General features: G+C 61.5%; 58 protein-coding genes and 1 pseudogene (1 of these 59 running past the window's edge). 37 read left to right on the plus strand and 22 right to left on the minus strand.

Annotated elements, in window-relative coordinates; all coding sequences use genetic code 11:
* Window positions 1-752: 752 nt before the first annotated feature.
* Window positions 753-1724, minus strand: a complete 972-nt coding sequence (locus BLT65_RS27185) for a LysR family transcriptional regulator (protein ID WP_091783230.1) — start codon at window positions 1722-1724, stop codon at window positions 753-755.
* A 100-nt stretch (window positions 1725-1824) separates the two neighbouring features.
* Between BLT65_RS27185 and BLT65_RS27190 the strand changes: the two genes are divergently transcribed.
* The 6 genes from BLT65_RS27190 (at window position 1825) to BLT65_RS27215 (ending at window position 8170) form a co-directional block, all read left to right on the plus strand.
* Complete coding sequence (locus BLT65_RS27190; protein WP_091783233.1) at window positions 1825-2907, plus strand: ABC transporter ATP-binding protein; 1083 nt, start codon at window positions 1825-1827, stop codon at window positions 2905-2907.
* Between the two features lie 68 nt (window positions 2908-2975).
* Entirely contained in the window at window positions 2976-3686 is a 711-nt protein-coding gene (locus BLT65_RS27195; RefSeq protein WP_035995617.1) for an HAD-IA family hydrolase, read from the plus strand.
* 2 nt (window positions 3687-3688) lie between these two features.
* Window positions 3689-5020, plus strand: coding sequence for an NAD(P)/FAD-dependent oxidoreductase (locus BLT65_RS27200; protein WP_091783236.1), 1332 nt, complete (start codon window positions 3689-3691; stop codon window positions 5018-5020).
* Entirely contained in the window at window positions 5017-5928 is a 912-nt protein-coding gene (locus tag BLT65_RS27205) for an ABC transporter permease (protein ID WP_007583258.1), read from the plus strand. The genes BLT65_RS27200 and BLT65_RS27205 overlap by 4 nt, the downstream gene beginning before the upstream one ends.
* A complete protein-coding gene (locus BLT65_RS27210) occupies window positions 5925-6722 on the plus strand; it encodes an ABC transporter permease (RefSeq protein ID WP_091783239.1) in 798 nt (265 codons plus the stop codon). The genes BLT65_RS27205 and BLT65_RS27210 overlap by 4 nt, the downstream gene beginning before the upstream one ends.
* A gap of 20 nt (window positions 6723-6742) precedes the next feature.
* Window positions 6743-8170 (plus strand): aldehyde dehydrogenase family protein, encoded by a 1428-nt coding sequence (locus BLT65_RS27215; RefSeq protein ID WP_091783242.1) that lies wholly within the window; start codon window positions 6743-6745, stop codon window positions 8168-8170.
* Between the two features lie 59 nt (window positions 8171-8229).
* On the opposite strand, the gene BLT65_RS27220 is transcribed toward BLT65_RS27215, so the two are convergent.
* From BLT65_RS27220 to BLT65_RS27255, 8 genes are all read right to left on the minus strand, one after another.
* Window positions 8230-8649, minus strand: a complete 420-nt coding sequence (locus tag BLT65_RS27220) for a type II toxin-antitoxin system HicB family antitoxin (RefSeq protein ID WP_035995606.1) — start codon at window positions 8647-8649, stop codon at window positions 8230-8232.
* Between the two features lie 79 nt (window positions 8650-8728).
* Window positions 8729-8914 (minus strand): type II toxin-antitoxin system HicA family toxin, encoded by a 186-nt coding sequence (locus BLT65_RS27225; protein WP_091783245.1) that lies wholly within the window; start codon window positions 8912-8914, stop codon window positions 8729-8731.
* A gap of 120 nt (window positions 8915-9034) precedes the next feature.
* Window positions 9035-10720 carry a GMC family oxidoreductase gene (locus BLT65_RS27230; protein ID WP_091783248.1) on the minus strand — a complete coding sequence of 562 codons (1686 nt, stop codon included), beginning with the start codon at window positions 10718-10720 and terminating at the stop codon, window positions 9035-9037.
* Window positions 10721-10832: 112 nt separating this feature from the next.
* Window positions 10833-11843, minus strand: a complete 1011-nt coding sequence (locus BLT65_RS27235; protein WP_042306073.1) for an ABC transporter substrate-binding protein — start codon at window positions 11841-11843, stop codon at window positions 10833-10835.
* Between the two features lie 250 nt (window positions 11844-12093).
* Window positions 12094-12438, minus strand: coding sequence for a cupin domain-containing protein (locus BLT65_RS27240; RefSeq protein ID WP_091783251.1), 345 nt, complete (start codon window positions 12436-12438; stop codon window positions 12094-12096).
* A 40-nt stretch (window positions 12439-12478) separates the two neighbouring features.
* Window positions 12479-13456 (minus strand): M14 family metallopeptidase, encoded by a 978-nt coding sequence (locus BLT65_RS27245; protein WP_091783254.1) that lies wholly within the window; start codon window positions 13454-13456, stop codon window positions 12479-12481.
* Window positions 13453-14925, minus strand: coding sequence for an NAD-dependent succinate-semialdehyde dehydrogenase (locus BLT65_RS27250; protein ID WP_091783257.1), 1473 nt, complete (start codon window positions 14923-14925; stop codon window positions 13453-13455). The genes BLT65_RS27245 and BLT65_RS27250 overlap by 4 nt, the downstream gene beginning before the upstream one ends.
* A 17-nt stretch (window positions 14926-14942) precedes the next feature.
* On the minus strand, window positions 14943-16022 hold the full coding sequence (locus tag BLT65_RS27255) for a tartrate dehydrogenase (RefSeq protein WP_091783260.1): 1080 nt from the start codon (window positions 16020-16022) through the stop codon (window positions 14943-14945).
* A 130-nt stretch (window positions 16023-16152) separates the two neighbouring features.
* Here BLT65_RS27255 and BLT65_RS27260 point away from each other — a divergent pair, with 130 nt between their 5' ends.
* Window positions 16153-17070, plus strand: coding sequence for a LysR substrate-binding domain-containing protein (locus BLT65_RS27260; protein ID WP_091783262.1), 918 nt, complete (start codon window positions 16153-16155; stop codon window positions 17068-17070).
* Here the strand turns inward: BLT65_RS27260 and BLT65_RS27265 are convergent.
* The 4 genes from BLT65_RS27265 to BLT65_RS27280 form a co-directional block, all read right to left on the minus strand.
* Window positions 17064-17561, minus strand: a complete 498-nt coding sequence (locus BLT65_RS27265) for an Lrp/AsnC family transcriptional regulator (protein ID WP_035995587.1) — start codon at window positions 17559-17561, stop codon at window positions 17064-17066. The genes BLT65_RS27260 and BLT65_RS27265 overlap by 7 nt on opposite strands.
* Window positions 17562-17605: 44 nt before the next feature.
* A complete protein-coding gene (locus tag BLT65_RS27270) occupies window positions 17606-19015 on the minus strand; it encodes an aspartate aminotransferase family protein (RefSeq protein ID WP_091783264.1) in 1410 nt (469 codons plus the stop codon).
* Window positions 19016-20075: 1060 nt separating this feature from the next.
* On the minus strand, window positions 20076-21002 hold the full coding sequence (locus BLT65_RS27275; RefSeq protein WP_091783266.1) for a 2-hydroxyacid dehydrogenase: 927 nt from the start codon (window positions 21000-21002) through the stop codon (window positions 20076-20078).
* A gap of 3 nt (window positions 21003-21005) precedes the next feature.
* Window positions 21006-21905 carry a GNAT family N-acetyltransferase gene (locus tag BLT65_RS27280; protein ID WP_091783268.1) on the minus strand — a complete coding sequence of 300 codons (900 nt, stop codon included), beginning with the start codon at window positions 21903-21905 and terminating at the stop codon, window positions 21006-21008.
* A gap of 224 nt (window positions 21906-22129) precedes the next feature.
* On the opposite strand from BLT65_RS27280, the gene BLT65_RS47300 reads away from it, so the two are divergent.
* Window positions 22130-22294, plus strand: a complete 165-nt coding sequence (locus BLT65_RS47300; RefSeq protein ID WP_167306545.1) for a hypothetical protein — start codon at window positions 22130-22132, stop codon at window positions 22292-22294.
* Between the two features lie 62 nt (window positions 22295-22356).
* Window positions 22357-22842, plus strand: a complete 486-nt coding sequence (locus BLT65_RS27285) for a universal stress protein (RefSeq protein WP_091783269.1) — start codon at window positions 22357-22359, stop codon at window positions 22840-22842.
* A 46-nt stretch (window positions 22843-22888) separates the two neighbouring features.
* On the opposite strand, the gene BLT65_RS27290 is transcribed toward BLT65_RS27285, so the two are convergent.
* Both BLT65_RS27290 and BLT65_RS27295 read right to left on the minus strand, forming a co-directional pair.
* Window positions 22889-23173, minus strand: coding sequence for a hypothetical protein (locus BLT65_RS27290; protein WP_007583222.1), 285 nt, complete (start codon window positions 23171-23173; stop codon window positions 22889-22891).
* 9 nt (window positions 23174-23182) lie between these two features.
* On the minus strand, window positions 23183-23392 hold the full coding sequence (locus tag BLT65_RS27295) for a hypothetical protein (RefSeq protein WP_007583220.1): 210 nt from the start codon (window positions 23390-23392) through the stop codon (window positions 23183-23185).
* Window positions 23393-23703: 311 nt separating this feature from the next.
* On the opposite strand from BLT65_RS27295, the gene BLT65_RS27300 reads away from it, so the two are divergent.
* The 9 genes from BLT65_RS27300 to BLT65_RS47310 all read left to right on the plus strand — a co-directional run bounded on the left by BLT65_RS27300 (window position 23704) and on the right by BLT65_RS47310 (window position 31769).
* The gene (locus BLT65_RS27300; protein ID WP_007583219.1) at window positions 23704-24033 is read left to right on the plus strand and encodes a hypothetical protein; all 330 of its coding nucleotides are present in this window, start codon (window positions 23704-23706) and stop codon (window positions 24031-24033) included.
* A gap of 105 nt (window positions 24034-24138) precedes the next feature.
* Entirely contained in the window at window positions 24139-26304 is a 2166-nt protein-coding gene (locus BLT65_RS27305; RefSeq protein ID WP_091783272.1) for a hybrid sensor histidine kinase/response regulator, read from the plus strand.
* On the plus strand, window positions 26301-27935 hold the full coding sequence (locus BLT65_RS27310; protein ID WP_091783274.1) for a response regulator: 1635 nt from the start codon (window positions 26301-26303) through the stop codon (window positions 27933-27935). Before BLT65_RS27305 ends, BLT65_RS27310 begins: the two co-directional genes overlap by 4 nt.
* Window positions 27932-28564: a response regulator gene (locus BLT65_RS27315; protein WP_007583214.1), complete on the plus strand. Its 633-nt coding sequence runs from the start codon at window positions 27932-27934 to the stop codon at window positions 28562-28564. Before BLT65_RS27310 ends, BLT65_RS27315 begins: the two co-directional genes overlap by 4 nt.
* 172 nt (window positions 28565-28736) lie before the next feature.
* The gene (locus tag BLT65_RS27320; RefSeq protein ID WP_091783651.1) at window positions 28737-29612 is read left to right on the plus strand and encodes a type 2 periplasmic-binding domain-containing protein; all 876 of its coding nucleotides are present in this window, start codon (window positions 28737-28739) and stop codon (window positions 29610-29612) included.
* A 247-nt stretch (window positions 29613-29859) separates the two neighbouring features.
* Window positions 29860-30387, plus strand: a complete 528-nt coding sequence (locus BLT65_RS27325; protein ID WP_091783276.1) for a phasin family protein — start codon at window positions 29860-29862, stop codon at window positions 30385-30387.
* Between the two features lie 188 nt (window positions 30388-30575).
* Window positions 30576-31319, plus strand: a complete 744-nt coding sequence (gene phbB, locus BLT65_RS27330; RefSeq protein WP_091783279.1) for an acetoacetyl-CoA reductase — start codon at window positions 30576-30578, stop codon at window positions 31317-31319.
* Window positions 31320-31388: 69 nt separating this feature from the next.
* Complete coding sequence (locus BLT65_RS47305) at window positions 31389-31565, plus strand: hypothetical protein (protein WP_156132270.1); 177 nt, start codon at window positions 31389-31391, stop codon at window positions 31563-31565.
* A 45-nt stretch (window positions 31566-31610) separates the two neighbouring features.
* Window positions 31611-31769, plus strand: coding sequence for a hypothetical protein (locus BLT65_RS47310; RefSeq protein WP_007583207.1), 159 nt, complete (start codon window positions 31611-31613; stop codon window positions 31767-31769).
* 34 nt (window positions 31770-31803) lie between these two features.
* On the opposite strand, the gene BLT65_RS27335 is transcribed toward BLT65_RS47310, so the two are convergent.
* Both BLT65_RS27335 and BLT65_RS27340 read right to left on the minus strand, forming a co-directional pair.
* The gene (locus BLT65_RS27335; protein WP_091783282.1) at window positions 31804-33051 is read right to left on the minus strand and encodes a LysR family transcriptional regulator; all 1248 of its coding nucleotides are present in this window, start codon (window positions 33049-33051) and stop codon (window positions 31804-31806) included.
* A gap of 40 nt (window positions 33052-33091) precedes the next feature.
* On the minus strand, window positions 33092-33793 hold the full coding sequence (locus tag BLT65_RS27340) for a GntR family transcriptional regulator (protein WP_091783285.1): 702 nt from the start codon (window positions 33791-33793) through the stop codon (window positions 33092-33094).
* A gap of 38 nt (window positions 33794-33831) precedes the next feature.
* On the opposite strand from BLT65_RS27340, the gene BLT65_RS46605 reads away from it, so the two are divergent.
* From BLT65_RS46605 to surE, 5 genes are all read left to right on the plus strand, one after another.
* On the plus strand, window positions 33832-34317 hold the full coding sequence (locus BLT65_RS46605) for a hypothetical protein (RefSeq protein WP_143036566.1): 486 nt from the start codon (window positions 33832-33834) through the stop codon (window positions 34315-34317).
* A 115-nt stretch (window positions 34318-34432) separates the two neighbouring features.
* The gene (locus tag BLT65_RS27345) at window positions 34433-35776 is read left to right on the plus strand and encodes an MFS transporter (protein ID WP_042306055.1); all 1344 of its coding nucleotides are present in this window, start codon (window positions 34433-34435) and stop codon (window positions 35774-35776) included.
* 84 nt (window positions 35777-35860) lie between these two features.
* Window positions 35861-36403, plus strand: a complete 543-nt coding sequence (locus tag BLT65_RS27350; protein WP_091783288.1) for a hypothetical protein — start codon at window positions 35861-35863, stop codon at window positions 36401-36403.
* A gap of 61 nt (window positions 36404-36464) precedes the next feature.
* Complete coding sequence (locus BLT65_RS27355; protein ID WP_091783291.1) at window positions 36465-37685, plus strand: porin; 1221 nt, start codon at window positions 36465-36467, stop codon at window positions 37683-37685.
* 83 nt (window positions 37686-37768) lie between these two features.
* The gene (gene surE / locus BLT65_RS27360; RefSeq protein WP_091783294.1) at window positions 37769-38551 is read left to right on the plus strand and encodes a 5'/3'-nucleotidase SurE; all 783 of its coding nucleotides are present in this window, start codon (window positions 37769-37771) and stop codon (window positions 38549-38551) included.
* A gap of 6 nt (window positions 38552-38557) precedes the next feature.
* Here the strand turns inward: surE and BLT65_RS27365 are convergent, their stop codons facing one another.
* Together BLT65_RS27365 and BLT65_RS27370 are read right to left on the minus strand one after the other, a co-directional pair.
* Complete coding sequence (locus BLT65_RS27365; protein WP_091783296.1) at window positions 38558-39022, minus strand: YeeE/YedE family protein; 465 nt, start codon at window positions 39020-39022, stop codon at window positions 38558-38560.
* 1 nt (window position 39023) lies between these two features.
* Window positions 39024-39458, minus strand: coding sequence for a YeeE/YedE family protein (locus BLT65_RS27370; RefSeq protein ID WP_091783298.1), 435 nt, complete (start codon window positions 39456-39458; stop codon window positions 39024-39026).
* Between the two features lie 288 nt (window positions 39459-39746).
* Between BLT65_RS27370 and BLT65_RS27375 the strand changes: the two genes are divergently transcribed.
* The 5 genes from BLT65_RS27375 to BLT65_RS27395 all read left to right on the plus strand — a co-directional run bounded on the left by BLT65_RS27375 (window position 39747) and on the right by BLT65_RS27395 (window position 43663).
* Window positions 39747-40664, plus strand: a complete 918-nt coding sequence (locus BLT65_RS27375; RefSeq protein WP_091783300.1) for a DMT family transporter — start codon at window positions 39747-39749, stop codon at window positions 40662-40664.
* Between the two features lie 206 nt (window positions 40665-40870).
* Window positions 40871-41200, plus strand: coding sequence for a cupin domain-containing protein (locus tag BLT65_RS27380; RefSeq protein ID WP_091783302.1), 330 nt, complete (start codon window positions 40871-40873; stop codon window positions 41198-41200).
* Between the two features lie 429 nt (window positions 41201-41629).
* Complete coding sequence (locus tag BLT65_RS27385) at window positions 41630-42223, plus strand: cytochrome b/b6 domain-containing protein (protein ID WP_091783654.1); 594 nt, start codon at window positions 41630-41632, stop codon at window positions 42221-42223.
* Between the two features lie 3 nt (window positions 42224-42226).
* Entirely contained in the window at window positions 42227-43000 is a 774-nt protein-coding gene (locus BLT65_RS27390; RefSeq protein ID WP_091783303.1) for a molybdopterin-dependent oxidoreductase, read from the plus strand.
* Window positions 43001-43048: 48 nt separating this feature from the next.
* Complete coding sequence (locus BLT65_RS27395) at window positions 43049-43663, plus strand: hypothetical protein (protein ID WP_091783305.1); 615 nt, start codon at window positions 43049-43051, stop codon at window positions 43661-43663.
* 304 nt (window positions 43664-43967) lie between these two features.
* Here the strand turns inward: BLT65_RS27395 and BLT65_RS48035 are convergent.
* Window positions 43968-44150, minus strand: a pseudogene (locus BLT65_RS48035) (low affinity iron permease family protein); the annotation flags it as partial.
* A 315-nt stretch (window positions 44151-44465) separates the two neighbouring features.
* A complete protein-coding gene (locus BLT65_RS27405) occupies window positions 44466-44714 on the minus strand; it encodes a hypothetical protein (RefSeq protein WP_143036567.1) in 249 nt (82 codons plus the stop codon).
* A gap of 161 nt (window positions 44715-44875) precedes the next feature.
* On the opposite strand from BLT65_RS27405, the gene BLT65_RS27410 reads away from it, so the two are divergent.
* Entirely contained in the window at window positions 44876-45871 is a 996-nt protein-coding gene (locus BLT65_RS27410; RefSeq protein WP_091783310.1) for a 2-hydroxyacid dehydrogenase, read from the plus strand.
* 99 nt (window positions 45872-45970) lie between these two features.
* A complete protein-coding gene (locus tag BLT65_RS27415) occupies window positions 45971-46789 on the plus strand; it encodes a hypothetical protein (RefSeq protein WP_091783313.1) in 819 nt (272 codons plus the stop codon).
* A gap of 346 nt (window positions 46790-47135) precedes the next feature.
* On the opposite strand, the gene BLT65_RS27420 is transcribed toward BLT65_RS27415, so the two are convergent.
* Window positions 47136-48056: a LysR substrate-binding domain-containing protein gene (locus tag BLT65_RS27420; RefSeq protein WP_091783318.1), complete on the minus strand. Its 921-nt coding sequence runs from the start codon at window positions 48054-48056 to the stop codon at window positions 47136-47138.
* A 130-nt stretch (window positions 48057-48186) separates the two neighbouring features.
* On the opposite strand from BLT65_RS27420, the gene BLT65_RS27425 reads away from it, so the two are divergent.
* The 7 genes from BLT65_RS27425 to BLT65_RS27455 form a co-directional block, all read left to right on the plus strand.
* On the plus strand, window positions 48187-49536 hold the full coding sequence (locus tag BLT65_RS27425; RefSeq protein WP_091783321.1) for an MFS transporter: 1350 nt from the start codon (window positions 48187-48189) through the stop codon (window positions 49534-49536).
* Window positions 49533-50363 carry a sugar phosphate isomerase/epimerase family protein gene (locus tag BLT65_RS27430; RefSeq protein WP_091783324.1) on the plus strand — a complete coding sequence of 277 codons (831 nt, stop codon included), beginning with the start codon at window positions 49533-49535 and terminating at the stop codon, window positions 50361-50363. Before BLT65_RS27425 ends, BLT65_RS27430 begins: the two co-directional genes overlap by 4 nt.
* A gap of 33 nt (window positions 50364-50396) precedes the next feature.
* On the plus strand, window positions 50397-51437 hold the full coding sequence (locus BLT65_RS27435) for a Gfo/Idh/MocA family protein (RefSeq protein WP_091783327.1): 1041 nt from the start codon (window positions 50397-50399) through the stop codon (window positions 51435-51437).
* A gap of 116 nt (window positions 51438-51553) precedes the next feature.
* The gene (locus BLT65_RS27440) at window positions 51554-52741 is read left to right on the plus strand and encodes a porin (protein ID WP_091783330.1); all 1188 of its coding nucleotides are present in this window, start codon (window positions 51554-51556) and stop codon (window positions 52739-52741) included.
* A gap of 537 nt (window positions 52742-53278) precedes the next feature.
* Window positions 53279-54676: an MFS transporter gene (locus BLT65_RS27445; RefSeq protein ID WP_091783658.1), complete on the plus strand. Its 1398-nt coding sequence runs from the start codon at window positions 53279-53281 to the stop codon at window positions 54674-54676.
* Window positions 54677-54743: 67 nt separating this feature from the next.
* Window positions 54744-55727 carry a LysR family transcriptional regulator gene (locus tag BLT65_RS27450; protein ID WP_042306027.1) on the plus strand — a complete coding sequence of 328 codons (984 nt, stop codon included), beginning with the start codon at window positions 54744-54746 and terminating at the stop codon, window positions 55725-55727.
* Window positions 55720-56393 carry the 5' portion of an aspartate ammonia-lyase gene (locus BLT65_RS27455; RefSeq protein ID WP_091783333.1) on the plus strand. 739 nt of this gene lie beyond the right edge of the window, so only the first 674 of its 1413 coding nucleotides appear in the window; the start codon lies at window positions 55720-55722; its stop codon lies off the right edge, out of view. Before BLT65_RS27450 ends, BLT65_RS27455 begins: the two co-directional genes overlap by 8 nt.

The raw sequence follows: 56393 nt of genomic DNA on the forward strand, positions 1-56393 counted from the left end.
TTGCCGCCGCAAAGAAAAGTAGGCAAAAGAAAGCGGCTCACACCGCCAGCCCGTGTTCTTATCCACGGGCCCCCAACGTCCCCACGCTTCACATGGCAACGCCCTTGTTCGCGTGCGTTGCCAACGCTTCGAATCAACGCCTCACCCACTTCGAATATCCGTACTCAGGCCAGCGGCAGCGAACCGTATATGCCGCCTAGGTGGCAAACTGTGTGTCGGCTGGCGGTGCTCCACACGCATCGCTCCAGACCGATAGTACACGCGCACCACCTTGTAAGAGCGCTCACACATACGACGCGACAACCTACACACAGTTTGCCACCTGGGCGGCGGTGGACTATCTGGCGCGGCGTGATGTAGTGCTGGTGCGTGAAGCGGGTGAGGCGCACATCAAGAGCGCCGGCAACCAACGCGGAACAAGCAGGTTGCCGTGTGAAGCGTAAGAACCTTTGGGGGCCCTCAGGCAAACACAAGAGCTGGCGGTGTGAGCCGCTTTCTTTTGCCTACTTTTCTTTGCGGCGGCAAAGAAAAGTAGGTGCCGCCCCGCACAGGGGCGACGCGTGAAGCACGCTAACAGATCGCGGATGCCAGCGCAAAGGCAGAAATACCAAGCGGCATCACCTTCGCCGCGAAAGCAAAACCGAAAAGTAAGTGCAGCCCGCACAGGGGCGACGCGTGAAGCACGCTAACAAAACGCGGATGCAAGCAAAAAGGCAAGCACACCACCCAGCGTCGCAGACAACCAAAAACCCCTATCCAAACTTCACACCAGTCTGCCTCATAGCCTCCCCCAGCCCCAGCATGGGATACTTCTTCTCAATGATCCGCATATCATTGCGAGTCTCCTCGATAAGCCAATCGCGGACATCGTCCACAATAGGCCGTAAAGGCTTATTAGCAGGCCGCACCAAACAGCACCGCCGATTCGTAACAATAACCTCTTGCTCAGCGGGCAAAAGCGCCCCTTGCGCAAGCCAATGCGACACCACATTCAACCACCCCAGCGCGATCCCCTGCCCAAGCAGCGCCGCCTGCACCACAATCGCATAATCATTAAAGCTCAGCATCCCGGCAACATGCCGCCCATGCCCGACGAACGCGCCGAATCGCTCATGCCAGCCGCGCTCCTCATCGTCCATCACGATTACCGTATCGCCATGCGCGCGACCAGCATCGCTTAGAGCAGTCTCCCGATACCGCTCATTACAAACAGGCAAAAGCGTTTCAGGCATAACAAGCACCGCATGCTCATCAATCTCGCCATCGTGCAAAAACCGCATCCCGAGATCGACATCATGAAGCGGTCCGCCAATCCGCCCCGATATCAGCTGAAAGCGCAAATCGATATTAGGGAAAGCCTGATTCAGCCGGCTCATACGCGGCATCAGCCAATGCGTGGTGAAACCGGTGGAAACCGACAAAGTGACTGACTCGACCCCCGTCGCGCGGGCCTCGATTTCCCTGATTGCGTTTTCAACGCCATTGAAGCCTTCAGAAATCGCGCGATACAGAATCCTGCCGCTTTCAGTGAGCTCGATACCGCCGCGCACCCGCTCGAACAGGCGCACGCCAATATGGTCCTCCATGCGCGCAAGCATGCGGCTCACGGCAGGCTGGCTCACATAGAGCTCCTGCGCGGCGCGCGTGAAGTTGCCGCAGCGGGCGGCCGCTTCGAACACGAACAGCGCATTCGCGCTCGGCAGTTTCTTACGAAGGTTGGGCATGACCTGATGTTATGCCCGATCCAACAATTTGGGAATTGCTGTCAAAAAGAACGGGACTTATATTTTTCTCAACACACCCATTTCCAGCGAGACACACGTCATGGACGCACGAGCGAAAACGGGAGTATCGATCAGGTCGGCAGCAAAGCGTTATGGTCCAGTGGTCGCGCTGGACGACGTATCGCTCGATATCGCACCGGGTGAATTCGTGTCGCTGCTCGGGCCGTCCGGGTCGGGCAAGACGACGCTGCTCGGCATCCTCGGCGGCTTCGTGCAGCCGAGTTCCGGCACGGTCTGGGTCGGCGAGCGCGACATTACATTTGCGCCGCCGCACAAGCGCAACATCGGCATCGTGTTCCAGAACTACGCGCTGTTTCCGCATATGACAGTCGGCGAAAACGTCGCCTTTCCGCTGCGCGCGCGCCGTGAGCCGAAATCGGGCTGGGCGAAGAAAGTCGCCGATGCCCTCGCGATGGTCGAATTGAACGGCTACGAGTCGCGCAACATCAGCCAGTTGTCGGGCGGCCAGCGTCAGCGCGTGGCGCTGGCGCGGGCGATGGTGTTCGAGCCGCAACTGATTCTGATGGACGAGCCGCTCTCTGCACTCGACAAACAACTGCGCGAAACCATGCAGATCGAATTGCGCCGCCTGCATCGCAAGCTCGGCGCAACCATCGTCAACGTTACGCATGACCAGCGCGAAGCACTGACGATGAGCGACCGCGTCGCCGTGCTGAAGGACGGCAAGCTCGTGCAGATCGATACGCCGGAACGTCTCTATGACCGTCCGTGCGATGCGTTCGTCGCGAGCTTCATCGGCGAAGCGACGCTGCTCAACGTGAGCCGCGCTGGCGACGACGCCGTGCGTCTCGGCGATGCCGTGTTACGCACCGCGCATCCGCTGCCGCGCGGCGACAAGCTGCTGCTCGCGGTGCAGACAGAGAAGCTCGTGATCGACGGCGCAGAGGGACAGGGCGTCGCGCATGCAAACCGCCTGTCGTGCCGCGTCACCGAAGTGCTGTATCAGGGCGAGAGCCTGCGCGTGTTCGCCGCGCTCGCCGACGGCACGGCCATCAGCCTTCGACAACCCGGCAGCCACGAAGCGCGCCGGCGCATTCCATCGCCGGGCGCGCAGATGACCGTCGCGCTCGATCCTCAGGACACGATCGTCGTGCCCGCCTGATTTCACTCACGCCTGTGTACGGGCATGCCTTCTTACGCGATTCACGCAAACTGCAAAGGGATGATGCAATGAAGCTCACCGATTTCAAGGTTCTGACGTTCGATGTCGTCGGCACGCTGATCAACTTCGAAAAGGGCGTGCTCGCCTCCATACGGCGTCTGGGCGGCGCGAAAGCGAAAGACCTGACCGACGAAGCGATCTTCGAGCCGTACATGCGCGGCCGCGCGACCTATCCGGGCCGCTCGAGTCATGAGATGGCCAACGTCTATCTCTATGTTGCGAAAGAACTCGGCCTGCCCGACGACGCGCAATCGGCCGCTGCATTCCAGCGCGACGTGCTCGACTGGCCCGCGTTCGAAGATTCCGTCGCGGCGTTGAAGCGCCTGCGCAAGCACTATCGCCTGGTCGCGATGACGAACGCGGACCGCGTTGCGCTGTCGGCCTATGCGCACACGCTCGGCGATCCGTTCGACGACACCGTCTGCTGCGACGAAACGGGCGTCGCGAAACCCGATCCGCAGTTCTTCGCGTACAACCGCGGACGTCAGGCGGCATTCGGCTACAAGTTCGGCGAAATCCTGCATACCGCGCAAAGCCAGTATCACGACATCGGCATCGCGACGAAGCTCGGCTACGCGACCTGCTGGATCGAGCGTCGCCAGGGCTTGAAGGGTTTTGGCGCGACGCCCGTGCCCGAAGCTGTCACCGAGCCGACGTTCAAGTTCGCGACGCTCGCGGCACTGGCGGATGCCGTCGAAGCCGAAGCACGCGCCGCCTGACCATGCTCGCGCCGACGACACTGCACCGGCCGCAGCCGGACTCGCTCTGGCGGGCGATGGCTGCGCGCTCGCCCGTCACGGATGCGCCCGTCAGCACGGGCGCGCCGCTCGCGCGCGACCTGATCGTCGACGTGGCGATCATCGGCGCGGGTTATTCGGGTCTCGCGGCCGCGTATGCGTTGCAAAAGCGCGGCGTCGATTGCGCGGTGTTCGACGCGAATCCCGTTGGCTGGGGCGCGAGCGGGCGCAATGGCGGCGTGGTGTCGTCGAAATTCCGGCTGTCGTTTCCGTCGATCGCCAGCACGTACGATCTCGACACCGCGAGGCGCATGCATCGGCTCGCGCATGACGGCGTGCGCGTGGTCGAGCAGTTCGTCGATGAATTCAAGCTGGAGCGGGCGCGCTTCGAGCACACGGGCAGCCTGCGCTGCGCGCATACGGAGCGGGCCTTCGCGTCGATTCGCGCGGAAGCGGACTGGGTTCGCACGCAACTCGGCGATGGATCGATGAGCGTGCTATCGCGCGAAGAGATAACGCACGAGACGGGTTCGAATGGTTTTGTCGGCGGCGTGCTGAGCGCCGATGCAGGCACGATCCTCCCACTCGAGTACGTATGCGGTATTGCACGTGCCCTGACGGCGCGCGGCGTGCCCATCTACGAATCGACGCCGATTCTCGACATGACGCGTGTGCAGGAAGGCGTGATGCTGCGCGCGCCCGGCGGCAGCGTGCGCGCGAAACAGGTGATCGTCGCGACCAATGCCTACTCGAATCTCACGCAGGCCACGTCGTCGTATCAGCGCGAACTCGTGCCGTTTCGCAGCGCGATGATAGCGACGGAAAGATTGTCGGCGGAACTCGACGCGAAGCTGATGGTCAACCGGCGCAGCTACACCGAAACGCGTCGCATGATGAAGTGGTTTCGCAAGGTGGATGGCCGCATGCTGTTCGGCGGCCGCGATGCGTTCGGCAAGGAAGGGCAGGCAACGGGCTTCGATGCATTGCAGCGCGCGATGGTCGCGCTCTTTCCCGATCTCGCGGGCGTGCGTGTCGAGTACGGCTGGTCCGGTTATGTGGGCATGACGTTCAACGCGTTGCCGCATGTCGGGCGCAGCGACGACGTCACGACATTCTGTCTCGGGTATAACGGAGCAGGTGTCGCGATGGCGAGCCTGATCGGGCAGCATGCGGCTGCGCTGGCGCTCGGCGAGAAGCCGGAGCTGGCGTTGCTGGCGCAGGAGGGCTTGCGGCCCGTGCCGTTTCATTCGCTGCGCGCGCCGGGCGTCAGGCTCGTTGCCGCGTGGTATCAGTTTCTCGACGCAGTGGGTGCATGATGACGACAGCCAAACACGTTTTGCAGGAACAGACTGTGATGCAGGCCACTACGATCGATCCGTCGGTACGTCACCAGCAGCGCGAAGACCGCGCGATGCTGCTGCTGATGGCGCCCGCGCTGCTCGTCGTCGTGGTGTTGCTGGTGGTGCCGCTGGCGTGGCTTTCGTGGCAGTCGATCTATCACGACGGCGCGTTCACGCTCGTCAACTATCAGCGGGTTTTCACGGGCACGTATCTCGACACGTTTCTGATGACGTTCAAGCTGAGCATCATCGTGACGGGCATTACGCTGCTGCTCGGCTATCCGGTTGCGTATTTCGCGGCATCCGTGCCGCCAAAGTGGAGCGCGCTGATACTCGGCATGGTGATCCTGCCGTTCTGGACCAGCGTGCTCGTGCGCACGTATGCGTGGCTTGTGCTGCTGCAACGCACGGGGCTCGTGAACAAGGCGCTGTTGTCGATGGGTTTGATCGACAGGCCGTTGCAGCTTTCGTATAACCAGTTTGGCACGATCGTCGCGATGGTACACATCCTGTTGCCGTTCATGGTGCTGCCGCTTTACTCCGCGATGCAGAAGATCCCCGGCAATCTGTCGCAAGCGGGCGCGAGCCTGGGCGGCTCGCCGTTGCACGTGTTCTGGCGCGTGTTCCTGCCGCTATCGATGAGCGGCGTCGTCGCGGGCGTGACGCTCGTATTCGTGCTGTGCCTCGGGTTCTATATCACGCCCGAACTGATGGGCGGCGGCAAGTCGATCATGGTGTCGATGGTGGTGAGCCGCAATGTCGAGATTTACAACAGTTGGGGCGCGGCGAGCGCGGTGAGCGTCGTGTTGCTGGTCTGCGTGTTCGCGATCTTCTATGCGGCGAGCCGCGTGATTCCACTCGAAAAGACCCTGGGCGCGAAATGAACAAGCTCTCATTCGGAAGGCTGACGCTCGGTGCTGGCGTCGTGCTGATCCTCGTGTTTCTGATGCTGCCCGTGGTGATCGTCGTGCCGCTGTCGTTCTCCGATACGCGTTTCATGACGTTTCCGCCGCCGGCGTATTCGCTGCGCTGGTATCACTCGTTCTTCGACAACCCCGCATGGATCGATGCGGCGCGCGTGACGCTGATGGCTTCCGTGTGCGCCGCGCTGATCGCGACGCCGCTCGGTATCGCGGCTGCGTATGGCATCCAGCACGGCTCGCACTGGTCGATGCGCTATCTGCGCACGCTGCTGATGCTGCCTTTGATGGTCCCTATCATCATCGTCGCGGTGGGCGTGTTCTTCGTGTTCACGCAGGCCGGTTATGTGAATACGCTCACTGGGCTGATCGTCGCCGATACGATGCTTGGCTTGCCGTATGTGCTGATCTCGGTGGGCGCCGATTTGCGGACCTTCGATCGCACGCAGGAAATGGTCGCGCGCAGCCTCGGCATGAACCGCTTTCGCAGCTTCATGACGGTGACGCTGCCGCAGATCAAGGCGAGCGTCATCTCGGGTGCAGTGTTCGTGTTCATTCAGGCGCTGGATGAAACGGTCGTCGCGCTGTTCATTTCGGGCGGCTCGAACCAGACGCTGACGCGGCGCATGTTCGTCACGTTGCGCGACGAAATCGATCCGACCATCGCCGCGATCAGCACGATGCTGACGGCGCTGACGCTGTGCCTCGTGATGATCGTCGTCGTGAGTCGCCGTTCGTCGACCGTCGCGCGGGCCTGATTTCTTTCTACGGAAACCGGATGTCCAATTCACTGAAGTTCTATATCGACGGCGCGTGGGTCGAGCCGTCCAGCAACGCGCGTCTGCCTGTCATCGATCCCTGCACCGAAGAACCGTTCGCCGAAGTGGCGCTCGGCAATGCGCAGGATGTCGATCGCGCGGTGGCGGCGGCGAAGCGCGCGTTTGCGTCGTTTTCAAGGACGCAGCCTGAAGAACGCGTTGCGTTGATCCGGCGCATTCTCGATGTGTATCTCGAACGTTATGACGAGATGGCCGAGACGATCATGCGCGAGATCGGCGCGCCCGCGAAGCTCTCGCATGCGTGGCAGGCGGGTCTTGGCAAGCGGCATCTGGAAGAAGTGCTGCGCACCTGCGAGACCTTCGAATGGCGGCGCAAGAAGGGCACGACGCTGATCAATCATGAGCCTGTCGGTGTCGTCGCGTTGATCACGCCGTGGAACTGGCCGATCAATCAGATCGTCTGCAAGGTCGCGCCGGCGATCGCCGCGGGCTGCACGATGGTGTTGAAGCCCAGCGAGGTCTCGCCGCTCAATGCGGTGCTGTTTGCCGAAATTATCGATGCCGCTGGCGTGCCTGCTGGTGTCTTCAATCTGGTCAACGGCGATGGGCCGACAGTGGGCGCGGCGTTGTGCAGTCATCCCGATGTCGACATGGTGTCGTTCACGGGTTCGACGCGTGCCGGTATCGAGATCGCGAAACTCGCTGCGCCGACCGTCAAGCGCGTGCATCAGGAACTGGGCGGCAAGTCGGCGAACATTCTGCTCGACGATGCCGATTTCGAAACGGCCGTCACGGCGGGCGTCAATTCGTGCTTCGGCAATAGCGGCCAGTCGTGCAACGCGCCGACGCGGATGCTGGTGCCCGCATCACGGCACGACGAAGCGGTCGGGATCGCGCGCCGCGCGGCGGACGCGCACCGTGTCGGCCCTGCCGATGCCGCCGATACGACGATGGGCCCCGTAGTCAGCGACGTGCAGTTCGACCGCGTGCAACGGTTGATCGGCATCGGCATCGAAGAAGGCGCGCAGCTGGTGGCGGGCGGCACTGGGCGTCCCGATGGGCTGACGCGCGGCTACTACGTGAAGCCGACTGTGTTCGCGAACGTGGACCCGTCGATGACGATTGCCCGCGACGAGATTTTCGGCCCCGTGCTGGCGATCATGCCGTATCGCGATGAAGAAGAGGCGATCGCGATCGCCAACGATACGCCGTTCGGGCTGGCGGCTTATGTGCAATCGGCGGATATCGAGCGGGCGCGGCGGGTCGGGTTCAGGATGCGCGCGGGCAGCGTGTATCTGAACTATCCGGCGTGGGACGCGGGGTCGCCCTTCGGCGGGTACAAGCAGTCGGGGAACGGGCGCGAGTATGGCGAGTGGGGGCTGGAGGCGTTTCTGGAAGTGAAGGGGCTGGTGGGGTTTGGGGGATAAGTGGCGGAATGGAAAGCTCCGTTGATGCGGGGCTTCCATCCCGGGAATTGCGGCGCGTCTTAGACGGCGCGCACATCGAGGCGCTTACCCAATACCGCAAACGCCGACTCGACCATCTCGATCTTCGATGAATGGCCGAAGTTTAGAAGTCGATCGACCTGCACCTGATTGACGCTGAGCCGTCGCGCGAGTTCAGCCTTTCGCACGTTCTGGCGGAGCATTTCATCCGCGAGCAACACTTTCGCGGTCACAAGCGCCGGCAACGTAACGACGGGTTGCCCGCGTTTGGCCTTCGAAGGCATCGGGATGCTTCGCTTCTCCGCGAAGTAGATTTCGAACGCGGCCTCGAGCGCATCCAGCGCTTGCACTTTCGCGTCCTCTTCGTCGTCGCCGACGGTGATGGCTTCCGGAACATCAGGAAACGTGACGAGCAGCGTTCCGTTGTCGTCGGGTGTCAGGCTGATCGGGTAGCTGAGCATACGTGTGTCGTGGTTTGCCATTCTTCAAAGAACATGGACGTGATACGCGAGTGAGAGAGCCCGCGTAGGGCTCTCTGCTTCACCTGATACCGAGCTGCTTCCTGATGGCTTCCACCAGTCCTTTACCCATTTCCTTCGCACCGTGATCGGGGAAGATGGTGGTCCTGCCATTGAGCGTCACCCGGTAGTGACTTGAGCCGCTTCGGTGCTTTTCGAACGTCGCACCTTGCTGTTTCAGCCACTTCCTGAACTCGCTGTATTTCATGTTCTCCCTATGTTGTTGTGAAGGGAGAAATGTACAACATAAATGTTATATTTATAAGTGGAGATGTGCAACAAAATTGTTGTATTTTTCTCGGTGGCAAATCGGGGTATAGGACCCGGTTCAGACTCCTCCGGATGCTCTTATCATCTCCGCCACCCTCTCCGCCACCATAATCGTCGGCACATTGGTATTCGCGCACGGGATAGACGGCATCAGCGACGCATCGCACACATGCAGTCCTTCCACGCCATACACCGCGCCGTCCGCGTCGGTCACGGCCAACGGATCACCGGGCGCGCCCATCCTGCATGTCCCCGACGGATGCCACGTTCCCCCAACCGATCGCGTGACAAACTCAGTCATCGCCGCGTCATCGGCCAATAGCTCATCGATCGAAACGCCTTGCGTCACCACGCGCCGGATCAGCGACCCACGCAACGGCCCGGCAATATCGAGCAGCGCGCTCAACGCCCCACGCTGAAACGCATTCCACACGCCCGGCACAGCCACAGCCGCGACGCGCGGAGAATAGCTCGATGGAAAAATGGCATCGCGATGCGCCGCCATCGAAGGCGCTGCCAGCGTCTGCGCACCAAAGCGTAACGCGAGCTTCAACCGTTCAAGATCGCGCTGATCCGACAACATCGCGAAGTCGACCAGCAGCTCATCGAACGGATTCGTGGATGCGAGCTTTAAAGACCCGCGCGAATACGACTTGTTGACCCAGAAGAAAATCGTGCCGAGCCGATAACCGACCGAATGCCAGCCCGAGCGCGACAGGATCGCGCCGTGCATGTCGCCAGGCACGGTATCGGGCAAGCCGGAAGAAAAGCGCACGATCGCCTGTTCATGATGCTCGTCGGGAAACGGTGTGCGGGCGGCGCGCGGCAGAAACGCCGACACGGCAATCGACGGATGCTCCATCAGATTGCGCCCCACGCCCGCGCAGTCCGCGCGAACCTCGATGCCGAGCGCGGTGAGATCGCTGGCGGGACCGATGCCGCTTCTGAGCAGCAGTGCAGGACTATGAATCGCGCCAGCACTGACGATCACACGCCCCGCGCGCACATCTTCATGCGTGCCGTCCGCACGCAAGACCCGTGCGCCCGTTGCACGCTGCCCGTCGAACAAAATCCGCTCGACGACGAGACCCGTGCGTGTCGACAGATTCTTGCGCGCACGTACGCTGTCGTCGAGATAACAGACGGAAGTCGGAATGCGCTCGCCCGCTGCGCTTACGGCAATCGAGCCAACGAACGTGCCGTCTTCCCATGGACCGTTCTGATCGTCGCGCAACGCATGTCCGCGCTGTTGCAGCGTGCCGAGCACGGCCTGCACGAATGGCGAGATACGCGGCCAGCGAGTGCGCTGAATGCGCACAGGCCCGCTCGCGCCATGCAACTCGCCGGCGAAGTCGCAATCGGTTTCGAGCTTGCGAAAGTAGGGCAGGCACGCTTGCCAGTTCCAGCCGCGCGCGCCGAGCGCTTCCCATTCGTCGTAATCGGCGGGTGCGCCGCGATTGGCCATCAGCGCGTTGATCGCCGAGCCGCCGCCCAGCAGCTTCGCCTGCTCATAACGGCGCAGCGCCGCTGGCGCGCTCATGCGCGCTTTCAGTTGCTGCCAGATGTTGTTGGTGTCGAGATACGCGCGGCCCGGATAGCGGCTGCGGATCGCATCGGGCATGGTCGCCTGCGAGATATCGCGGCCCGCTTCGATCAGACACACGGTCTTGCCCGCATCTTCGGACAGTCGCGCAGCCAGCACGCAACCAGCCGATCCACCGCCCAGAATCAGATAGTCGATCACGTCGAATGTTATGCGGCGCGTGTCGCCGACAGTGCGTGAGAATCGATGAAATGAAAAACGCCCGCAGCGAACGACGTTCCTGCGGGCGCCTGAATGGAACTGCGCGACTACGTTATTGCATGAACTTCAGCCAGCGCGCCTTGGCCTGAATACCGGCGTCGGAGGCCCACCATTCTTCCGACATCAGCGCCTGCTTCGACGCATTATCCGGCGAACTCGGCAGTTCGCTCGCGCGCTTCGCGGTGATCTTGCCCGTCTTGAACGCAGCGGGGTTGCCAGGACCGTAGTCGATATAGAGCGGCAGATTCGCCTGCAAATCCGGCGACAACGCAGCGTTGACGAACTTGATCGCGTCGGGCAGATTCGGCGCGTTCTTCAGCACGCACAACTGCGTGTTCTGCAGAATGCCGTCGTTGAACGTGAAGTCGACATCGGGATCATCCTTCTTCACGGCGCTGGCGCGGCCGTTCCAGATCATCGTCATGTCGACTTCGCCGTCGTGCAGCAATTGCGCCGACTGGCCGCCCGAAGTCCACCACACGGTAATGTCGGGCTTGATCTGCTGCAGCTTTTTAAACGCACGATCCACATCCAGCGGATAGAGCTTGTCGCGCGGCACGCCATCGGCGAGCAGCGCCGCTTCGAGCACCGTCTGCGGATCGTTGCGCAGCGCGCGCGTGCCGGGGAAGTTCTTCACGTCCCAGAAGTCCTTCCAGCTTTGCGGCACCTTCTTGAGGTTCTTCTTGTTGTAGCCGATCACCGTGGAATAGAACTCGTACGCAACCGAATACGGCGTGCGATATTTTTCCGGCACGGCTGCTGCGTTCGGGATCTTCGAGAAGTCCAGCTTTTCCAGCAGACCTTCGCGGCCACCGCGCAGACAGTTCGATGTCGGCGTATCGACCACGTCCCAGATCGGCTTGCCCGTCGCGCCTTGCGCCTTGATCTGCGGCCATGCGTCGGGAATGCTGTCCTGGTTGATCGTGATGCCCAGCTGCTTTGCGGCGGGGTCGAGGATCGCCTTGGTCTGCGCTTCCTGATACGTGCCGCCTTGTGAGACGAAAGTGATTTTCCCCGCCGCGAACGCGGGCGCCATACCCGCGATGCTCAACGCGAGCGTCATAACTAATGGGCGCAACTTCGTTTTATTGATCACGACTTTTTCCTCGACACGGTTGAAGCGAAAGACATCTTCCAGGTCGTGCTGTCGCGCTTCCGGCGTGGCGCAGGAAGCAGAACAACGCGGGATTGATTGAAAATATAGTGAGTCAATTTCGGCGGAGCAACGCCGGAATTGTTGGAGTCCCCATGACGTAGTGTTATGTCAGACGCTTGCTGCGCACGTTACCAGGGGACTCCCCGATCGCATGCCGTCAGAAGATCACGTAGACCTTGCGCATCGTCTCTTCGACTTCCCATGTGCCTTCCGTGTGGGCCTCGAAGAACAGCGTGTCACCGCCCGAGAAGTGAACCGTGTCTTCGCCGTCGGGCGTGAAGCGGCCACGGCCGCTGAGAAAGTGCATCACTTCGGCCTGCTTGACCGAGCGCCGATAAGTGCCGGGCGTGCATTCGAAGATGCCCGTGTCGATCGCCTCGCTGCCGCGTATCACTTTCTGCACGCCCGATACCTGGATCTCCGGCGTGCCTGGAAGACCGGCCGTGCCCCAGTCTTCCAGCCCCTGCAATGCGATGCTTTGTTTGATCTGCTGGACTTTCATCTTGTGTTTTCGTTGACGATGGTTGGAGTGACGGCAAAAGCTATTGGGTTCTCGCGATACGCTTCTCGATCTTGCCGAGCCGCACGACCGTCACGCCTGCGCGCAACTGCCTGAGCGAAGGCATCACGAGCATGCAGTCGGGATAGGGCGTGCGCACGGCTTCACCATCCGACCAGCCGATTACGCTGGCCGCTTCGGGAAACACCTCTAAGCCCGTATAGTCGCCCTCGAAGCGGAAGTCGAGGCTCTTCGCCACGACAGGCTCCGTCACGCGCACGATCAGCATTTCGTCGGGCAGCGGCAGGGTCCAGCCTGCGGGCAAATCGGCTTCATCGACTACGCCGGACAACACCAGAAAACGCGCCGTCACATCACGCGCAACGGCGACAGCGCCCGCTTCCCAATGCTGTCCGCATTCGATCAGCAACGCGTTCTTCGCACTCTGAAGATCGCCGAAGCCTTCGTAATCGCGCATACGGCGGCCTTCGGGATGGCCTTCGTCGCAGATCACCGTGGCGGGCGTGCCGAGCTTTTCCGACAACGCGATGCCCTTGTCGAGCGGCCCGGCGACGATCAACGGTTTGCTCTTCTCATGCATCGAATGCAGATCGAGCAGCAGATCGACGGTATCGATCACGGGCCGCATCGCGCGTGCGCGGCGCAACTCGCTCGAATCGAGCGCGCTGTTGTCGAGCGTTTGCGCCGTCCACACGCGGTTGAAGTCCTGATCGACGAAGCGCGCCGCATCCGGCTTCGACGGATCGAAACGCGCATACGCGTCGACGTTCGCGAACGCGAGCGTTAGCTTGCCGCGCCGTGGACGCAGCTTCGCGCGCAGCAGCGCATCGACGACGATCGCGCCGCACACCTCGTTGCCATGCGTGAGCGCGTTGATCATCACGTGTGGACCGGCGACGCCCGAATCGAAGGTATGCACGTACGCGATGCCCGTGTCGCTGCGTTCGTGTACGGAGATGTCGGGAAATGTGACTTCGATTGGATAAGCCTGCGCGTTCATTCGAGTCCGCCCTGGCAGAGATATTTGATCGACAGGTAATCGTCGAGACCGTATTTCGAGCCTTCGCGGCCGTAGCCCGATTCCTTCACGCCGCCGAACGGCGCGGCTTCGCTCGCGAGCGCGCCTTCGTTGATGCCGACGATGCCCGCTTCGAGTTGCCGCGCGACCCGGTCGATGCGCCGCACGTCCTGGCTATAGAAGTACGATGCGAGGCCGAACGGTGTGTCGTTGGAAGCGCGGACCGCCTCGGCTTCGTCGTCGAAACGGAACAGCGGCGCGACGGGGCCGAAGGTCTCTTCGCAACTCAGGTTCATGTCGGGCGTCGCATCGGCGAGCACGGTCGGCGCGTAGTAGTTCGGGCCAAGTTCCGGCAGGCGCTTGCCGCCCGTCAGCACGCGCGCGCCGCGAGCCACGGCGTCGTCGACGTGACGCGCAATCTTGTCGATTGCGCGCGCGTTGATCATCGGGCCGATCTGCGCAGCGGGGTCGGTGGCGGGCGCGACCTTCAGCGCGGCAACGCGCGTCGCGAGCAGGTCCGCGAAACGCTCGTACACGCCGGACTGCACGTACACGCGGTTCGGGCACACGCAGGTCTGGCCGCCGTTGCGGAATTTCGCAGCCAGCAGGCCCGTGACGGCGGCATCGAGGTCGGCGTCGTCGAACACGATGAAGGGCGCATTGCCGCCCAGTTCCAGCGACAGCTTCTTCAACGTCTCCGCCGATTCGCGCGCCAGGTACTTGCCGACGGGCGTCGAACCCGTGAACGTGATCTTGCGCACGCGGCTGTCTTTGAGCCAGTCGGCGACCGCGCCCACAGCGTTCTCGCGCGATGCCGAAATCAGGTTCAGCACGCCCGCCGGCACGCCCGCTTCATGTGCGAGCATCACCAGCGCGAGGGCGGTGAGCGGTGTGTCTTCAGCAGGCTTGCCGACGACGGTGCAGCCCGCCGCGAGCGCGGGCGCGATCTTGCGCGCGATCATCGCGAGCGGGAAATTCCATGGCGTGATCGCGGCGACGATGCCCACAGGTTCCTTCACCGCGCTCATGCGCTTGCCGCGTTGCTGCTGCGGAATGATGTCGCCATAGATGCGCGTCGCTTCGTCCGCGAACCACGCCACGTATGACGCGCCGTACATCACCTCGCCGCGTCCTTCGGCGAACGGCTTGCCTTGTTCCAGCGAGATCAGGCGGCCGAGCGCATCGGCGTTCTCGACCATCAGCGCATGCCAGCGGTGCAGCACGGCCGCGCGATCCTTCGGCAACGCGTCGCGCCAGGCGGGGAAGGCGCGGGCGGCGGCATCGGTGGCGGCGCGCGCGTCGGCGGCATCGCTGTCGGCGACCTGCGTGATCACTTCGCCCGTCGCGGGGTTCGTCACGTCGAAGCGCTTGCCTTTAGCAGACGCCACCCACTTGCCGTCGATGAAATTGTCGCTGCGGATCAGTTCGCTCAACTCGTATTGCTTGGTCATCTAAAGACTCCTGTGATTCAGGCGAGGCGATGCGCAATCGCCGCGCCCACTTCAGCCGTATTCGCCTTGCCGCCCAGATCGCCCGTGTGCGGGCCTTCCTTGAGCGTGGCTTCGATCGCGGCGAGGATCGCGTCGTGCGCTTCGCGTTCCTTGCCCGCGCCGTTGCCGAGAAAGTCGAGCATCATTGCCGCCGACCAGATCATCGCGATCGGATTGGCGATGCCTTTGCCCGCGATATCCGGTGCGGAGCCGTGTACGGGTTCGAACAGCGACGGGAACGTACGGTCGGGGTTCATGTTCGCCGACGGCGCAATGCCGATCGTGCCCGTGCAAGCCGGGCCGAGGTCCGACAGGATGTCGCCGAACAGATTGGTCGCGACCACCACGTCGAAGCGATCCGGATTCAACACGAAACGTGCACAAAGAATATCGATGTGCTGCTTGTCCCACTTCACGTCCGGATAGCGCGCGGCCATTTCAGCGGCGCGTGCGTCCCACCACGGCATGCTGATCGAAATGCCGTTGCTCTTCGTCGCGACGGTGATCTTCTTCTCGCGGCGCTGCGCGAGATCGAATGCGAACTTCAGCACGCGCTCGGAGCCCTTGCGCGTGAAGATCGACTGCTGCATCACGAACTCGCGCTCGGTGCCTTCGAACATCGTGCCGCCTACCGACGAGTACTCGCCCTCGGTGTTCTCGCGCACGATCATGAAGTCGATATCGCCCGCCTTGCGGCCCGCGAGCGGCGACGGCACGCCTTCGAACAGGCGCGCGGGACGCAGGTTGATGTACTGGTCGAACTCGCGGCGGAACTTGAGGAGCGAGCCCCACAGCGAGATGTGATCGGGCACGGTGTCGGGCCAGCCGACCGCGCCGAACAGCACGGCGTCGACACCTTCGAGTTGCTGCTTCCAGTCGTCGGGCATCATCTGGCCGTGCTGCGCGTAGTAGTCGCAGCTCGCCCACTCGATATGCTGATAGTCGAGGCCGATGCCATAGCGCGTGCTGACGGCGTCCAGCGCACGCAGCGCTTCGGGCATCACTTCCTTGCCGATGCCGTCACCGGGAATCACTGCGATGCGATAGTTGCGGGTCATATGCGTCTCCTCGTCGGGGAAGTGTCAGAAAGGGTTCGGGTCATTCAGACCACACGTTCACTAACGACTAGTCTATTCCTGATTAACCGTCATAAAATCGCGCTTTCGGTTAAGCCACTATGCACGAACTGTGAATAAATCGCCGAACCTCGATGACCTGCGCGTGTTCTGCACCGTCGCCCGCAAAGCCAGCTTCAGCGCGGCGGCGGATGCGCTGTCGGTGTCGGCGGCGTATGTCAGCAAGCGCGTGAACATGCTCGAAGCGGATCTGGGCACGCGTCTCTTTCATCGTTCGACGCGCCGTGTCGCGATCACGGAGGCGGGCGAGCGCGTGTACGCGTGGGCCGAAAAGATTCTCGACGACGTCGACCGGCTGGTCGAAGATGTGTCGACCACGCGCCGCGTGCCGCGCGGCACGTTGCGCATTTCGAGCAGCTTCGGGTTTGGGCGCCATGTCGTGGCGCCGGCGCTGGCGCGGCTCACCGAGCGCTATCCGCAACTGAGCGTGCGGCTCGACCTGTTCGACCGCATCGTCGATGTGGCGGGCGAAGGCTTCGATCTCGACATTCGTATCGGCGACGACATCGCGCCGCATCTGATCGCGAAGCGTCTTGCGGAGAACCATCGCGTGCTGTGCGCGTCGCCGGAATACCTGAAGCGTCACGGCACGCCGCGTCAGCTTGCGGACCTCGGCACGCATCATTGCCTCGCGATCAAGGAGCGCGACCATCCGTTCGGCATCTGGCGTCTGACGGAGCGCGGCGAGACCGTCTCCGTCAAGGTGACGGGGCCGCTGTCGACCAATCACGGCGAAGTGGCCGTGCAATGGGCGCTCGCGGCGCGCGGCATCGTCTTGCGTTCGATGTGGGATGTGCGCGCGCTGCTGGATTCCGGCGTGCTCGTGCAGGTGCTGCCCGGCGTCACGCAGCCCGCTAACGTGTGGGCGGTGTATCCGGCACGGCTGGCGTCGTCGGCGAAGGTGCGAGTGTGCGTCGATTTTCTGGCCGACGAATTTGGCCGCCTTGCCGAACCCGCCGCACGTCAGTGATGGTTCTGCGAGAAGAGTGTTTCGAGCGGGTAGTGCGTCTTGACGAACGGCGTCTTGATGATCACGTAGCTGAAGTACTTTTCGATGCCGATATCGCGCTCCAGCAGCCCTTCGATGATGCTCTGGTAGTGACTGACGCTGCGCGTGATGAACTTGAGCAGATAGTCGTAGCCGCCGCTCGCCAGATGGCATTCGACGATCTCGTCGACATCCCTGATTGCGTTGACGAACTTGATGAAATCTTCCCGGCGATGGTCGGCGAGCGTGACTTCCGTGAACACGATCTGCACGTCGCCGAGCTTTTCGAGCTGGATCTGCGCGCCGTACCCGACGATATAACCCGCCTTCTCCAGCCGCTTCACGCGGATCAGACAAGGACTGGGCGACAGCCCGACTGCGTCGGCCAGCTCGACGTTCGTGATTCGCCCTCGCTTTTGCAACTGCGAGAGGATGCGCAGATCGATTCGGTCCAGTTTGCAGTCGGTGCTCATCGTGAGTCGGTCGGTCCCGCATGTCGAAGGGTCGGTCGATGTTATCACGCAGCCGCGCGGCGTTTAAATTCGATCGAACCCTTCAGTGCGGCGCGCACGTCGGCTTGCGCGAGCACGTCGTCGAGCGTCTTTTCGAGGCGCTCGAACAGCAGGTCGAACTCGCTTTCCGTGTAGCACAGCGCGGGCGCGAAACCGAGGATGTTGTCGCCGAACGCACGGAACACGAGGCCGTTCGCATACGCGGCCGTGGCGATGCGGTCCGGCAGTTTCAGCGCCGCGTCGAAACCCTGTTTCGTGTCCTTGTCGGCGACGAGTTCGAGCGCGCCCAACAAACCGCGATGTCGCGAATCACCGACGAGGGGATGCGCGAGCAGCGCATCGAGCCCTTGCGCGAAGCGCGGCGCACGCGCGATGCCGTTCGCGAGTAGCCCGCCTTCATGATAGAGGCGCATCACTTCGAGGCCGATCGCGGCGCTCACGGGGTGCGCCGAGTACGTGTGCCCGTGGCCGATCGCCGCCGTGACGTCGCCGCCATCGGCGATGCCCTGATAGATGGCATCGGACATCAGCACCGCGCCCATCGGCGCATAGCCGGCAGTGAGGCCCTTGGCGACCGTCATCAGGTCCGGCTCGACGCCTTCCGCTTCGCAGGCGAACAGCGGGCCCGTGCGGCCGAAGCCTGTAATGACTTCGTCGGCGACAAACAGGACGCCGAGCTTGCGGCAGGCTTCGCGCATTGCCTTCAGCCAGCCGACAGGCGGTACGATCACGCCGCCCGAGCCTTGGATCGGCTCGCAGAAGAAGGCGGCGACGTTGTCCGCGCCGAGGGCTTCGACTTTCGCTTCGAGCGCAGCGACGGAGGCGGCGATCAGCGCGGCGTCGTCGGCGAAATCGTTGCGGTATGCGTAGGGCGACGGGATGTGATGTTGCGTGGGCAGCGGCACGTCGAAGTTGCGATGGAACGCGGGCAGCGCGGTGAGGCCTGCGCCGATCGACGACGAGCCGTGATAACCGCGTTGCAGCGCGATGATGTGCTTTTTCGACGGACGGCCTGTCGCGTTGAAGTAGTGCGTGATGAAGCGCAGCGCGGAGTCGACGGCATCCGATCCACCGAGTGTGAAGTACACGTGCTGGAGGGACGCGGGCGCGAGTTCGACGAGTTTCGCGGCGAGTTCGATGGCGGGCTCGGAGCCGAAGTGGAAGTAGCCTGTCGCGTAGGGGAGACGGGCCATCTGTTTTGTCGCTGCGTCGACGATGCTTTGATGGCCGTAGCCGGTGTTGACGCACCAGAGGCCTGAGAAGGCGTCGAGCAGTTCGTTTCCGTCGATGTCGCGGAGGTAGACGCCTTGCGCGGATTCCAGCACGGTGACGCCACGCGCTTCGTGTGCGCGATAGCTGACTACCGGGTGGATCAGGTGTTTGCGGTCGGATTCGATGAGGGATCGGTTTTGCATGAGGTGGGTCTCGTTTTCTCGTTTCTTCGCTTTCGCGGGTGGGAGGCGGACCGTTTCATACTACAGAGAGGGGGTTGGCGCGCGATTCGCCAAATTAATCTTTGAATGACGTGGATGTGGTTTTTTTGGGGGTGGGGGCAGCATTTTGTGCTGTGGCGGGGTTTTTTTGTCTGCGACGCTGGGCGGGGGTTTGGACTTTGCGATGGCATCCGTGTTTTGCTCTTTGCGCTGGCATCCGCGCTTTGTTAGCGTGCTTCACGCGTCGCCCCTGTGCGGGGCGGCACCTACTTTTCTTTGCCGCCGCAAAGAAAAGTAGGCAAAAGAAAGCGGCTAACACCGCCAGTTCTAGTGTTTGCCTGAGGGCCCCCACAGGGTCTTACGCTTCACACGGCAACCACGTGACCCACGTTCGTTGCCAGCGCTCTTGCGCTGCGCCTCACCCGCTTCACGCACCCGCGTTACGGCACACCGTGCCAGACAGTCCATCGCCGCCCAGGTGGCAAACTGTGTGTAGGCCGTAGTGCCTCGCGCGCCTCACTTCGGACCGATAGCACATGCGTTCCACCCTGTAAGAGCGCCAGGCTATACGCCGCGACAACCTACACACAGTTTGCCACCTGGGCGGCACATACCATCCGCTGCCGCTTGCCTGAGTACGGGCATTTGAAGCGGGTGAGGCATTCATTCGAAGCGTTGGCAACGAACACCAACCAGGGCACTGCCGTGTTAAGCGTGGGGACGTTGAGGGCCCGTGGACAAGAACACGGGCTGGCGGTGTTAGCCGCTTTCTTTTGCCTACTTTTCTTTGCGGCGGCAAAGAAAAGTAGGTGCCGCCCCGCACAGGGGCGACGCTTGAAGCACGCTAACAAAACGCGGATGCCAGCGCAAAGGCAAACCCACAGCGGCGACGCATGCAGCACGAAGGCAAGACGCGGATGCCAGCGCAAGAACAAGCAAACCAAACCCAACACCCGCGCCGCGAAGGCAAACAAAAAGCCCAGACGGCAACGCCTGCGCCGCAAAGGCAAAAAACCACCTCCAGCGTCGCAGACAGAAACCCCTAATACCCTCGACTCCGATCAACCTCCCCGACCATGGGCACCCCATCGCGCCGCCGCCGAATATTCTCCAGCACCACGTCGACGGCGCTCTCAGGGCGAGTAGCACTAGCAATATGCGGCGTAACCCTCACCCGCGGATGCGTCCAAAACGGATGCGAATCCGGCAACGGCTCCGGATCAGTCACATCAAGAATGGCATTCTGCAACTGCCCGCTATCGAGCGCATCGAGCAGATCCTGCTGATTGACCTGCGCACCGCGCCCGACATTAACGAACGAAGCCCCTTTCGGCAGCTTGCCGAACAGACGCTTATCGAGCAGCCCGCGCGTCGCATCGGTAAGCGGCAGCAGGCACACAAGCACATCCGTCCGGGCAAGAAACGCATCGAGCGCGCCGACACCCGCAAAACACTCAACACCCTCGATCCGATGCTCCGAACGACTCCACCCCGCACACGGAAACCCAAACAACCGCAAACGCTCCAGCACGGCAGTGCCCAACATCCCAAGCCCCAGCACGCCGACGCGCCGCGTCGAAGCCGCCCGCACGGGCATCTCACGCCAGACCCGCTGTCGCTGCTGCAAAGCGTAGTCGAACAGATCGCGATGAATGGTCAGCACGGCCTGCGTCACATACTCCACCATGCCTTCGACGATCCCCGGCTCGATCATCCGCACCACAGCAATATGCGGCGGCACGCGCGACAGATCGAACTGATCGATGCCCGCGCCCACCGAGAAGATCACTTCGAGATTCGGCAACGTGCGCGCCGGATCGTCAGGTGGCTGCCACGCGGCGAGATAACGTACGGCCGCCGGATCGCCGACGTCCGGCCACAGGCGAAAAGGAATCTCGGGCGCCTTTTGCGCGAAGTGCTGCGCCCACAACTTGCCGCGTTCGGGATCGGCCTTGTAGAGAAGCGTCATGATTTAACCAAGTGCCTGATTGACGATAGCGAACTGCACGACAGAAGGATCGCTCGCGGGCGTCCCGTTGCGGGACATCTTGATGACGGTGTCGACGCGCTTTAGGCCCAGTTCTTCGAGCCACGACGTAAGGCCGCTGTCGCCGGGCGTGTCGATGCGGGTGAAGGCGCCCGCGTTCTCCGAGAGACAATGCGCGATCAGCGCTTGCGCACGGCGCGTCGATTCGTCTGCGGAGTTCTCTACGACAACCGGCCCGATCGCGTGTCCACGGCCAAACGGCCGCAGCAATGCGAAGCCGAGCACTACGCCATCGCGCTCCAGCGCAACGCCTCGCGCAACATCGAGCAGAGCAGGCAGCAGCGCACTGCGATCAAGGCCGCTCGCGCGCGTAGCAAGGTCGATCAGACGGGGCGTGTCGGCGGCTTGCAGCGGGCGCAGTTGCTCGCCCGGTTTCAGCACGATCTGCGGCACGCGAAAGTCGGCGGCCTGGTGCTGGTTGATCGTGCCGATCGCGCGGAAGCCGAGCTTCTCATACAGCGGCTGGCCGGCTGGCGTTGCATGCAACACCGTGGTCCGTCCGCCGAGCATTTCGAGCAGACGCTCCATCAACTCGCGCCCGATGCCTCGACCTTGCTGGTCCGGCGCAACGATCACCATCCCGAGCGATGCGCCGCTTTCGCCGTACTTCCAGCACAACGCCGTGCCGACGATGCGATCCCCGCTCAGCGCGACAAAGCCGCTGCCGGCATCGGCGACCAGGCGCCAGTCGTCGGCGCGATGCGGCCACTTGACCTCGAGCGACAGCGCGTGCGCGGCGGCGATGTCATCGGGCGTGAAAGGCCGGAAGGTAACAGTGGAAAGGGAAGGCGCGGAAAGGGCGGAAAGCGGTTCGGGTGTGGACACGAAAGCTCCTCTGGCTGGATACGCCCGTCACTTTGGCATTCCGTCGGTGCGAAGGCTAGGACGATCCTGCTGCAACAGGCGCACGCCGTTCACGTCCACGCCCGTGCGAGCCATTTTGCGCAGCGCCGCAAAGCGCATCTTGCCGGGGCCGTCGTTCGCGCAAACAGCCGCCGCAATGCGGTCTATCATGGAAAGTACAGCATTCATCAGCGCAGGAGCACACCATGCCCTCCGATCCGTCCGCTGAGCCGACCGCCAAACCTCTCGACCCCGCGCAAACGACATCCGGCAAGCAGCCGGCCAAGCCCGCGAAAGACGACGTTCCCGACGCCGACGCGGCCGAGCCCGTCCCGCACGAGCATCTTCCGAGCCGAAGCGACGACAACTGACCAACAGCGAAGGCGCCGCTCAATCAAGGCTCGCACCGGTTCAAACCGGAAGGGAGCGAATCATGCAGAACATCCTGGCAGGTTATGACGGCTCGCCGTCCGCGCGGCACGCCGTCGCGTTCGCAGTCGATCTGGCGAAGCGCTTCGATGCGCGCCTGCATGTGCTCGTCGTCGCGCGCGCGCCGGACTGGGGCGCGATCGAGCTCGAAAGAAAGGAAATGGTCGACTACGAGTTGCGTCACGCGAACGAAGTGCTCGACGACATCAAGGCGAAGCTCACGTCGTCGAACGATCACGCCGAGTTCGATCTCGTGATCGGCCAGCCGGCGAAAGAGATCGTGCTCTACGCGGAGCAGCACAACATCGATCATCTCGTCGTCGGGCATCGTGGGCATACGCCGTTCGACCGGTGGCTGATCGGCTCCGTCGCGCGTCAGGTGCTCGCTTACGCGCCGTGCGCGGTGACGATCGTGCGCGATCCGGCGTCCATGAAGAAGCGCGTCGGAAAGACCGAGCAGCATGCGGCGGATGAAGCGCCGTTCGTGTGAGGTCGAAAGCGCAGGAGCGGCGGGTGAAGCGCGTGCAGAACGCGCGTCACGCGTCCGTCTGCGCGGTATCGCGGCCGAGCTTCTCGGGCCGCGTGCTGAAGCGCGGCTCGTCGATCCATGCCGCGAGCCAGTCGTGAAACTGGCCCCAGTCGTCGGCCAGGTCGAGTTCGCGCGCGCCCGGCTGGTCGCGGCCGCCGTCGCCGATCCACGCGTAGACGGTCCGCGCGCCGCCCCACCACGCGATCATCCCGTCCGTCAGTTCGGCGATGGTCCCATCGGGCAGCGCCCGTAGCAGCCGCGACAGGCGCGCGTCGAATTCGTCGAATCTCATGCCCAACCCTCAATGCACGACGCCGAAGAACGCAATCGCGCCCTCGGCCGGCGTCAATCCCGCCTTGAAATAACCTTCGAGCCGGTCGGCTGTCGATTCGTCTAGCGTAAAGGGCGGGTGAACGAGTCCCACCTTGAACGCATGGTCGTACCAGTCGCTAATCCACGCGCGCAAATCGATCACATACAGCGGCAGAGCGTTCGAAGCGTCGTCATACATGTGCGTCTCCCCCATGCCCGATGACCCAATGCTAGGGCTAACACGATGCAGCACCAATCGGCAGCGGCGGATTGTGTATTCAGGAAATGCTGATTTGAAGCGTCAGGATTTCCCTGGGAAGCGGAGCGTGAGTTGCTGACGTACAAGGGTTTTTACGTACCGACAGCGGCTTGCGGGCACGCGCGGCGTTAAGGATTTCCTGACACGCGAATCAGGATGTCGCACGCGGGTTTTACAGCGGGTGCTGACTGTGACACAAATAGTGGTCGCGGATCATGAGCCATTGAAATGCAACATCGAGCCGACGCGTCATGATTGCCTATCTGTCCGAGCGTGAGAATGTCGTGGAGCAGGTCAACTCGCTCTGTCTGCAGCTATTCGACACATGGTGCGAATCGCGCAGCGTGACGGCGCTCGCGTATCTGATGCACTGCTGGCCGTTGATCGAAAGCACGCCCGCTGCGCTGAGACGCCTCGGCGAAACGATGTGCGATTTGCGGCGCTATCACGCGGACCAGCTCGACGCACACGGTTTTCAGGCGCTCTGCGAAATGGCCGATCTGATCGACGAACTGGTCGGACGGCCGGTGCGTACGGTCAGACTGAAGGCGTTTGGCGAACTGCCGGAACCGGCGGGGTAAAGGACAGACGTTTCAGGCGGCTGGCCGCTGGATTGGGCCAATGGACCGCGCTTTGGCATCGAGTGCAGAATAAGACAACCAGAATGGCAGCACTCGCGGGGGGATATGGCTCTCGACAGGTTCGACGCAGGGTGGAGCGGACTCCGTTACGTGCGGCGCAGCGTGGTGCTGCGGCTGCTCGGGACGGTGCTCGCGTTCAGCTGCGCGATCACGCTGATCCTCACGGCCGTGCAGCTGTATCGCGACTATCAGCGCGGCGTCGAGCAGATCCAGAACCGCCTCGTCGATATCGACCGCAGCAATCGCGACAGTCTTGGCGAAGCGCTCTGGCGCCTTGACGAGCCGCAACTCCAGCTCGAACTCGAAGGCATGCTGCGGCTCGCCGATATCCGCGCGGCGGAAGTGCGCGAGCTGCCTTCCGCCAGCTCTGCGATGGTCGTGAGCGTGGGCCAGCGCATGCCCCGCATGACGGTCGCCCGCGAGTTCCCGATCATGTACCGCGTGCAAGACAAGGTCGAGCAGATCGGCACGCTGTATGTCGAGGCGACGCTCGCCAACCTCTATCACGACCTGACGCGCACGGCGCTCGTGATACTCGTGAGCCAGGGCGCGAATACATTTCTCGTCGCGTTGTTCACGTTTTACATCCTGTGGCGGCTTCTCACGCGGCACCTCGCGGCTATAGCGCGCAGCGTAAGCGACTACGACTTTCACGAGCCGCAGCGCCCGTTCGTTCTGCAACGCAAGCCGCCGCGCGAGCCGGACGAACTCGACCGCGTGGTGTCGGCGTTCAACGCAATGGGGATGCGGCTGCATCGCGCGTATCTCGACGAACGCGAAGCGGCCGTCGAGCGTGAAGCGCGGCACATGGCGGAAGCGGCCAATCGCGCGAAGGGCGAGTTCCTCGCGAACCTGAGTCACGAATTGCGCACGCCGCTCAACGGCATTCTTGGCTATGCGCAGATTCTCCGGCGCGACAGTACGCTCAGCCTGCGTCAGCGCGACGGCGTCGCCGTGATCCAGCAGAGCGGCGAGCATCTGCTGTCGCTGATCGACGAAACGCTCGATTTCGCGAAGGTCGAAGCGGGCAAGCTGCGTATCGAGATTTGCGACGTGCCGCTGGCGGGCCTCGTCGACACGATTCGCGAGATCATCGGCGTGAAGGCCGAGCAGCGCAAGCTCGCGTTCGAATGCACGGTTGCCGACGATGCACCCGGCGGCGTGCGCGCCGACGAACACCGTTTGCGGCAGGTGCTGCTCAATCTGCTGTCGAACGCGGTGAAGTTCACCGATGAGGGGAGCGTGCGCCTCTTTATCGGGCGCGCGGAAAACGGCGCGGCCCGCTTCGAGGTCCACGACACGGGCATCGGCATTGCCGCCGAGTATCACGAGAAAATCTTCATGCCGTTCGAACAGGCAGGCGGCGCGGAACGCCGCGCGGGCGGCACGGGGCTTGGCCTCGCGATCAGCCGGCAATTCGTGCGCGCGATGGGCGGCGAAGTGAAGGTCGAAAGCGCACCCGGTGGCGGCAGCGTCTTCTGGTTCGAGTTGCCGGCCGCGCTCATCGATCCGGCCGCCGCGCGCGCCGGAGGTGTCATGGGTGCCGCCACGATCATCACAGGCTATCAAGGTCCACGCCGCAAGGTGCTCGTGATCGACGATGTGCAGATCAACCGCGCGGTCATCGTCGAGTTGCTGACGCGTATCGGCTTCGACACCGTGGAGTCCGCCAGTGGCGCCGACGGCATCGCGCTCGCGCAAACGGAACACCCCGATCTGATACTCACGGACATCGTGATGCCCGGCATCGACGGTCTGACTGCGACGCGCCGCTTCCGCGCGATGCCCGCCTTCGCGCACACACCGATCATCGCGATCTCGGCGTCGCCATTCGGCGTAGACGGCGCTAGGAGCCTCGAAGCGGGCGCGAACGCGTTCGTCAACAAGCCGGTCGATTTCGACGTGCTGCTCGCGCGGATTGCGGCGCTACTCGGCATCGACTGGATTCGCGAGGCTGTCCAGCCGCAAGCCGGACCATCGATGCCGGCGACCCCGCCAGCCAACATTCCCGCCGACGCGATGAGCGAGCTGCATCAGCTCGCGCGCGACGGCAACATGAGCGGCATCGTGCAATGGGCGGAGCGGATTGCGGCGAGCGATCCGTCGCACGCGGCGTTTGCTGCGCGGCTGCATCAACTGGCGCGCGCCTGGCAGTCGAAGGCGATCCTGCAACTGGTGGAGCGGTATCTCGAAGGGAATACGGCATCATGAGCCACCTCGCTGCGTCCGCCGTGCCGTCGGGCACGATCCTGATCGTCGACGATACGCCCGCCAATGTCGGCGTGGTCGTCGACAGTCTCGAGGCGCGCGGCATCCGCGTGCTGGTTGCGCTCGACGGCATCGAGGCGCTCGAACGCGCGGCGTTCGCGCAGCCCGATCTGATTCTGCTCGACGTGAAGATGCCCGGCATCGACGGCTTTGAAACCTGTCGCCGGCTCAAGCGCGATGAACGCACGCGCGATATCGCCGTGATCTTCATGACCTCGCTGACGGGCAACGAAGACCGCGTGGAAGGGTTTTCCTCGGGCGGTGTCGATTACGTGACCAAACCGCTGCGCGTCGACGAGATGCTCGCGCGCGTCGGCGTGCATCTCGAACTGCGCGCGATGCACAAGCAACTCGTTGCGCAGAACCGGCAACTGCTGGCCGAAGTCGCCGTGCGCAAGGAAACGGAAGCGGCGCTCGAGCAGGTACGCGACGATCTCGAACGGCGCGTCGCGTTGCGCACGGAAGAACTGGCACGCGCGAATGCGGACCTGCAGGCGCAGATCGACGAACGCCGCCGCGCGGACGCGCGCTTGCAGGCAAGCGAGGCGCGCTTTCGCGCGATCGTCGAAACGAGCCCCGTGCCGTTGTGCATCACGTCGATGCCGGATGGACGCATCCTGTACACGAACGCGCCGCTGCGCGCGCTGCTCGGCATTCGCGAGGGCACGGCCTTGAACATCGCTAACATCGCGGACTTCTACGCGGACCCGGTCGAACGCGAGAGGCTGATCGGCCATCTGCGAACGGAGGGCAGTTTGCGCGATACGGAAGTCCGGTTCCGCCGTCCGGACGGCACGCAGTTCTGGGCAATGGCGACCGCGCGCGTCGCGACCTACGACGACTCGCCCGCCATCTATGTCGGCCTGAACGACATTACCGGGCGCAAGCAGATGGAACAGGAACTGGTCGAGTCGCGCGAGCAGCAACGCGAGCTTTCCGCCTACATGGAAGCGATCCGCGAAGAGGAGAGAAAGCGCATCGCGATGGAGATTCACGACGAACTCGGCCAGTTGCTGACCGCGCTGAAGATGGACGTCTCGCTGCTGAAGATGCGCCTCGCGCACGACCCGGAATCGCTGAAAAAGGCCGACGACATGCGCGAGCTGGTCGAAGGCACGATCTGGATGGTGCGCAACGTTGCGAGCCACTTGCGGCCTGCCGCGCTCAACTTCGGCATCGTGTCGGCGCTCGAGTGGCTCGTCGACGAGTTCAACCGGCGCAATGCGATTCCCTGCGAACTGCGCATCGAAGGCGGCGAGCCCGCGCTGTCGGACGCACACGCAACGGCCGTGTTCCGCATCGTGCAGGCGTCGCTGACCAACGTGGCGCGTCATGCGAACGCGACGCGTGTCCACGTGTCGGTGATTTCGACCGCGGACCAACTCGAACTGCATGTGCGCGACAACGGCTGCGGCTTCGACCTGGAGGCGGCGCACCGCGACTATTCGTATGGACTGCTCGGCATGAACGAGCGCGCGCGGCTGATCGGCGCGACGCTGTCGATCGACAGCGCGCAGGGCGCCGGCACGACGGTTTCGATTCACATTCCGCTCGATGGCGGGCTCAAACTATGATCAGGATACTCATTGCAGACGATCACGCGATCGTTCGCGGCGGACTCAGGCAGATCATCGCGACGACGAGCGACATGATCGTCGCGGCGGAAGCGGCGCACGGCGCCGAAGTCGTCGACAAGCTGCGCAGTTGCGCGGTCGATCTGCTGTTGCTCGACATGACGATGCCGGGCATCAGCGGTGTCGATCTGATCCGCCGCGTGCGGGCCGAGCAGCCTGCGTTGCCCGTGCTGGTGCTGAGCATCCACGACGAGGCGCAGGTCGCGTCGCGCGCGCTGCGCGCCGGCGCGACGGGTTATCTGACGAAAGACAGCGATCCCGATGTGCTGCTCGCGGCGATCCGCAAGCTCGCAGACGGCGGACGCTTCATCGATCCGAAGCTCGTCGATGCGATGGTTTTCGAAACGCATCGCGGCGACATGCCGCCCCATGAAGTCCTGTCCGACCGCGAATTTCAGGTGCTGCAGATGCTGGCGGCGGGCAAGAGCATCAACGAGATCGCCGACACCTGCGCGCTCAGCGCAAAGACGATTAGTACACACAAGATGCGACTGATGCAGAAACTCGGCCTCGCGAACAACGCCGAGGTGATCCGTTACGCGATCCGCCACGGACTGATCGTCGAATAGCTGCAAAAAGCAGGTTCAACATGCCCGAAGCGATTGAAGGCTTCGAGTAAGTATTGCGTTTGCAATATGTCAGCGGGTTTGTCCGAATGTCGATGCCACTATGCTCCGTGACACGATCGGAGCAGGCTCGATATCGTGCGACCGCACGTTCCCGTATTCGTCACTCGTACTTATGCATCGCAGGCGTTTCCTTTTCGCCGCGGCAAGTGCTGCGGGCGCCTCGCTCGCTGCACGGTCCGCACCGGGCGAGCACTTCGAAATCATCTATCCACAGATCCGGCCGGGCAGGGATGTGCATGCCGCGTTCGCGCTCGCCACGCTCGATCTCGCGATGAAAGCGGCCAATGCGTCCTATTCGACCCGGCAGGTCGAACTCGTGATGGAACGCGGCCGTGCGCTCGCCGAACTCGCGAGCGGCACGACCATCAATCTGCACTGGACCAGCATGGATGCGCAGGCCGAGCGCGGCCTGAACGTCGTACATATTCCGATTCATCGCGGGTTGATCGGGTATCGGGTGTTTCTGATCCGGCAGGACCGGCAGCCTGACTTCGACCGGATCGAAACGCTCGACGATCTGCGTTCGATGACGGGTGTTCAAGGGCTGGGCTGGATCGATACCGAGATCATGCGCAACGCCGGTCTCGCCGTGCAGACGACATCGAGTTACGAAACGATCTTCAAGATGGTCGAAGGCCGGCGCGTCGACTATTTTCCTCGTGGCGCGATCGAAGCGTACCCGGAGGTCGAGTCGCGCAAGGAGACCGAGCCGAGTCTCGCCGTCGAGAACCGTTTGCTGCTCGCGTATCGCTCGGATTTTCTGTTCTATGTGTCGCCGAATCAGGAGCGGCTCGCGGCGACGATCGCGCGAGGCTTCGCGGCGGCCTGGCGTGATGGCTCGTATCTGAAGCTGTTCAACACGCATCCGTATATCCAGAACGGATTGAAGCGCACGAATCTGGCGAGTCGGAAAATCATTCGTCTGGACAATCCGTTCCTGTCGGATGAAGACCGTGCGATTCCCGACATGTACTGGTTGCATCTTTAGCGTGCCGCTGAAACGTAATCAGCCATGATTTGTATCAACATTTGGGAAATCGACATTAAAACCTAGGGTAACTACCTACTAAAGACCATTTAATGATTGTCAAATGATGTGTTTAGAATGACGCTTCAAATTGTGCTTCGCACCAAACAAACGTTTATTGCGAACACACATGCTATTCGCATGAAGCAGCGCGGCCCCGCTGTGCATGTGGCATGGATCTAATTAGTAAGACTAACGGAGTCGCGTCATGAACACACGGAATTCCGTAGGTGTCATTTCGGCGTGGGAGCCCGGCATGTCCGCTCTCCACGCTTGGGCCAATCCCTTCGTTCGCGAAGTGCAATCCATCGTCGCGCTGAATCTGCAGACGATTAGCCAGTTGAACGGCGAGGCGCTGAAAACCATGAGCGTGGTCAGCAACGCTCGCACGCTGGACGCATGGGCCGCAATCCAATGGAGTGCGGTCAATAATGGCATGTCGCTATTTGCGGACTACGGCCAGGAACTGGGCCGTATCGTTTCGCAGTTCAATGTAGCGCTTCAGGAAGTCGGACAAACACAAGCGAAAAAGAACGACATCCATCTGCGCTGCGCCGTCGATGCATTCCAGAGCCGCACGCAAGCGGCAGCATCCGCCATGACGTCGGCTGTCGCGACGGCGCTTTCCACTGCGCCGACGCCCGAAGCGCTCGCGCAACAGCAAACCGAAGAGGTAATTGCGCGCGCCGCGCGCACCGAGGCCGATACGCGTCCTCACAAAGCGGTTGTCGATTAATCACCTAAGCACAGGCGTACGCCGAACCATCTACCGACACGCGACGTCGCAGTGACTCGCGAAACGCGCGCGCCGCAGTGAGCGGCGACATAAAGGATCAGTCGGGGAGACCAGTCAACGGCTGTATCTGCGAACCAGCCGGTTGACGATCGGGAAGCTTCGCAATGAACGACTGACAGGTGTAAAGGATGACTAATCGAATTGCTGTGGTAACGGGCGGTATGGGTGGTCTGGGCGAGGCTATCAGTGTCCGTTTGCACGATGCCGGCTATCGCGTGGTCGTGACGTGCTCGCCCGGCAACACGTGCTCGGACGAATGGCTTGCCTCGATGGAAGCCTCAGGCCGCGCGTTTTACGCGTATTCCGTCGACGTCGCCGACTACGATTCGTGTTACGCCTGCGTGGCGAAGATCACGGCAGAGATCGGTCCCGTCGACATCCTCGTGAACAATGCGGGCATCACGCGCGACATGACGCTGCGCAAGCTCGACAAGGTGAACTGGGACGCCGTCATGCGCACGAATCTCGATTCCGTCTTCAACATGACGAAGCCGGTGTGCGAAATGATGATGGAGCGCGGTTGGGGACGGGTGATCAATATCTCGTCGGTGAATGGCTCGAAGGGATCGGTTGGGCAGACCAACTATGCGGCCGCGAAGGCGGGTATGCACGGCTTCACGAAGGCACTCGCGCTCGAGGTGGCGCGCAAGGGCGTGACCGTCAACACGATTTCCCCCGGTTATCTCGCCACGAAGATGGTCACCGCGATTCCGCAGGAAATCCTCGACACGAAGATCCTGCCGCAGATTCCCGCCGGCCGCCTGGGCAAGCCGGAAGAAGTGGCCGCGCTCGTCGCGTTCCTGTGTACGGACGATGCGGGTTTCATTACGGGGGCGAACCTGGCCGTGAACGGCGGCCAACATATGAACTGATTTTGTATCGACAAAAACAGGGCCTACGCAGTCCAGAGAAAGCGGAAAGGGCCCGACAAGGAAGAAGTGGTGGAGACAAAACAACAGCTTTATCAATGCCGGTGTACGAACCAGATCGTCGTCGTGAACCGGACTTTTGGGCCGCGTACGCCAGCGGATCGCGATGCAGGTCGATACCGCGAACTGGTTTTCGAGCAATGCATCAATGCAGGCAATTGTCCGAAGGCCGGACAGTGCCCGCTCTGAAAACATGGTGCGACGCTGCAGGCGTAGTTGTCACAGGGGATGGCAATGAACGAAACATGGATTGTGACTGTTCTTGGAGGATCCGTGCTGTTGATTGCGTTGCTGTCGGTGGTGCAGCACTACCGTCGCGAGCGATCGCGCGCGGAATTGCTGAAGAATCTCGATCACCATAGCTGGTGCCGCTTCTCGCGCGCGAGACGCTGACTTCAGGTAGCTGCCGCGCGGAGCATCGCGCGGCTTACGCTTCCGCCATGCTGATGGTGCGCGCAACGTCGACGACGGCAAGACGTATCGCGTCGATCAACGCGCGCGCGGCCGGGGACGGTGTCCCTGCGCCGCGCATCGTGAGGCCGATATCGCGCCGCGTGTTGTGCAGCTTCACGTCGAGCACGACCAGTTCACCCGACTGACACTCATAGTGCAATTGTTGCGCGGACAGTGCCGCGAGCATGTCCGTGCCGAGCAGCAGGCCGCGAATTACCGCGAGGTCCGCCGTTTCGACGGACGGCATCGGCGGCTTGAGTTTGATCCGCTTGAATTGCGCTTCGAACAGCCCGCGTGCGGGCGCGTGGCTGCGCGGCACGATCCACTGCACGTTTTGCAGATCGGCGAGCGTCAGCCCGCGTGCGTTCGCCAGCGGATGCGCGCGACGCGCCAGCACGACCATCTCATCCGACATCAAACGCTCGTTCAACAGCCCGCTGGATGCATCGTTCTCGCGCAGCGCGCCGAGAATGAAATCGATGTCGCCCGCGCGCAGCCCCGCGACCAACGTTTCGTACGCGCTCTCGTCGGTGATGATGCGCACGCCGGGATGCTTCGCGCTCATGCTCGCGATCGCTTTCGGCAGGATCAGCGTACGCCCGAGCGGCAGCGCACCCACCGTCACCGCGCCCTGAATGTAGCCGTGCAACGCGGCGATATCGTCGGGTACGTGGCGCAACTCGTTCAGCGCGCGGCGCACGTGCAGCAGGAACGTTTCGCCTTCCTCGGTCAACAGGATGCCGCGCGGATTGCGATGGAACAGTTGCAGTCCCGAGCCGCTTTCGAGCACGCGAATCGCGGTGCTCACGGCCGGCTGACTGATCCCGAACGCCTTTGCCGCGCTCGGCATATGCCGGTGACGCGCGAGCGCAACGAACAGTTGCAGCCGCCGCGTATTGAGCAGATAGGCGGGCAACGACCCTTCCGCAGCAGGACGGCGGCGCGCCTGACGCGCGGCGCACCATTGCGCGAGTTCTTCGAGTTCCGTGAAAAGCCGCTCACTGCGATGCAGCACGGCGCGGCCGACGGGTGTCGGCAGCATGCCCGAAGGCTTGCGGTCGAACAGCGCTTCGCCGAGCGCTGCTTCGAGTTCCTGCACCGAGCGCGTTACAGCCGATTGCGCGCGAAACAGCGCGGAAGCCGCGCGCGTCGCACTGCCCGTATCCGCGACGAGTTTGAAGGCGCGCAATTGCGCGATGTTGAGAAGATCTCTGCTGCTCACGGAATGGGCCACAAAAAAGTACTAAAAACCGGAATCGCCATCATGCCGCGCCTGCGATCAGATGCAGCGTTGGCAACGACAGATTGAGGCTTTCCTTCGATATATGCGTGTGCTCCTTCATGAGCGCGTCGACGCGCGCGCCTTCGCCGTTGACGAGCGCGTTGACGATCGCATGATGTTGCCGGTGCGCATACGTGAGCATCGAAAACTGGCGGTCTCGCGCCGATTCGTCGAACGCGATGGTTGATGGCGCGACGAATGGAATCTTGTCGTTCAGGCTCAGCGCGGCGCTGACTGCGGCGTTCCGCGCGGCGTTGACGATCAGCGCATGGAAGCGGCCGTTCATCGCTGCGTAGCGCACGTCGTCGCCATGCTTCAACGCGCCTGCGTTGAAGATCTCGTCGCCCTCGCGCAGACAGGCATTCAGCGACGCGGCCAGCGCCACCGACACACCGCTCTCCGCAACCATCCGCGCAGCGAGACCTTCGAGCACGCCACGCACGTCGATTGCATTCAGCACGTCGCGCACGCTGAAGCGCCGCACCACGAAACCGCGTGCGCCCGAGCGTTCGAGCAGCGCCTCGCTTGCCAGCACGCTCAACGCATAGCGCAGCGGCGTGCGCGATACCCCGAGCCATTGCGCGAGTTGCGCCTCGACGAGACGCTGGCCGGGCGCCAGTTCGCCTGCGAGGATCTTTTCTCGCAGCGTTTGAACAATCGCTTGCTGGGTTGTCTCGTTCATGTGTTTCGACTCATCGGCTGGTCAGTATAACGGCGCTCATGATCGCGCAACAACGCCTTCACAACGCATTGCGACTTGATTCGCTTGCCATCTGTTCTGTTTATCGGCGTGTACGTCTGCCCGTAGCGAAGCGAACTGAGCGTTCCACGTCTCGGGATACCACAGAGCTTGATCTGTCGGGCAATCGAGCCGGGTCCGACCTGCTCGGTCATCGCGTTGAGCCTTGTCTTACCGAATCTGACTGGCCTTTCATGTGGTTTACCCGCACTACCGGGAATGGATGCCGTTTCTATATCTTTGTATCCCAAGATAGCCGCAAGTCCAAGAAGTACGAAGACCGCGGCCCATCCGACTGGCGCGTGAGCGCTGCGCGGCGTGAAGTAACGGAAGACATCGAAATGGCAAGGATTATGAGTGGTATCGGAACGTCGAATGTGCCGACTGTGACGATCACAAATCCCGGCATGGTCCGGCATGCGAAGCGAAACACGCAAAGCATTCCTGAAGACGCGCCGGGTATCTGAAGCGGTGTAGCGAACGACACCGCTGACTCTTCCGTAGTCGCTTTTCTCCTTCGATACAACAAGACCCCGGGTTCGACAGAAGCCCGGGGCGGGGAACCTTTTTTCGGAGACATCTATGAAACCAACAGAATCAGTCGACATCAAGGCGTTCATCGACGCACGCAAGATGTCCGCGTACCAGTGGCTCGTGCTTGTGCTGTGCTTCTGGATCGTCACGATGGACGGGCTCGATACGGCCGTCATGGGGTTCGTTGCGCCCGTCATCATGCACGACTGGAGCGTGAGCCGCGCCGCCTTCGGGCCGGTGATGAGCGCCGCGATGGTGGGCCTCGCGGTTGGCGCGCTGGTCGCCGGACCGATGGCGGACCGCATCGGGCGAAAGAAAATATTGATTGGCTCCGTGTTCTGCTTCGGTTTTTTCAGCCTGCTTTGCGCTTTCGCGGAGACACCCACCGCGCTCGTCATCCTGCGCTTTCTGACGGGCCTCGGTCTCGGCGCCGCGATGCCGAACTCGACGACGCTTCTGTCCGAATACGTGCCTTCGCGCAGCCGTTCTCTGCTGCTGACGATCATGTTCACCGGCTTCAACTTCGGCTCGGGCGCGGGCGGCTTCGTCGCCGCGTGGCTGATTCCGCATTTCGGCTGGCGCGCGGTGTTCATGTTCGGCGGCATTCTGCCTATTGTCAGCTTGCCGTTGCTGCTGTGGCTGCTGCCCGAGTCCGCGCGTCTGATGCTCGTGCGCAAGGCCGTCACGGAGCGCATTGCACACACGTTGGGACGTGTATGCGGACACCGGTTTGCTGACGACGTTCGCTTTACCGCGCCGGAACCTGTCGTTGCAGAGAAAGCACCCGTGCGCATGCTGTTCGCGGACGGCTACGCGATGAGCACGCTGATGCTGTGGGTCACGTACTTTATGGGCCTGCTGATCATCTATCTGCTGACGGGCTGGCTGCCGACGCTCATCAAGGACGCGGGCCTGCCTGTCGAACGTGCTGCCGCGATCACGGGCATGTTCCAGCTGGGCGGCACGATCGGCGCGGTGGCGGTCGGCTTTGCAATGGACCGGATGGACCGCAATGCCGTCATCGGTTTCTCGTATCTGCTGGGCGGCGTGTTCATCTTCGCGCTCGGCATGGGCACGCTCCAATCCGGCACGCTGCCCGTTCTCGTTGCGTGTGCCGGCTTCTTCATGAGCGGCGCGCAAACGGGCCTCAACGCGCTCGCGCCGAGTTGCTACCCGACACGTGCCCGTGCGACGGGCGTCAGCTGGATGCTGGGCTTTGGCCGGCTTGGCGGGATTCTGGGTTCGCTGGTGGGCGGTGCATTGCTCTCGCTGGGCTTCAGCTTTGCGACCGTGTTCTCGGTGCTCGCCGTGCCCGCCGTGATTGCCGCCATTGCGATCGTGATGAACCGCGTTGCGTTGCGCTTCATCACAAGCCCGGTCGCCGATGTCTGAAGTTAGTACGTGAAGTTCGCCGATGGCGATGCGCCATCGGCTTTCGCAGCACCCGACGTTTAAACCGGCATGAGGAGACACGAGATGGCTGGCAACTTCAGCATTAGCGGAAAAGAACTCGGCGGCAATCCAGCGCTGAACGTTTCAGGCTGGCCAAGCCTGGCCGCGATGATTCGCGCGGGACTGGCAGCCGGTTTGCTCGGCGCGGTGATCATCTGGATCTACGAGGCAGTGGTCTGGGTCGGCATCCAGCACCTGATGCCGCTCGCGGGTATTCCGCGTAACGCGACGGGGCTGGTGTTCGGCAAGGCGGTGCAGGAATCGATCGGCGTGTGGGCGTATGTCGTCGGCACGGGCATTCACTTCGTCTTTGCGCTTGCGTGGGGCGTGCTGTTCGCGCTGATCTGGCCGTACTTTCAACGTCGCGGATACGAAGCGACTTTTGTCGCGCTCTTTTACGCCGTGCTTGCGTGGATCGTGATGCACGTCGCAATCATTGTCGTCTCGGATAACCACCCGGATTACTCGAATCCGAATGTCGTGATTGGCGGATTCATGTCTCACTTCTTCTTTACCGTGCCGCTGGCTTTGACGGTGAAGCGGAAATTGAGTCAATACAGAACATAACGGCGAAGCGCTTTAAAGAACTCAAACAGCAGCAAAAACCAGGAAGATGGAGGTCATAAGAATGAAGAGGAGTACCAGTAGCGTCAAGGCGGTTGTCATTGGCGCGGCAATCGTTGGCGGCGCGCCGGCTTTTGCGCAGAGCAGCGTGACACTGTACGGTATTGTCGATAACGGACTGGCTTATCAAAGCAGTTCGACGTCGCTTGGATCGACCAGCGGCGGGCACTCGGTCGTCAAGATGACGCCGGGCGTGTGGGCGGGCAGCCGCTTCGGCCTGAAAGGCGGGGAAGATCTCGGCGGCGGTACCAAAGCGATCTTTCAATTGGAGTCGGGCTTTAATTCGGGAACGGGCGCGCAGCAGTACACGAATGCGATGTTCGGGCGTCTTGCGTATGTCGGCGTGACGAATCCGACCTACGGTACGTTCACAGCGGGCCGCCAGTACGCCTCGTATTACCAGTTGCTGTCGCCGTATAGCCCGACGACCTGGATCACGGGCTTCTACGGCGCGCATCCTGGCGATATCGACGGGCTCGACACGATCTATCGTGCGAACAATACACTCGAGTACACGTCGCCGAAGCTGTACGGTTTGACGGTGAGCGGCTCGTATTCGCTCGGCGGCGTGGCGGGCAGCGTGAATCAGGGCTCGACGTGGACGACCGCGATCCAGTACGCACTGGGCCCGATCGGTCTCGCGGTCGGCTTCTCGCGGATCAACAATTCGACCTCCGGCGGCGGCGCGTGGGGCGCGGATTCCACCACGACGAACGGCGGCTCGCAGATCGGCGTATCCGCGTTGACGAACGGCTATCAGACGGCGCGCGCGCAGCAGCGTTTTGCCGTCGGCGGCGGCTATACGTTCAACAGCGCGTGGGACGTGACGGCGACGTACTCGAACGTTCAGTACATTCCCGGCATCAATTCGAAGTTCACCGATACTGCGATCTTCAACACGGCTGGCGCCGTGCTGCACTGGAAACCGGCTGTGACGTGGGACTTCGCCGCGGGCTACAGCTACACGCGTGCGACTCGCGCGAATGGCATTACGGATAGCGCGTCGTATCAGCAGTTCAACCTGTCCCAGTACTATTCGCTGTCCAAGCGTACGGGCCTCTATGCGCTCGAAGCATATCAACGCGCGAATGGCAAGACGCTCGGCACGAACGGCGCGGGGCAGATCATCGACGCAACGGCGAGTATCGGCGATGGCTTCAACTCGACGCCGTCGTCGACGGCCAGTCAGTTTGCGTTTGGCCTTGGTGTGATTCATCGCTTCTGATGTGAAGCGAAAAGCCGAACCGGTGAACCCGGTTCGGCTTGTGGTAGCGTAACGGCATCTGTCCGTTACCGGTATCTCACGTCATGTCTGCATCCTTCAGCAAGGTCCCCCGCGTTCTCCTCACCAACGACGACGGCATCGACGCTCCCGGCCTTGCCGTGCTCGAAGCCGTAGCCAACGAGCTCGCCGACGAAGTATGGGTCGTCGCGCCCGAGCACGATCAGAGCGGCACGTCGCACTCGATCAGCCTGCATTCACCGCTGCGCGTGAGCCGCCAGGGCGAGCGCCGCTTCGGCGTGGTGGGCACGCCTGGCGATTGCGTCGTGATGGCCGTGCGTCATCTGATGCGCGACACGCCGCCGACGCTCGTGTTGTCCGGCATCAATCGCGGCGGCAATCTCGGCGTCGAGACGATGTTCTCCGGCACCGTTGGCGCGGCGATGACAGGGCTGCTGCTCGGGCTGCCGTCGATTGCATTGAGCCAGGTCTTCCGGGACCGCGAGAACGTGCGCTGGGATACCGCACGCGCACTCGCGCCGGGCGCGATCCGCCAATTGCTGGCCATCGAACACGACGCGCCCGTTTGCCTGAACGTCAATTTCCCCGATGTCGATGCGTCGGCGGCGGGTCCGCTGACACCGACGAAGCAGGGCGTGGGCCTCGTGGAAGGTATCGACGTGCTGCCGCAGGTCGACCCGCGCGGCCTCGAATACCACTGGCTGCGATTCCAGCGTGGCCCGCGCGAGAACGCACCCGATAGCGAAACGGCTGTGGTCGCTTCGGGGCGCGTATCGGTGACGCCGCTTTACTTCGACCGCACGGACGAGAGCACCTTCGCGAAGCTGTCGGCGTCGTTGAGTGCTTGAGGTTTGTCACGGGCCCGGAACCTCGCGTGCCGTGGCTTTCTTCCGCTCATCCAGCCTGAAGACGGCCATGCCGGCGACCATTGCCGCCACGAAGCCGACAGCCTTGGGGTAGCCAGCGCCAAGCGCAACGAGCGCGGGCCCCGGGCAGAAACCGGCCAAACCCCAGCCGATACCGAAAGCAGCGCTACCAAGAACCAGTCTCGGCGTAATGGCCGTGCTGATGGGAAGTTGCATCGGCAATTCAAGGAATGACCTGTCACGGCGTCTGGCTACGAAAAATGCAAGTGAGCCGACCGCAACGGCGCCAACCATCACAAAGGCCAGTGATGGGTCCCACTGGCCGGCCAGATCGAGGAAACCCAGCACCTTCGCCGGGTTTGCCATACCTGACACCATCAGGCCGACCCCGAAAAGAAGGCCGGCGAGCAATGCCGTAAACGGTGCGATGAGCGTTGCCTTGAGGGCTGCCATATCAGCCTCCGATCAGGTGACGTTGGACAAAGACAGTCAGAAATCCCGCGACCATGAAGGTTGCGGTGGCGACGAGCGAGCGCACAGACCCTCTGGAGAGACCACATACGCCGTGCCCGCTGGTGCAGCCGCTGGCATAGCGGGTACCCATGCCGACAAGAAACCCGGCCGCAAGGATCACGCCCCAGCTAGCCTCGATCTCTGCCTGTGCAGGCTTGCCCAGCAGTCCGGCGATGACAGGCGCTCCCACGAGCCCCGCCAGAAATGCGAGACGCCAGTTGACGTCATCGCGCGGCCATCCCAGCAGGCCACCGAAGATGCCACTGATGCCGGCGACTCGCCCGTTGAACAATACCAGCACGGCAACCGCGGCACCGATCACGAGCCCGCCTGTCAAGGAGAGGCCAGGGGTGAAATGGTCAAGGTCGAGCAGCATGATGAGGGTCCTTAGTGCTTTGGGCAGAACTGTTCATAAAGTGTTGCCTTGTTTCAAGGTCCGCTGTTTAACTGTTTCCAGGAAGCAGGCCATGATTATGCGTTCCGGAAAAAGCAATGCCCGATTGGCGGGGTGCGCTTTCAATTTTGATTGAAGTCTGGCAATGTCGTCGACTCAGGCGTGCATGTTCGGTCGCAATCGATGCTTTGGCTCGGGCGACGTAAGCGAGAATAGCTTCCTGTCAATTCGATACTAGCGATCTCGGCCATACGCCGATAAGGGAGACGCGTGCAGTACCCGCAATATTTCAACCGCTTTTTCGCCGGCTCAAGCGTAGAAGCGGGGATCTTCATCATGGTCCTCACAACGGCAACCTTTGCGGGAAGTGACTCCATGGTCAAGGTCATCGGTTCTTCCGTGCCGCTGCTTGCGCTGCTCTGGGTCCGGTATGTGTTCCAGACGGTCGTGCTTGCGGTCTGGGTGATACGGCGCGGAGTCGGTGACCTCCACGGCGCGCGGCCATTCCGATTGCAATTGCTGCGTGCCATTCTGCTGCTCCTCAACTCCGCCTCGACCTTTGCGGGGCTGCGCTATCTGCCGCTTCCCGTCACCACTTCGCTGGCAATGATGGCTCCGCTGATCACCACGGTACTGGCCGCAACGCTCCTCGGTGAGAATGTGGCGAGAAGCAAATGGGCAATGGTCATTCTCGGCTTCATCGGCATGCTGATGGTTGTGCGCCCCGGCGGCGGCCAGTTTACGTGGGCGGTGTGCTTTCCGATCGCCGCCGCAACGACCTTCGCGTGCTTTCAGGTCGTGTCCAGCAAGTTGTCGAAGACGGGTGACCCGATGATCACCAATTTTCTGACTGGATTGGTGGCGACACTCATGCTTTCCGCACTCTTGTGGACTGCTCAGGCGACCCTGTTCCCCGAGATAAAAAGCGTGCGCTTCGGTAGCTGGCTGCTTGTTCTTGTGATGGCGTCGCTCGCAACTGCGGGGCACTCGTTGATGCTGCAGGCGCTTAGACGTGCGCCCCTCGCAGTGCTCACACCTTTCGGCTATGCGCAACTGGCGTTCGCCACGCTCTTTAGCTGGGTCTTCTTTGGTCAGATACCGGATCTATGGATGACGCTTGGCATGCTCGTGATTGCATGTAGCGGGATCGGGACGGTGCTACTTCATGCACGTGGTCGCGGTGCCTGAACGGGAAGGGTTTGATGCGGCGGTCGATGCAAATGGACTGGCTCGAATTCGGCCTATGCCGCCACGCGCGTGCGGTCATCGGTGCGCAGCGCTAGCTGCCGTTGGTCGAGACGTCGATTTAACTCATACCATCGTACACAAATTCGTCGCTACCCTCGATATCAACCTGGACGTTACAGTGAGACCTCATCTCACAGGAGGCTAAATTGAATGACAAGGACATTCCCCTCGCGAACAGCAAGGTACGATATGAGACGCTGCTGATCAAGGAAGACTACTCCGTCTCCCAGACCACGGTCCTTCCCGGCGGCGAAACGCAATGGCATCACCATACAAACGTGAGAGACCGCTTTGTCGTAGTCAAAGGCGTGCTCACTGTTGAAACGAAAACAGGCGCGTTGGTCGACAAAAGGCACGTCGTTGACCATCACACGGTCGAACCCGGCGTCATCCACCACGTCAGGAATGAGACGTGTGACGACGTGGTGTACATCAACATCCAGTCCGGAGGGGAGCGCGATATCGTGCTCGCTTAAACGCGGATCGGGCGTCGATCATCACGCTCAACGGGAGAACGCCTACGAATCATGCCCGACAAGGGCAGCGACGGCCTGAGGCAGTTTCTATATGCAGGGTCGCGAGCCGGGCAGGAATCGCTGCAAGCGGATCGCTGCCGATCCCCCTAAGCCGGCACATGACGCTAGGTACCAGTGCCGGCTTTTGCGTTGCATAGACGCATTTCATCACGCGGACGGACATCGCCTCTGCGCACATCGGTCATTTGACCGATGCCCTCGCTGCCGTACACCTGCGATCCTTGTCGTCAGATCAACCCGTCGCCGCTGCGGAAACGTAACGCCAGCTTCGGCGCGTTGAACCATGGCGCACGCACGATGCCCGCTTTATCCGCGCTCTTGCAGAGTATCCCGCAACGTGCTTTCCATACCGCAGGCAATGAGGTGTTCTTGAGTCACGCCACGATTCATCCCGTATGGGTCCGCGCTTTCCACTGGATCAACGCAGCAGCAGTGATCCTCATGTGCATGAGCGGCTGGCAGGTGTATGACGCGTCTCCCATTTTCGGGGCGATACGTTTCCCGGCGGCTATCACGCTCGGCGGCTGGCTGGGCGGCGCGCTGCTCTGGCACTTCGCGGTCATGTGGATATTGGTCGCCAACTTCGTTGCGTACCTGGCGTTGGGCGTCTTCACCGGGCGACTGCGCAGAACCATTTTTCCCATCACCCTTCGCGCGATTGCGACCGACCTTGTTGCTGCCCTGCGCGGGAAGCTCAGCCACAGCGATCTCAGCGTGTACAACGCTGTACAGAAGCTGGCGTACCTTGTCGTCATCGTCGACATTGCGCTGGTGATCGTGTCTGGCCTGACGATCTGGAAGCCAGTGCAGTTCCCGGTTCTGCGGACGCTGATGGGTGGCTTCGACAACGCACGCATCGTCCATTTTGTTGCGATGAGCGTACTCGTTGGTTTCTTCGCGATCCATGTCGCCATGGTCGCGCTCGTGCCGCGATCGCTGCTTACCATGGTCCGGGGCCGCTAGATCATGAACTCAGGTAAAGACGTGGGGACGCTCGACGCCGCATCCATCATCAAGGACGCGCAGAAGGAATTGCGTTCGTCTTCGCGGCGCCTCTTCGGCAAGCGAATCCTGACGCTGGGCGGCCTCGCACTATTGTCCGGTTGCGATCTGACGAACGACAGGTCGGTGAACAACCTGCTACGCACGATGTCCTCGTTTAACGACGACGCGCAGGCGCTACTCTTCGATCGACTCAAGCTCGCGCCGACTTATCCGGACTCGATGATCACGCGCCCATTTCCGTTCAACGCTTTCTATGACATCGATCAGGTGCCGGAGGTCGATGCACAGACTTATCGGCTAGAGCTCACGGGTCTCGTCAAAGGCCGGCGCGTGTGGACGCTCGGCGAGCTGAGCGCACTGCCGCAACGCAGCCAGGTGACGCGGCATATCTGTATCGAAGGCTGGAGCGCGATCGGCAAGTGGGGCGGCGCGCGTTTCTCGGATTTTCTGTTGCTGGCCGGTGCGGATACGACGGCGAAATACGTTGCGCTGCATTGCGCCGACAACTACTGGACGAGCATCGACATGCCAACGGCGCTGCATCCGCAGACGCTGCTGACGCTGACCTATGACGGCAACGTCCTGCCCGCGAAATATGGCTTCCCGATGAAGCTTCGCATCCCGACCAAGCTCGGCTACAAGAACCCGAAACATATCGTCGCTATCACCGTGACGAACGAATTTCCCGGTGGCTACTGGGAAAACCAGGGCTACAACTGGTTCGGCGGATCCTGACCCGCGCGCCGCAGATTTTTTCAATCACATCACACCAACGGAGTTCCTATGCCCATTCGTTTCAAGCTCGCTGCTTCCTTCGTCGCGCTCACGCTTGCCAGCGCATCGTTCGCTCAATCTTCGGCCACGAAGCCCGAGCGTATCCGCGGCGACATCGTGTCGTTCTCCGGCAATACGTTGACGGTGCATCGCCGCAGTGGCGAAACCGTGACGATCGCCATGAGCGACGCGTCGAAGGTTAGCGCCGTGAAGCCGATCCAGCTCGCCGATATCAAACCGGGTTCCTACGTCGGCGCGGCGGCCACACCCGGTCCCGACGGCAAGCTGACTGCGAAGGAGGTGCTGGTCTTCCCCGAGGCTGCGCGCGGCACGGGCGAAGGTCACTATGCATGGGATCTCGGCGCCAACAGTTCGATGACGAATGCGAATGTGGACACGGTTGTCGAGAGCACGAGCGGACGCGACCTGAAGCTCTCGTACAAGGGCGGAAGCAACTCGATCACGGTGCCGGCCAACGTGCCTGTCGTGACGCTCGCGCCCGCCACGCGTGCTGATCTGATCGCGGGAAAGAAAGTGTTCGTGGTGGCGGCCCCGGCCAACGGCGGGAGCTACGGCGCGCAATTCGTCGTGGTCGAAAAGGACGGCGTAGCGCCGCCGATGTAAATGTGCCTTGCGTGGCGGTATTGCTTGAGGTCGGTGGAGTAGGGTGCTTTAGAAACCTTAGTTCAAGAGACGGTCGTTAGCTAGACGCGAACGTCTCCTCCTGCCTTCCCGGTCGTTTTAGAGGAGTAGGGTAGTTCAGGCTTTTGACCGGGCATTTGGGTGCTCTCGCTGACTTTCGAACGTAACAGCTGAAGCAATTCCCTCAGTACCTGGTTAGCCCAGTTCGCCGAACATCCCGACGAGCGTACCCTGAGCAACAGTCTGGCACAAGAGTTGCGCATCTAGATCGATGTGATTGAGGAGAAATGAGCTGATTGCTCGCCTCTCTGTGCGAAGCGAGCAACTCGTTGAGCTTCGGATGGACCGAGACGCCATCCTTATTCTGACTTTGCTGGATGAGGAAGACCATGAGGAAGGTGACGATGGTCGTGCCAGTATTGATGACAAGCTGCCACGCGTCAGAATAATGGAAAAGCGGTCCCGGAACTATTTCCTCGAGAATCCGCGTGAAAACTGCTCTTAATTAATTGGTTTATATGGTCATTGCCGATCTGTTAAGGCTCAAACACTTCGATCAGTTGCATAGGCCGGAAACCCTTGTCCGGGTTGGGCTGTTGGGGGATACCGGCCGGCAAAGTCGATTTAGTCAGGTAGCGAGAACGGATTCCGCGATATCGACGTTAAATGGAGGAAAAGTTGACCTGCGCGAATCGTTGAGCAAGAGAACAGGGCGCTCTCAACGAATTAGAACCCGGCACGCCATCGATACGATTGGGGAAGCGAAAACCCGTCGGATCGTGTTTTAGAAAAAGGCATCAGGTTCTATAGGCTGTGGTGTAAATAAAAGGTAAAGAGGAATCGCGGCTCGTTGCAGTTTGCTGAGCTCGAATTGACCTTTGCGAATGCGATGCATCAGTTCGATGCCGGAAATCGGCTTTGCCACTTGCTCATGCCTCGCCGTCCACTCGTTAAACCGCGAGCTTAAACTGGCTGCAGTCTCATTTGCACCAGAACCGATTTGCGACGGAATGCTCTTAAAGAGGACGACCATTGGACCAAGGTCCCCTATCATCCCGCACGCGCATGATCTAGTCTTTTCACTGACCACCCTCTACGTTGAAATTGCCACGACACGCTCAACCGCCCGTGCGCAGGTAGTGCGCACCGTGGTTCGGGCATTTATCGTGATTATCCGGAGACCGGAGGCACGCCATGGAGATCGCCGTTTTCAGCTCGACGCCCTACGAGCGCCGCTACCTCATCGAGGCCAACGCCAACGGGCATCACACGCTGAATTTCTTCGAGGTGCCGTTGACGGCCGAATCAACAGGCCTCGCGAGCGGCTATCCCGCTGTCTGCATTTTCGTCAACGATCGCGCGGACGCCCAGGTGCTGGAAGCGCTCCAGCAAGGCGGCACGCGGCTCGTGGCGCTGCGCTGCACGGGCTTCAATAACGTCGATCTTGAGACGGCGGCCCGTCTCGGGATGAAAGTGGTTCGCGTGGTCGACTATTCGCCGAACTCCGTCGCGGAACATGCGGTGGCACTGCTGCTCGCAATCAACCGGAAAATCCATCGCGCGTACAACCGGACGCGGGATTCGAATTATTCGCTAGATGGCCTGATCGGTTTCGACCTGACGGGCAAGACGGTCGCCGTCGTTGGCACCGGCAAGATCGGTCGTGTGTTCGCGAAGATCATGCTCGGCTTCGGCTGTGAAGTGATCGGCTACGATCCGGTGCCGTCGCGGGAGTTCGAAGCGCTGGGCACGCGTTACGCGGCCCCCGGCGAGATCGGGGAGAGAGCGGACGTCATTTCGCTGCACTGCCCGCTGACGCCGGCGACGCACCACATCATCAACGCCGAAACGCTGTCGCGCGCCAAGCCGGGAGCGTTGCTGATCAACACGAGCCGCGGCGCGCTGATCGATACGAAGGCCGTCATCGAAGCCCTTAAAACGGGTCAGTTGGGTGGTGTGGCGATCGACGTCTACGAGCAGGAGGCAAACCTGTTCTTCAGGGATCTGTCGAGCGTCGTGATCGCGGACGACATCATCCAGCGGCTGGTCTCTTTTCCTAATGTAATCGTGACGGGGCATCAGGCGTTTCTCACGCGGGAAGCGCTGACCACGATCTGCGAAACGACGCTTCAAAGCGCAACGGCATTCGAGGAAGGCCGGACGCTCGAAAACGAAATCGAGGCCCGTTGACTCACGCTTTCTGCATATGCGGCAGCGCATTCATCAGAGTGGAAGCTGGGTCGACCGGGGGGCGCGTTCATACGAATGGAAGCAGAGGAGACTCCCTTCATGCGCGGATACTGCGGATACATCGCCGCTCTGACATTCGTCGCGACGTTCGCACAGGCGTCGGACGCTGCGCCGACGCGAAGCGAGGTGGACGACCACTGGCAATTCGCGGTGGCACCCTACCTGTGGCTGCCATCCGTGGACGGCACGATGCGCTTCTCGCTGCCTGGCGGCGGCGCCGATGCGTCCACGGGCCCATACGATTATCTGCAGAACCTCAAATTCGCTTTCATGATTCAAGGCGAAGCGCGCAAGGGCGACTGGAGTTTCTTCGCGGACGGGATCTATCTGAACTTCGGGCGCCACGAGAGTGCGGTCAACGCCACGAACGGTCTGTTCGGGCCACGCGAAACGCAGAAGAGCGTCGAAACAAGCTTTCGCGGCACGCTGATCGAGATCGGCGGCGGGCGCACAATGATTCGGCAGTCGTGGGGTTACGTCGATGCGATCGTGGGGATGCGCTACCTCGGCGTGAAGGGCACGCTCGACGCGACAGCCGTCTCGACCACGAGCACCGGTGTGGGCGCGAATCCGCAACTAGACGTATCGCAGGTGCAGAACATTTTCGACGGCTTCGCGGGCGTGCGGGGGCGCGTGTCGATCACGGGCGACGGCCGGTGGTACGTGCCGTTCTATCTCGACCTGGGCGCCGGAACGTCGAAGTTCACATGGCAGGCGATGACCGGGCTCGGCTACGCGCTGAAATGGGGCGACGTCAGTCTGACGTATCGGTATCTGGCGTTCTACGGCTCGGTCGATCAGCTCGTGCAGACGCTGCGGTTCAGCGGTCCGAGCCTGAATGTGATCTTCAGGTTCTGAATGCGTGGAGTCTGGAAAATTGGTGCCGCGCACCGCAGATGGACAGATGAATGGGCCATACATGAGTCAACCCCACGACGGCAGCACTGATGGTGATTGACGCAACTCAAGATGGGATGACTAGACGCTTACCGCGAAGTAGGGCATGTCGCCGTTGTTGACGTTGTAGAAGCCGGGCGCGTTCGAGCCTTCGCCCGAATGTGTAAGTGACAGTGCATGCGAATGACGCTTCATGGCGGGCTCCGGCTCAACCGCCTGGGTTTATGGATCACCAGCCGCTGCCGCATAACGTCACCGCCGATCTCTACGCGGACGCGCTTTGCGTTGAGCATTCCCTTCAGGTCCTTCAGCCACCGATCTCCAGATTCATATCAAGTGCATGAGGACCGCTGCTCAACTGCTCCTTCAGGAAATCGAGGCAGACGCGCACCTTGGCAGAATTCACGGATCGAGTGCTCAACACCGCCCAGATATCGGCAGGCTCCCAGTACTGCGGCAGCACTTGCACGGCGCGTCTTGCGCGAATCGCATCCGCGATGTCCCACACCGACAGCAGGCAGATTCCCTTACCGTCGAGACACCAGTTCCGCACGACGTCACTCATATTGGAACCGAAGCGGCTGGTGACCTTCACCGCCTCGATACCTTTGGGTCCCATCAGCCGCCAGGTGCCGAAAGCCTGCTCCCGCTCCCGGTACAGCAGGCATTCATGTTCCGCCAGATCGGCAAGCAGTTTCGGCTCACCTCGCCGCTTGAGATAGCTGGGCGCGGCAACCAGGATGCGGCGGTTGCTGGCTATGCGGTGAGCGATCAACTGCGGTTGCACAGGATCGCCGAATCGAAGATCGATGTCGATCTTTTCATTGACGAGATCAGTGCGCCTGTCGAGTACTTCCAGCCAGACGTCCAGCTTCGGATAGCGCTCGCCCAGCAGCGAAAGAATGGGCGAGACGTGTAGACGCCCGAAACGCAGGCTTGTGCTGATACGAAGCAGGCCCGACAGTTCGCCCTTCGTGGTTTGCAACGTCTCCGTCATCGATGCAACGTCTTCGAGGATGCGGCGCGCCCATTCGAAGGCAATTTCACCGTCGGACGTAATCACCACGCGCCGCGTCGTGCGATGAAAAAGACGCACCGACAGCGCCGCTTCGAGAATGGCGATTCGCTTGCTGACATGCGCAGGCGTCGTCCCCAGCTCTTTCGCGGCGGCCGCGAAGCTCGCGCGCCGCGCGGCAATGCAGAACACGTTCAGGTCATCGATATCCATGCGGCGATTGTAAACGGATCGTTGATGCCGAGACAACGGTATCGGTATTGATGCAAAAAGTGTTGTCTATAGAATCGTTTTCACAGTCGCGAACGATGCGGCAAAAAGTCAACAAATGGTGGAGACAGCGATGAAATACGCCTCAGGCCTTCAGGCCGCCGACGCGTCGTCGGTTACGGCGCGGCGCTCGCGCGCCCGCTTCGGCATTCTCGGTTTGCTAGCGGTCGGCACGATGATCAACTATCTCGATCGCAGCGTCGCAGGCATCGCCGCGCCGAGCATGAGCCACGATCTTGGGCTCACGCCCGCCACAATGGGCGTCATCTTCTCGGCGTTTTCGTGGACTTACACTGCATCGCAGATTCCCGGTGGCATCCTGCTCGATCGCATCGGAACCAAATGGACTTATTTCTTTGCACTGACGCTCTGGTCGTTGTTCACCGGCTTGCAAGGACTCGCGTTGGGGTTTGTCACGCTGCTGATGCTCCGCCTGCTCGTCGGCATGGCGGAAGCGCCGTGCTTTCCGACCAATAGCCGCGTTGTCGCTACCTGGTTTCCGCAAAGCGAACGGGCACGCGCAACAGGCGTGTATACGTTCGCCGAATATGCGGGCCTCGCATTTCTGAGTCCGCTGCTTTTCTGGCTTGAACATCGATACGGCTGGCGTGCCCTGTTTGGCCTCGTCGGCGCCTTTGGCATCATGTTCGGTTGGGTGTGGCTCGCTCGCTTCAATGAACCGCACGAGTCGCGCCGCGCGAATGAGGCCGAACTCAAGCACATCGAGGCGGGCGGTGGCGTGGTGAGCAGCGGCCGGATTCATGTGCGCTTCAGGTGGTCCCATATGGCGGCCATCCTCAAGGAGCGCCGCATGCTTGGAATCTGCATCGCGCAGTTCGCAAGCAATGCGACCAACGTTTTCTTTCTCACGTGGTTTCCGACCTATCTCGTCACCGAGCGACATATGCCGTGGCTCAAGGTCGGCGTTCTGGCGGTTCTCCCGTTCATCGCGGCGTCGGTCGGTACGCTCGCCGGTGGCTGGATCTCCGATGCCATGCTGCGCCGGGGCATGTCGTTGAACTGGGCGCGCAAGCTGCCCGTGACGGCAGGATTGCTAACCGGCTCGACGATCGTGCTCGCCAACTTCGTCGATTCGACGGCAGCGGTGATTGCCATTCTCTGTGTTGCGTACTTCTCCCAAGGGCTGTCCGCGCTGGCCTGGATGATCGTCTCGGATATCGCGCCGAAGGGACTGCTTGGTCTGAGCGGCGGCATCTTCAATCTGTTTGCGAATGCCTCAGGGATTGTCACGCCGCTTGTCATCGGCCTGATCGTCAACGCCACGGGCTCGTTCGTGTATGCACTGGCTTTCGTCTCCGCGATCACCCTCGTGGGCGCGCTTTGCTACATCTTCGTAGTCGGCGACATCAAGCGCATCGAACTCGATTCCGGCTCTGTCGAAAAGAAGGAAGCAATCCAATGAAACAACCTCAGATCGGCGTGGCGCACCTCACAGCGCTCGAACTGGCTCCCGCCGCGCTCATCGCGCAAAGCGCCCGCGCCGGCTTCAGCTCCGTTGGCATCCGCACGAACCCCGTCGCCCCAGGCATGCCGTGCTATCCGCTGAAGGCGGGAACGGAGGAACACCGTGAACTGATCCGTCTGCTCGACGACCATGGCATGAAGGTACAAGAAGTCGAATTCATTTCGATCGTGCCCGAACTCGACGTTCAGTCGTACGCCGCGATGTTCGAGGCTGCCGCTGGTCTTGGCGCCAAAGCAGTGACCGTATCGGGCGACGATGGCGACTTCTCGCGGCTGACCGACAATCTGGGCAGACTCTGCGACCTCGCGGCGGAGTTCAGCCTAAGAATCGACCTCGAGCCGATGCGCTGGCGCCACGTCAACAATATCGGTTCGGCGCGCCGCGTGCTCGACGCCGCGGCGCGACCCAACGGCGCCTTGCTCGTCGACGCACTCCACCTGGCACGCTCGGGAAGCATGCCGGCCGAACTGCGTGGGTTTCCGGCCTCCCAACTGCGCGCCGTTCAGATCTGCGACGCTCCCGCCACTGCGCCCATCGGCGACGACGCGACGATTCGGGAGGCACGTGAGGGTCGACTGCCACCCGGACAAGGTGTACTACCGCTTGTCGATCTCTTGCGTTCACTACCCGACGACATCGCCATCAGCGCGGAAATGCCGTTCAAGACGCTGCCTGCATCGGAACGCCTGAGGCTGGCGTTCCAATCGTCGAAGGACCTGATACAGCAAGCACGTGAAAAACGCACTGACTCGCAGTGCCGCTGAGACTCATCAACGAAATAACCGCAAGTGTGAATCATGAACAAATTACCCATAGCCGTCATCGGCGCCGGACTCATTGGCAAGGTACATATTGACCTCGCCGCAAACCATAACGAGGTGTGCCTCGCGGCCATCGCCGATCCCAGTGAAACGGCAAGGCAGATGGCCACCTCATACAACGTGCCGTGGTTTGCGGATTACCGTTCGATGCTCGACACCGTCAAGCCCAAGGGCGTCGTGATCGCCACGCCAAATGTGACGCACGGTGCCATCGCAGTGGACTGCATCGAGCGCGGTATCGCGGTGATCGTTGAGAAACCGATTGCGTACACGGTCGAAGACGCGCGTCGTATCCGCGACGCGTCCCAGGAATTCAAGGTGCCGGTTCTCGTGGGTCACCAGCGTCGCCACAATCCGATCGTGCGCCGCGCGCGTGAGATCGTTGCATCGGGCCGGCTGGGCAGGCCCGTCAGCGCGACCGTATTGTGTACATGGCTCAAACCGGACGAATATTTCGATACCGCGTGGCGGCGAACGAAAGGCGGCGGCCCGATCCTCATCAACCTGATTCACGACATCGACCTGCTCAGGCATCTCTTTGGTGATGTGCAAAGCCTCCAGGCCGTCACGTCAAACGAGACGCGTGGATTCGAAGTGGAGGACACGGCGGCAGTTGTGTTGAAGTTCAAGAATGGCGCACTCGCGACGGTCAGCGTAAGCGACACGACGGCGGCGCCATGGAACTACGATCTCGCTGCCGGAGAGGTCGAGCGGTTTCCTCAACAGGACGTGAACTCCCATTACCTTTGCGGTACGGATGCGTCTCTCACGCTGCCGCGGCTCGAAGTCTGGGAGTATCGCACCGGCAAGGGATGGCACGATCCGTTGACGGCGGAGCGGACAGCGCTACACACAGGTTGCCCCTACACGGAACAGCTTCGCCATTTTCGGGCGGTGATCGACGGGGCGGAAGCACCCGTGTGCTCGGCACTCGACGGCTTGCGCACACTCCAGGCCACGATGGCTGTGCATGCTGCCGCGGCCAGCGGCGCAGCCGTTACCCTGCCAGACGATTGATAAACGGATTGCTTTCGCCACAGCGCGGAAGTCATCGCCAACCGCTATTTCGCCTGCATTTTTTGTTCAGTGTGAAATCCATTTAATTCGCATGCCTGATAAATAAAATCCGAAAAATGAAATCTGGAATAAGGATATGCGCCATGGTCGGCATGGTCGGCATGTATTCAGCGGCCGCGCACGCGCAAAGCAAGGTGACGCTGTACGGCATCCTCGATGAAGGTGTGATGTTCCTCAACAACGTCGGCGGACCCACCGGCGGAAAGAAGATCTTCCTCGATTCGACAAGCGGCATCAACGGTAGCCGCTTCGGCTTCACAGGTGTGGAAGACCTGGGAAGTGGCTTGCAGGCGATCTTCACTCTGGAGCCCGGGCTGAACATCAACAATGGTCAGTCTGCGCAGGGCGGCACGTTCCTCGGGAGACAGGCGTTTGTCGGCTTGCGCAGCGACCTTTTCGGCTCGCTCACGTTCGGCCGGCAATACGACATGGTGCTGTACTTCGCGCAACCCGTGACGACCCAAGGCTCGCAGGCCGGCACGGCAATCTTTCTTCATCCAGGCGATCTGGATAACACAGGTAATTCGCTGCGCGTCAACAATTCGATTCGCTACATGAGCCCTGTATATCGCGGCCTGAGCGTAGGCGGCGAATATAGCGTGGGCGGCGTACCTGGCGATGGCACGGCGAATAGCGGCTATTCCGTTGGTGTCAGCTACGCGAACGGACCTTTTACCTTCGGTGGCGCTTTCGAATACTTCAAGAATCCGACGTCAACCACTGCAGGAGCAGGCTTTTTTACAGGAAATGCAAACGGCGCGTCGCAGCTATCGCAGTCGCTCAACAAGGGTTACGCCAGCGCCTCGGCATATCAAACCGCGGTGGTCGGTGCAGGATATGCAATCGGCCCGGTCAACCTGACGACTTCCTGGTCCAACACCCAATATGCCGGTCTTGGCGGTGTGCTCGCAGGCTCTGCTGCACACTTCAATAACGTCGACTTCGCGGTGAAATGGCTCGCTACGCCGGCACTGAGTTTCAGTGCTGCGTATGACTACCTGAAGGGTGAATCGGTCCACACCACTGCGGGCCAGACAGTTGGCAATCAGCACTACAACCAGGTGATGCTGATGGCGGACTACCTTCTTTCGAAGCGAACAGACCTCTATGTCGAAGGCGCCTGGCAACGCGCATCAGGCACATCGTCGACTGGCGCGCCTGCCGTCGCTGATATTGGCAATCTCGGTGACTCCTCGAACAATCATCAACTTGCGATCCGCGCTGCCTTGCGTCACAAGTTTTAGCCAACGGCTTATCAAACCAGCGCTATGGGTGAGTCTCAAGCGGACGCTAGACCAGGCGTCCATAGTTGCTGACATCGCGCAAGAGCGCCTTCTGCACGACCATCGTGACGCGCGGAAGTGGTCCTCGTCGTTGTAGGGCCAATGACTGCTCGGGGTCGCGAGTAGCGCCTGGTTAAAGCCCGAATCTTTTTGATGTTCGCGCTCACGGTGACGAATAACCCGGGGCGTGTGCAGGTGATGCTTCACCCGTCTTAAGCGTTCGAGGGCGCGGCGACGCAATCACGTCGCCGCGCCCGTTTCGTCGTCTCAGGCTGGACGCGCGTTCCGGTTGCACAGGCCGGTTCCGCCTCAGTTCCGGCCGTTTCCCGTTAGTACACCCGGCCCACCACCGGGAATCGCCTGTTTTCAGTCCTAATGCGAGGTAGTATTAGAATGTTTGATACTGCTTCGTCACCTGCTGTTTTCTTGAAGTAGGCGCTCTACACTGGTCTCCAAGGTGCATCGACATGAACACCACACTGGAGATTGGAGACGATTGTGAGCAAACAGGTACTACTCGAAGACTTGCCGTTGCGCCCATTTCACATCGGGGTTGCGTTCAGTGGAACGGGCGGGCAATTCAGTGATGGTTTCGTTCTCGGCATCATCGGCATCGCGGTCAGCATGGCAGCTGGACCGCTGCATCTCGACGCGCTATGGATGGGACTGCTCGGCGCGGCCTCGCTTGCAGGCCTGTTCTTCGGCAGCATGCTGGCCGGTCCCGTGGCGGACAAATACGGCCGTCGGACGATTTTCGCGTACGACATGCTGCTATTCGCAATCGTCTCTGCTGCGCAGTATTTTGTGACGTCACCTTCGCAGTTGCTCGTCTTGCGGCTGTTGCTCGGATTCATTCTCGGTGCCGATTACGTGGTGAGTAAGTCCCTCGTGACCGAGTACTCGCCCCGCCGGTATCGTGGCCGTCTGCTGAGCGTGCTCGCAGCAGCGTGGGCGGCGGGCTATGTCGGTGCGTACCTCGCTGGCTTCGCCATGCGCGACATTGGCCCTGATGCCTGGCGGATCATGCTCGCTGCGAGCGGCGTTCCCGCACTGCTTATTCTCCCGTTCCGCCTGATCGTTCCCGAATCGCCGATGTGGCTGATGAAACGCGGTCGCGGCGACGAAGCGCTTGCCATTGTTCGTCGCAGATTCGGACCCGAAGTCACGCTCTCGACAACGACAGGGGCGCCGCAGCAACAAAAGGGTGCCTGGTCGCAGCTGTTCTCGCCCCGGTGGCGCAGAAACACGTTGGTCGGCTGTGTCTTCTACACCTGCCAGGTCATTCCTTATTTCGCGTTGGGTACCTTCGCCCCAAAAGTCCTTGAAGCTCTGCACGTCAAAGACAAGTTCGTTGGCGGGCTCGTCTACAACATCCTGCTTCTCGTTGGCGCTGTGATCGGCTTGCTGCTGATCGACAGGTTATCCCGCCGTACGTTCCTCCTCGGAACTTTCTATCTTGCGGCGCTCGGCCTTGCGGTGCTGACTTACGCCAACTTCGGGCCCATCGGTACGATGCTGGTCTTCGGCCTCTTCGCGTGCATCCTCTCGGCAGCGGCGAACCTCGAATTTGTCTATCCGCCCGAGCTCTTTCCGACGCACCTTCGCGCGTCAGGCGTTGGCCTTGCGGTCGCATCGAGCCGCTTTGGTTCGGCCATCAGCACGTTCCTGCTGCCGATCGCCGTTCAGCAGGTCGGCATTCACGCAGCGCTGGGTGTCTGCGTCGCGGTTCTGCTCTTTGGTGGCGTCTTCTGCCACTTCATGGCACCCGAAACGGGCAACGAGAACCTTTCCGACGTGAAGTCGGACAGTGTCGCCGAGGACCAGGTAGAGGCCGCAGGGCATCATGACTCAACTTTCGCGACCGCTGCGTCTGGTGGCAGGAAAACAGGCCTCTGATGACCTTGGGTGCTGGCGGCGGGTCGGCTGCGAGAACCTATGCCAGGCCGCTCACACAGGAAACGACATGCCGTCGAACAAACCCATTGATATGCATGCTGTACAGGTCTTCGTCGCGGTCGCAGAAGAGGGCAGCATGTCTGCCGCAGCAACAAGGATGGGCATATCCCAGTCGGGCGTGTCGCAAATCATCCGGCAACTCGAAGACGAACTGGGTGTCGTGCTGGTCAACCGGACGACGCGACCGATGGCGCTGACGCCCTTTGGCATTGCGCTGAGAAACCGGGGCGCAGTGCTGAGCGAAGAGATCGCCAATCTCAAGGCGCAAGTGGTCGAAGCGGGACGAGGCATCAAACCGGACTTGCGCATCGGACTGGTTGATTCCTTTGCGTCTACATGCGGTTCGGTGTTTACGAAGAAGCTGCTGGGAAAGGTGTCGCAGTTGTCGATTCGTACGGGTCTGAGTCCTCAACAGGGAGAAGCCCTCTTGCGCCGGGACCTCGATCTGATCGTCACGAGCGATCCGCTGATAGATGCCAATGACGTCGTCCGATATCGGCTGTTCTCCGAGCGCTACTTCGTCATAACGCCGAAAAGCCTCGGAACGCCCGTGAAGACCATCGACGACTTGCGCACGCTGATTCACAGCTTGCCCATAGTCAGGTTCAACCGGACGTCTCAGGTGGGCATGCAGATCGAACGGTACCTCCGGCGCATCGAGATACGCGCACCGAACAGGCTTGAACTGGACAACGCCGATGCTCTGACCTCGATGGTGGCAGAAGGAATCGGTTGGGCCATTACATCACCGATGTGCCTTCTTCAGGGCGTGACGCATGCGGGCAACGTTGCCACGCATGTAGTCGAGAACTTAGGCCTGGAGCGCTCACTGTACCTCGTGGCGCGCCGGGACGAATACAACGTTTTTTTCGACGACGCTTGCGAGACAGCGCGCGAAGTTATTGAGACATCGTTCCTGCCGAGACTGACAGCGCTCGACGGGGGCATTGAAAAACTTATCACCGTTGGCGGAAGGAATCTTCATGAATAAGCTTGCACAGGGCGAAGTTCGCATTGAACGTGACTATGTTGGTGAAGTCACCATTCCCGGCGACAAACTGTACGGCGTGAATACTGTTCGTGGGGTCGACAACCTCACGGTTTCGCCGCTGAACATCGCCCATTATCCCGAGTTTCGAGACGCCTTTGCGCAGGTCAAATGGGCCGCGGCATTGGCTAATCGCGACAACGAAGTCATCACCAACCAGCAATGTGAAGCCATCGTTGCAGCTTGCAAGGAAGTCATCGAGGGGCGATTCGACGCCTCATTTGTGGTCGACCTTATGGAAGGTTCGGGTGGCACGTCGACCAATATGAATTTCAACGAGGTCATCGCGAATCGCGCCCAGCAGATCCTGGGTCACGCTGCTGGGTCTTACGAGGTCGTTCATCCGAATGACCATGTCAACGGCTCCCAATCGACGAACGATGCGTATCCTGCCGCCTTGAAGATTGCCACGTATGCGATGCTCGGGCCGCTTATCAGGGCGGCTACGCAACTCGCGGTACTTTTCAACAGCAAGGCCACGGAGTTCGCGGACGTTTTACATCTGGGCCGGACCTGCCTGCAGGATGCCCAGCCGATGCGTCTCGGGCAGCTCTTTGGCGGCTACGCATCCCTGACAGAACGCCTGGCAGAAGAGCTTGCCGCGGTGCG

Origin of the sequence: Paraburkholderia steynii, assembly GCF_900100565.1 — a bacterium.
Classification (GTDB): Bacteria; Pseudomonadota; Gammaproteobacteria; order Burkholderiales; family Burkholderiaceae; genus Paraburkholderia; species Paraburkholderia terrae.

Coding starts and splice junctions, on each gene's coding strand:
- BLT65_RS27185 (WP_091783230.1), bottom strand. CDS start 1,724: ATGCCCAACCTTCGTAAGAAACTGCCGAGCGCGAATGCGCTGTTCGTG.
- BLT65_RS27190 (WP_091783233.1), top strand. CDS start 1,825: ATGGACGCACGAGCGAAAACGGGAGTATCGATCAGGTCGGCAGCAAAG.
- BLT65_RS27195 (WP_035995617.1), top strand. CDS start 2,976: ATGAAGCTCACCGATTTCAAGGTTCTGACGTTCGATGTCGTCGGCACG.
- BLT65_RS27200 (WP_091783236.1), top strand. CDS start 3,689: ATGCTCGCGCCGACGACACTGCACCGGCCGCAGCCGGACTCGCTCTGG.
- BLT65_RS27205 (WP_007583258.1), top strand. CDS start 5,017: ATGATGACGACAGCCAAACACGTTTTGCAGGAACAGACTGTGATGCAG.
- BLT65_RS27210 (WP_091783239.1), top strand. CDS start 5,925: ATGAACAAGCTCTCATTCGGAAGGCTGACGCTCGGTGCTGGCGTCGTG.
- BLT65_RS27215 (WP_091783242.1), top strand. CDS start 6,743: ATGTCCAATTCACTGAAGTTCTATATCGACGGCGCGTGGGTCGAGCCG.
- BLT65_RS27220 (WP_035995606.1), bottom strand. CDS start 8,649: ATGCTCAGCTACCCGATCAGCCTGACACCCGACGACAACGGAACGCTG.
- BLT65_RS27225 (WP_091783245.1), bottom strand. CDS start 8,914: ATGAAATACAGCGAGTTCAGGAAGTGGCTGAAACAGCAAGGTGCGACG.
- BLT65_RS27235 (WP_042306073.1), bottom strand. CDS start 11,843: ATGACGCTCGCGTTGAGCATCGCGGGTATGGCGCCCGCGTTCGCGGCG.
- BLT65_RS27240 (WP_091783251.1), bottom strand. CDS start 12,438: ATGAAAGTCCAGCAGATCAAACAAAGCATCGCATTGCAGGGGCTGGAA.
- BLT65_RS27245 (WP_091783254.1), bottom strand. CDS start 13,456: ATGAACGCGCAGGCTTATCCAATCGAAGTCACATTTCCCGACATCTCC.
- BLT65_RS27250 (WP_091783257.1), bottom strand. CDS start 14,925: ATGACCAAGCAATACGAGTTGAGCGAACTGATCCGCAGCGACAATTTC.
- BLT65_RS27255 (WP_091783260.1), bottom strand. CDS start 16,022: ATGACCCGCAACTATCGCATCGCAGTGATTCCCGGTGACGGCATCGGC.
- BLT65_RS27265 (WP_035995587.1), bottom strand. CDS start 17,561: ATGAGCACCGACTGCAAACTGGACCGAATCGATCTGCGCATCCTCTCG.
- BLT65_RS27270 (WP_091783264.1), bottom strand. CDS start 19,015: ATGCAAAACCGATCCCTCATCGAATCCGACCGCAAACACCTGATCCAC.
- BLT65_RS27275 (WP_091783266.1), bottom strand. CDS start 21,002: ATGACGCTTCTCTACAAGGCCGATCCCGAACGCGGCAAGTTGTGGGCG.
- BLT65_RS47300 (WP_167306545.1), top strand. CDS start 22,130: ATGCCCTCCGATCCGTCCGCTGAGCCGACCGCCAAACCTCTCGACCCC.
- BLT65_RS27285 (WP_091783269.1), top strand. CDS start 22,357: ATGCAGAACATCCTGGCAGGTTATGACGGCTCGCCGTCCGCGCGGCAC.
- BLT65_RS27290 (WP_007583222.1), bottom strand. CDS start 23,173: ATGAGATTCGACGAATTCGACGCGCGCCTGTCGCGGCTGCTACGGGCG.
- BLT65_RS27295 (WP_007583220.1), bottom strand. CDS start 23,392: ATGTATGACGACGCTTCGAACGCTCTGCCGCTGTATGTGATCGATTTG.
- BLT65_RS27300 (WP_007583219.1), top strand. CDS start 23,704: ATGATTGCCTATCTGTCCGAGCGTGAGAATGTCGTGGAGCAGGTCAAC.
- BLT65_RS27305 (WP_091783272.1), top strand. CDS start 24,139: ATGGCTCTCGACAGGTTCGACGCAGGGTGGAGCGGACTCCGTTACGTG.
- BLT65_RS27310 (WP_091783274.1), top strand. CDS start 26,301: ATGAGCCACCTCGCTGCGTCCGCCGTGCCGTCGGGCACGATCCTGATC.
- BLT65_RS27315 (WP_007583214.1), top strand. CDS start 27,932: ATGATCAGGATACTCATTGCAGACGATCACGCGATCGTTCGCGGCGGA.
- BLT65_RS27320 (WP_091783651.1), top strand. CDS start 28,737: ATGCATCGCAGGCGTTTCCTTTTCGCCGCGGCAAGTGCTGCGGGCGCC.
- BLT65_RS27325 (WP_091783276.1), top strand. CDS start 29,860: ATGAACACACGGAATTCCGTAGGTGTCATTTCGGCGTGGGAGCCCGGC.
- phbB (WP_091783279.1), top strand. CDS start 30,576: ATGACTAATCGAATTGCTGTGGTAACGGGCGGTATGGGTGGTCTGGGC.
- BLT65_RS47310 (WP_007583207.1), top strand. CDS start 31,611: ATGAACGAAACATGGATTGTGACTGTTCTTGGAGGATCCGTGCTGTTG.
- BLT65_RS27340 (WP_091783285.1), bottom strand. CDS start 33,793: ATGAACGAGACAACCCAGCAAGCGATTGTTCAAACGCTGCGAGAAAAG.
- BLT65_RS46605 (WP_143036566.1), top strand. CDS start 33,832: ATGATCGCGCAACAACGCCTTCACAACGCATTGCGACTTGATTCGCTT.
- BLT65_RS27345 (WP_042306055.1), top strand. CDS start 34,433: ATGAAACCAACAGAATCAGTCGACATCAAGGCGTTCATCGACGCACGC.
- BLT65_RS27350 (WP_091783288.1), top strand. CDS start 35,861: ATGGCTGGCAACTTCAGCATTAGCGGAAAAGAACTCGGCGGCAATCCA.
- BLT65_RS27355 (WP_091783291.1), top strand. CDS start 36,465: ATGAAGAGGAGTACCAGTAGCGTCAAGGCGGTTGTCATTGGCGCGGCA.
- surE (WP_091783294.1), top strand. CDS start 37,769: ATGTCTGCATCCTTCAGCAAGGTCCCCCGCGTTCTCCTCACCAACGAC.
- BLT65_RS27365 (WP_091783296.1), bottom strand. CDS start 39,022: ATGGCAGCCCTCAAGGCAACGCTCATCGCACCGTTTACGGCATTGCTC.
- BLT65_RS27370 (WP_091783298.1), bottom strand. CDS start 39,458: ATGCTGCTCGACCTTGACCATTTCACCCCTGGCCTCTCCTTGACAGGC.
- BLT65_RS27390 (WP_091783303.1), top strand. CDS start 42,227: ATGAACTCAGGTAAAGACGTGGGGACGCTCGACGCCGCATCCATCATC.
- BLT65_RS27395 (WP_091783305.1), top strand. CDS start 43,049: ATGCCCATTCGTTTCAAGCTCGCTGCTTCCTTCGTCGCGCTCACGCTT.
- BLT65_RS27405 (WP_143036567.1), bottom strand. CDS start 44,714: ATGGTCGTCCTCTTTAAGAGCATTCCGTCGCAAATCGGTTCTGGTGCA.
- BLT65_RS27410 (WP_091783310.1), top strand. CDS start 44,876: ATGGAGATCGCCGTTTTCAGCTCGACGCCCTACGAGCGCCGCTACCTC.
- BLT65_RS27415 (WP_091783313.1), top strand. CDS start 45,971: ATGCGCGGATACTGCGGATACATCGCCGCTCTGACATTCGTCGCGACG.
- BLT65_RS27420 (WP_091783318.1), bottom strand. CDS start 48,056: ATGGATATCGATGACCTGAACGTGTTCTGCATTGCCGCGCGGCGCGCG.
- BLT65_RS27425 (WP_091783321.1), top strand. CDS start 48,187: ATGAAATACGCCTCAGGCCTTCAGGCCGCCGACGCGTCGTCGGTTACG.
- BLT65_RS27430 (WP_091783324.1), top strand. CDS start 49,533: ATGAAACAACCTCAGATCGGCGTGGCGCACCTCACAGCGCTCGAACTG.
- BLT65_RS27435 (WP_091783327.1), top strand. CDS start 50,397: ATGAACAAATTACCCATAGCCGTCATCGGCGCCGGACTCATTGGCAAG.
- BLT65_RS27440 (WP_091783330.1), top strand. CDS start 51,554: ATGAAATCTGGAATAAGGATATGCGCCATGGTCGGCATGGTCGGCATG.
- BLT65_RS27450 (WP_042306027.1), top strand. CDS start 54,744: ATGCCGTCGAACAAACCCATTGATATGCATGCTGTACAGGTCTTCGTC.